This window comes from Jiella marina, from assembly GCF_024359545.1.
Taxonomy (GTDB): domain Bacteria; phylum Pseudomonadota; class Alphaproteobacteria; order Rhizobiales; family Rhizobiaceae; genus Jiella.
On sequence record NZ_JAKQZG010000005.1, the window covers coordinates 229,566 to 284,122 of the forward strand.

Below are 54,557 nucleotides of genomic sequence, written 5' to 3' on the forward strand. Positions count from 1 at the left end.
GGGCCATTCCCGTTCTCGTCTGGCTTGTCATCGTCTATTATGCCTTGCCGTTTCTGGGGATACGTCTCTCCCCCTTCGCCTCCGCCGCGACGGCGCTGACCATGATCTCAAGCGCCTATACGGCTGAGATCTATCGCGCCGGCATCGAGGCGATCCCGCGCGGCCAGTTCGAGGCCGGGCAATCGATCGGCCTGTCGACCTTCGACCTGATGCGCGATGTGATCCTGCCCCAGGCGATCCGGATCGTCGTTCCGCCGCTCACCAACAATTCGATCAACGTCATGAAGGACACCGCGCTCGCCTCCGTCGTCGCGATGCCGGATCTTCTGAAACAGGCGACACAGGCCCAGGCGCTGGCCGCCAACCCGACGCCGCTGATCGGCGCCGCGATCCTCTATCTCATTCTCCTTCTGCCGCTGGTGCGTCTCGTCGCGGTGTTCGAAAAGCGGCTCGGCCGCTCCGCGAGGCGCTGATGGCCAAGATCGAAGATAAACCGATCATCCAGATGCGCGGCGTCACCAAACGCTTCGGCAAGTTCGAGGCGCTGAAGAGCGTCGATCTCGAGGTGGCTACAGGGGAGGTCGTCGTGCTGCTCGGCCCCTCCGGTTCGGGCAAATCCACGCTGATCCGCTGCATCAACCTGCTCGAGACCTACGAAGACGGTGAAATCATCGTCGACGGCATCCGCGTCGAGGAAGGCCGCGCCCTGCGCCAGGTGCGTGAGGAAGTCGGCATGGTCTTCCAGGCCTTCAACCTCTTCCCCAACCTCACCGTCCTCGACAATGTCGCACTCGGGCCGGTGAGGGTGCGCAAGATGTCCTGGGACGCCGCGCGCAAGCGTGCGCGGACCCTGCTCGAACGGGTCGGCATCGGCGAGCAGGCCGACAAATATCCGATCCAGCTCTCCGGCGGTCAGCAGCAGCGCGTCGGCATCGCCCGGGCGCTCGCCATGGAGCCGCATATCCTGCTCTTCGACGAGCCCACCTCGGCGCTCGATCCGGAGATGGTGGGGGAAGTCCTCGACGTCATTCGCGGTCTCGTCGATGGCGGCACGACCATGCTTCTCGTCACCCACGAGATGGGGTTCGCGCGCAAGATCGCCGATCGCATCGTGTTCATGGAGGCCGGCGAGATCAAGGAAATCGCCGATCCGGACATATTCTTCACCAACCCTTCGAGCGAGCGCGCCAGGGCCTTCCTAGACGCGGTGCTCAACCATTGAACCACATTGTGCTGCCGCGCCCTTGCGGGCCGCGGCAGTGTGCGACGACAAAGGCATGACAGATGGCACTCGATCTTGATTTCGTCCGCAGCCAGTTCCCGGCGCTCGCCGGCGAATGGGCCTTCATGGACAATGCCGGCGGCAGCCAGACGCTCGCCCGCGTGGCGGAGCGGGTCTCGGACTATCTCCTGACCTCGAACGTGCAGACCGGGGCGAGCTACGCGCCGAGCCTGAAGTCGACCGAGCGGGTGCGCGAAGCGCGCAAGGCCTATGCCCACTACATGAATGCCGACCCGTCCGAAATCGTCATGGGCGCCTCCACCACGGCGCTCCTTCGCTATCTGTCCGAGGCGATGGTCGGACGGCTGCAGCCGGGCGACGAGATCATCGTCACCAACGTTGATCACGAGGCCAATATCGGGCCGTGGCTGAAGCACGAAGCGCGCGGGGTCGTCGTCAAATTCTGGCGCTGCAATCCGGAGACCTTCGAACTGGAACTCGACGGGCTGAAGAGTCTGATCAGCGAGCGCACCAAGCTCGTCTGCGTCACCCACGCCTCCAATATTCTCGGCACCATCAATCCGATCCCCGAGATCGCCGAGATCGTCCATGCGGCGGGGGCCGAGTTGTGCGTCGACGGCGTCGCCTACGCGCCCCACCGTGCGCTCGACATGCAGACGCTCGGCGCGGACTACTACGTCTTTTCGAGCTACAAGGTGTTCGGACCGCATTTCGCGGTGATGTGGGGCCGCAAGGACAAGCTCCGCGAGCTCGACAACATCTACCACTTCTTCTTTTCCAAGGATTCCGTGCCCCACAAGCTGGAGCCCGGCAACATCAATTACGAATGCGCCTACGGGGCGATCGGCGCCGTCGACTATGTCGAGGAACTCGGCCGAAAGGCCGGCGCTGGCGAGGGGCGCGCTGCCATCGAGGCGGGCTTTGCCGACATTGCCGAGCAGGAGCGGGCGATCACCGCGCGTCTCATGGATTTTCTGGAAAGCCGCAACTCCGTGCGCATCATCGGGCGCCGCTCCAGCGCGATCGAGGACCGGGTCGCTACCGTCAGCTTCACCGTCGAGGACCGGGGTTCAAAGGCCGTCGTCGAGGCCGTGGACCCGGCCAAGGTCGGCATCCGCCACGGTCATTTCTACGCCTACCGGCTGATCGACGACCTCGGCCTGATGGACCGGAACGGCGTCGTCCGCGTGTCGATGGTTCACTACAACACACTCGAGGAGGTCGACCGCCTGATCGCCGCCCTCGAACCCAGCCTTTGAACGGGAGGGGCGACATGTTCGATCTCCTGATCCGCGGCGGCACGATCGCCACCGCCTCCGACGTCTTCGAAGCCGACGTGGCCGTTAAGGACGGTGTGATCGTCCAGATCGGCCGCGATCTGGGTCCGTCGGCCGAAACGGTTGGTGCTTCCGGCCGCTATGTCCTGCCCGGCGGCATCGACAGCCATGTGCATATCTCCCAGCCCTCGGGCGAGGGGATCGTCATGGCGGACGATTTCGAGAGCGGCACGCGCTCGGCGCTCTTCGGCGGCAACACGACGATCATGCCCTTCTGTCTGCAGCGGAAGGGGGAGGGGCTCCGGGCGGCGCTGAAGGACTATCACGCGCTCGCCGAGGGCAATTGCTACACCGACGTCAGCTTCCACATGATCGTCTCAGACCCGAGCGCCCAGGTGCTCGGCCAGGAGCTGCCGGCCCTGGTCGAAGACGGCTACACCTCGCTCAAGGTCTTCATGACTTATGAGGATCTTCGCCTGTCGGACGCGCAGATCCTCGGCGTTCTCGACACGGCCCGGCGCACTGGCGCGCTCGTCATGGTCCATTGCGAGAACGAGGATGCGATCCGTTATCTCGTCGGCGTCCACGAGGCGGAAGGGCGCGTCGAGCCGAAGTCGCACGCGACCACAAGGCCGATCGCGGCCGAACGCGAAGCCACCCATCGCGCGCTCTCGCTTGCCGAGATCGTCGACACGCCGCTCGTCATCGTTCACGTCTCCAATCGCGAGTCGATGGAGGAGATCGAGCGCGCCCGCCGCCGCGGCCGGAAGGTGATCGGCGAGACCTGCCCGCAATATCTGATGCTGACGGCCGAGGATCTCGACGGCATGGACTGGGAGGGTGCGAAGTTCGTCTGCTCACCGCCGCCCCGCGACAAGGAAAGCCAGGTCGCCTGCTGGGAGGGGATCGAGCGCGGCGTCTTCGATCTTTATTCCTCCGACCATTGCCCGTTTCGCTACGAGGACGATCACGGCAAGCTGAACCCGAAGGGCCGGGAGAATTTCCGCCATATCCCCAATGGCATTCCGGGCATCGAGACACGCCTGCCGATCCTGTTCTCGGAAGGCGTGATGAAGGGCCGGATCGATCTGCCGCGCTTCGTGGCGCTGACGTCGACCAACCACGCCAAGACCTATGGTCTTTACCCGCGAAAGGGCACCATTGCCATCGGAGCGGATGCCGACCTCGCGATCTGGGACCCCAACGAGACCCGCACGATCCGTCACGCCGATCTCCACGACGCGTCCGACTATTCGCCCTATGAGGGCTTGGCGATCACCGGATGGCCGACGACGATCATCCGCGGAGGCAAGGTCGTCCTTGAGGCGGGAGAATTGACGGAAGCGGCGCGGGCGGGCCGCTATCTCGAGCGGAAACGTTCGCCCCTGGCCGGCCCTGTGTGACCGGTCGACCTGAACCGTCGGACCCACATGCGAGGTGATCCGGTCCAATAAAGGGCACCCGATCAGAGTTCAGCTGCGCCGGTCAGGATCAGGTTCACTGCGAGAAATGCGAGAAACAGGAGGACGGCCAGCCGGAACCGGTCGGCGGAGATGCGATCGCCGATCGCATTGCCGGCTGCCATCCCGGCGAGGGACGCCGGAATGCACAGGGCGCTGATGGCGAGACGTGTCGTGTCGATGAGCCCGGCCGCCACGAAGGTCCCGGAGATCAGCACTCCGGAAACGATGAAGAGAAGGCTGAGGGTCGAAACGAAGAGCTTGCGGTCGACCTTCAGGCCGACAAGATACATCACGAACAGAGGACCGTTCGCCGTCGTCAGCGCTCCGACGATGCCGGCCGCGACACCGACGCCCAGTCCGACCGGGCGTTCCGCCGGTGCGGCGATGGCAAGGGCTGGCCTGGTCAACGTCAGACCGACGAAGAGAAGCACGAACACACCGAGCGCGATGAGAAGCGCACTGTCGGAAATCCGGCTGACGAGCATGGCGCCGACAGGCACGCCGAAAGCCACACCCAGCAACACGAGGCGAAACCGGTAGATCGTCTCGCGCATGCGTTTGGCCTGGATGAACTGCGCGATGTTGGTGAAGGGCAGCACCAGCGCATTGACGGCAAGCGCGAAGTCGACGGGTACGAAGAACGGCAGGATCGCCATCGTCGTCAATGGCAGACCGAAACCGAGGGCCCCCTTGACCATGCCGCCGGCGACGAAGATCGCCACCAGAAGCGCAAGGGATGCCGGATCGAAAGGGTCGATGGCATTCATTCCGCAGGCCGCGTCCCGGACGAGGACATTGCAGAGGGCGTCCCCAACGGGGTGAGAACGGCTCTCTCCCTGCTGGCCTGAAGTGTCTGGCGGATGATGACCGCGACGGCGAGCAGTGTGAGGCTCCAGAAGAACCAGGTGATCGGCCCGCGGACGAAAATGTCGAGCGAACCCTGCGACATCAGGAGCGACTGCCGGAAATTGTTTTCCAGAAGCGGCCCGAGAATGAAGGCGATGACGAAGGGGGCTGCCGGGATGCGCAGGAGCAGCATGCCATAACCGATCGCTCCGATCGCAAACATCACCCCGACGTCGAAGACGGAATTGTTGACGGCGAAGACACCGTAGACCGAGAGGACAAGGACGCTCGGCAGAAGAACGTAGCGGGGCACGTCCGCGATATAGCGGAAACCGCGGATCGCCGCCCCGCCTACGAGCAAGAGAATGACGGAGGACAGGACGAGGCCGATGAAGATGGCGTAGATGATATCGCCATTCGTGGCGAACATCATGGGGCCCGGCTGCAGCCCGTGGATCATGAAGGCGCCGATGATGATCGCGGTCGTCACGTCTCCCGGCACGCCAAGAGCAAGCAGCGGAATGAGCGTCGCGCCGGCAACGCCGTTATTGCCGGCCTCGGCCGCCGCGACGCCTTCCACCTCGCCCTTGCCGAAATTGGCGCGATTGGGCGAATTGCGCCGTGCTTCCGAATAGGAAACAAAGGCGGCCGGCGCCGCGCCGATCCCCGGAATGGCGCCGAGTATGACGCCGATGAAGGAGCCTCGGATGATCGACTTCAAGGAATGTCGGAATTCGGTGAAGCTCAGATGGACATGGCCGAGCTTGCGCACGTCTCCATCGATCTCCTTGGGATTTCGCACATAGGCGAAAATCTCGGGGATCGCGAAGAGACCGATCAGGACGGCAATGAAGTTGAGACCGCCCATCAGGTTGGCCGAGCCGAAGATGAAGCGATCGGTGCCGTAGACAAGATCGAGACCCACGGTCGCGAGGAGAAGGCCCAGGATGGCGGAGACGCAGCCCTTCAGAAGGCTGTCGCCGGAGACGCCTGCGATGATGGTCAGGGAGAAGAGAATGAGGGTGAAGAACTCCGGCGGGCCGAATTGCAGCGCGAAGGAAGCGAGCCAGCCCGCGAAGAGGATGAGAGCGAGATTGGAGACGAGATCGGCGATGCAGGACGCGTAGAGCGCCATGTCGAGCGCCTTGCCGGCCTGTCCCTTCTCCGCCAGCGGATAGCCGTCGATGGTGGTCGCCGAGGAAGCGGGCGTTCCCGGCGTCTTGATCAGGATGGCCGGTATCGAGCCGCCGAAGACACCGCCCTTGTAAACGCCGAGGAGCAGCAGGATGCCGAAGATCGGCTGAAGTGAAAAGGTGAAGGGCAAAGTGAGCGCCACGGCCATCACGGCCGACATGCCTGGAATGGCGCCGGCGATGACGCCGATCGTGACGCCGAGGACGAGGTAGCCAACGCTCTGCCATTGGGCAACGAGCCCAAAGCCCATCCCAATCTGGTCCATCAGGGTCATGGCAGCCTCAGGACGTCGCTTTGCGGGATGTTGACCCCCGCCACATGGTAGAAGAAGGCGAAGAGGAGGATCGGCAGGATCAGAGCGGCGGCCAGTCCGATGATCTTGTTCGGTGCTCCGGTCAGAAAGACGAAGGCGGCGAAGGCCAGCACCGACGCCCAGACCATCCCGATGAAGGCGATCGCCTCGAAATAGATCACCGCGAGAACGACGAAGCCGACAAGGCGGAGGATCTCGGAGCCGACGAGCGGCTCGAAGACGTCGCCGACATCCTCACGCTTGCGACGCAACTGGGCGATACCGAGGAGGACGCCCGCGGCGGTCAGGCCGACCGCGAGAATCGTCGGCCAGAAGGCCGGTGACAGAAGGATCGACCGCATGGATGACGGCGTGTCGACGCCGAGCGGGATGGCGACGAAGCAGAGGAGCAGTCCGAAGACGACGATAAATGCCGAGAGCACGAACTCGATGCGGCGCGAGAGCATGAAGCCTTTCCCTTTCTCCGCGTTGAGCCAGTCGCTGCGATGCGAAGCGAAGAAGAGCGCCCGATGCGGGACGCTCTTCTTCTCAACGTCCGTGACTACTCGACGCGCAGGCCCAGGTCTTCGACGAGCCGCGAGAAGGTCTGGTACTGGTTGTTGACGAATTCGAGGGATTCTTCTGGCGACATCAGATCAATCTTCGATCCAGCCTGCTTCATGAAGTTGAGGAAGGTCTCGTCCTTCACCGCTTCGGCGAGCCAGCTGCGCCACTGTTCGGCAGCCTCGTCGGGCATGTCATCCGGCCCGGCGATCCCTGTCCAGCCAACGAGCGCTTCCAGATCCTCGTGGCCGAGCGATGCGGCGGTGGGCGCGTCGAAGCCTTCCAACGGCTCGGCCGTCGTGACAAGGATGGGGCGAAGCTGGCCGTTCTTGACGAAGCTCGCGAGCGCCGACGAATTGGTGCAAACGAAGGTCGCTGTGCCCTGGTACACCGCCAGCGCGGCTTCGCCGCCGCCGGCAAGCGGCAGATGGGTTACCTCGCGAACATTCTCGACGCCGAAGGAATCGAGCACCATCGCCGCTGCGATCTGCAGCATCGAGCCGACGCCGGAGGAGGAATAGCGCACGGCCGCCGGGTCGTCCTTCGCCATGGCGACGAGATCGTCCATCGTCTCGATGTCGGAATTCGCGGAAACCGCGCAGACCACCGGATTGATCTCGTAGACCCCGACGAAGCGGAAATCCTCGAGCTTGTAGGGCAGGTTCGCCTTCATGGCCGGATTGACCGTGTGCGAGCCGACGCGGGCGGCAAGGACGGTGTAGCCGTCGCCTTCCGCATTGGCGACTGCCGCCGAGCCGGTCGCGCCGCCGGCACCTGTCCGGTTGACCAGCACGAAGGGCTGTTCTGACTGAGAGCCGAGAGCCGTTGCGAGCGCGCGGGCCGAAAGATCGGTCGCGCCGCCCGGACCGTAAGGAATGACGATCTGGACCGGCCGCTCGGGATATTCCGCAAGAGCAGGCGCCGCGCTCAGCGCGGTTGCTGCAAGGCCGAAGGCCATGGCGAGTGATTTCAGTTTCATAGGGTCCTCCCGTTTTCTCGTGGTATTCGATCTCCGGGTGGCCGCCCCTCCCAAGGCGAAGCGATCCGAAGGCCGCGCTCCATCGGAGTTCGGCGATTGCCCGCGGCGTCGAATACCGTCACGCCGCGAAATGACTGCTCCTCAGTGCCCGGCGCCGCTGGGTGCCGGACGCCCCTCGATCAGGACATTGACCAGGGCGACCGTGCCCGATGCTTCGGCCCGCGCGAGAGCGGCGTCGAGATCGGCGAGGTCTGTGACGTACTCGCCATGGCCCCCGAGGGCTGCCACGGCGAGATCATAGCGGGCGTCCGACAGATGGCAGCCGATCAGGCGATCGGCGCCGTACTGGCGGAGTTGGATCTGATGCTCGGCATTCCAGCACATGTCGTTGCCGACGACCGCAACGAAAGCGGCGCCTTCCCGGGCCGCCGTTTCGAACTCGGCGAGGTGAAAGCCGACCGTTCCGTCGCCCATGAGGGCATACACCGTCGCATCCGGCCGGGCGAGCTTGGCTGCAAGGGCGTAGCAGGGTGCGCCGCCGATCGCCCCGGAGACACCGTTGACGATGCGCCTGGTGCCGCGCGTTCCCGCCTGCGCCCACTGTCCGAACTCTCCGCCGTCGCAGACGACGACGCTCTCCGAAGCCTTGTCCAACCTGCGCTGGACGGCTGCGGTCAGGGCCTGCGGGGGAATGCGGGTGCCGGGTTGCTCTTCGTCGCCGGGTTCGGTGCGGGCGCTGACGGCCTGCGCGACCGTCTCGCGCCAGTCTTTCCGAGCCGCGTCCGGTTGGTGTGATGAGTCCGCGATGAGCGCTTCGGCGAAGGGTCGGGCATCCATGACAAGGGAATGCGACAGACGATCGCCAAGATTGCGGGCCGCGCGGTCGATCTCGGCGGAGTCCGGATCGAGGACGATCCAGCGACAGTCGGAAGCCGCGGGCTTTCCGAAGCCGAGCGTGAAGTCGATCGGTTTGCCCAGCGAGACGATGAGGTCCGCCTCGGGCAGGACCGATGCGACAGCGCCGAGAGACGGGTCTTTCAGGCCTCGCGGGCTCTCCATCACCAGGACGGGCGCGTCGAGTTTGTCGGCCAGCCGTTCGGCAAGATCACCCCGGCGAGTGGTCGAAAGGCTCGGACCGCAGAGGACGAGTGGTCTCTCGGCGCGCTTGACGGCGTCGAGAACGAACGCGCGATCCTCGGCTCGACCTACCTCATCCTCAACATTGAACAGATGTGGATCGATCGTCTCGGGCGTCGCGTCGGATTCCAGAACGTCGAAGGGAAGGGCGATATGGGCCGGTCCGCGACGGCCCGACAAGGCGGTCCGGACCGCTTCGGCCAGCGCTTCGCGAAGGTCTTCGGCGCTTCCCGGCCGCCGCGACGACTTCACGAGCGGCCGGATGATGGAAACCTGATCGAGTTCCTGGAAGGCACCCATGCCGTCCTGCGAGACCGACGAATCGCCTGTCAGAAGAAGGACCGGGCTTTCGGAGGTGCGCGCGCTGTAGAGTGCGCCGAGGGCATTCATGGCTCCCGGTGCGGCTGTCACCAGCGCAACGCCGAGGCTGCCCGTAAGCTGCGAGTGGGCATCGGCCATGAACACGGCCGCGGCCTCATGGCGCGTATGCACGATCTCGATGTTGGCATCGATGCAGGCATCGTAGACCGGCATGATCTGATTGCCGGACAGGCTGTAGATTCTCGTCACGCCGGCTGCACTCAGCATGCGGACCAGAAGGTCGGCGCCACGCGACTTGGTCTCGCCCGCTTTTCCCTCGTCGGCTTTCGTTTCGACCCGCGTCAGCACGGCAGGCCTTTCAACGGCGACAGCGCCCCGTTCCGATCGATCGGCCGACGCGACGGGTCATGTGCGCTGCCAGAAGCTGAAAAGGACGAGTGTCGCATCTTTTGAACTTTCCTCCCCTGGCCCGGCAGGATTTCACCCGCTCTCTATGGCTTGTTTAGAAACGATATTGGAAAGATAGTTTATACGAAAGGCACAAATTCTAACGCTTTTCGATAATCTGGCTTACATAATTCAAGGGGCGAAATGACCATTCGTGTGCTGAAAACGCTCATCGCGATCGAGGAACGCGGCACCTTCACGGCCGCCGCCGACGCGGTTTTTCTTACCCACGCCGCCGTCAGCCAGCAGATGCGCGGGCTCGAAGAGGAGTGGGGGGTCAAGATCTTCGACCGAACGAAGCGTACGCCGGAATTGACGCCGACGGGGCGGGCGCTCGTCGCGCGAGCGCGGGAGGTCGTCGCCGCCTATGATGGCATCGTCCCGTCGGTCCTCGGCGATACCGGCCTCTCGGGGGTCCTCAGCGTCGGGGCGGTCTCCACGACCCTCAACGCCATGGTGCCGATGACCATCGCGCGCCTGAAACGGGATTATCCGAGGCTCAATGTCAGCGTGGTGCCGGGCCTGACGATCCCGCTGATCCAGCAGATCGAGCGGGGCACCCTCGACCTTGCGATAGTCTCCAAACCGCGGCTCCTCCCACGCAACTTCGCCTGGCTGGACATCGTCGACGAACCGATGAAGGTTCTCGTCTCGCAGGAGACCGAGAGTTCGGATGCGCTCGAGCTCCTGCAGACCCGACCCTTCATCCGCTTCACCCGCAGTGCGGTGGTGGGCGCCGATATCGAGCAGTGGCTCCAGGACCACGGTATCATCGTTCGCGAAGCGATGGAGCTGGAGAATCTGGAATCGATCTCCTCAATGGTTCTGTTCAATCTCGGCGTCTCGATCGCGCCTCGACCGTTTGTGGCCCTGACGCCGCTGCCGCTCAAACACCTGCCCTTGCCGGGCTCCGAACCGCTCATCCGCAAGCTCGGGATCGCCTATCGCGCGGACAGTGTGAAAAGTCGGGCGATCGTCGAGTTCCACCACCGGGTTCTGGAGATCGTCAGGGACCAGAGCCTGGAACTGCCGGCAGTCATGCGGCCGAAACCGTGACGGGCGGACTGGGAGTCGCCGCTTGGTCGAAAAAAAAGGTCAGCCTTGGCTTACGGGACCTCGAAGAAGGGCGCGGGAACGAGGATCTTGTTTTCCACGTGGGTGACGAGGGGGCGCATCTTTTCGGCATAAGCCTGCCATTCCGGCGATGCCTGCAGCGCCTTCCGCCGTTCGTAGCGGTCGTCGAGGCTTTCATAGCCCCACATGTGGACGATCTGGTTCAGCGGTCCGACATCGGTGAAATAGTAGCCCACCATCTTGCCGAGAATGCGGGTCTGCACCGCCATGCCTTCCTCCTCGTACAGCTTGAGGAAGGTCGGCACCTTGCCGGCATGAAGCGTGTAGATGCGCTCATCGACGAACATGGTCTCTCCTGTGGGCAAATCTTCGGCGCCCATCGAAACGATCGGCGCCGTCCTTTTTTGCGATCGTTGATCAGCCGATGACTTCGTCGCTCCGGTCGTCCGTCTCGCCGAAGCGACGCAGGACGGCCGGGCGGGTGCCCTCGTAGACCTTGTCGAGATTGGCCGCGATACGCGCATTCTCTCGCTCGAAGAGGCTGTTTCCTGCGAGATCGCCGTCGACGATGAAGGGGCCCATGTTCTCGGCCTCGATCACCCACATGGCCTGGGCGAGACCCAGTTCCTTGTTCCAGTGGACGGCCTTCACCTGCTTGATGCCTCGGCCGAGCAGGGCGCCCGTGCCGTAGCCGACCGTCGTCAGATAGATCGCCCCGTTCGGCACGAAGTGCTCGCGATAGTCCTTCGAGGTCATGCCTCCCTTGCCGATGATGATGCGGGCGCCGGAGCGCTCGATCCAGGGGCCGATCCACTTGGAGAAACGGAAGGAAGCCGTGGCGGTGACGGCGCCCATGTTGAAGCTGCCGTCCGGATTGACCGTCGCGGCGGGCGAACAATGAAAGTTCGCCGCGCTCTCTGCTGGCAGATCAAGAGGCAGGTCCGAACCTTCCTCGCAGACCTTCTTGTAGACGCCTTCGCGAGCCGTGTAGAGGAGCCCGTCGAGATAGACGATGTCGCCGATCTTGAGGGCTTCGAGATCCGCTCGGGATGGCGTCGTGCTCAGGCGGACTTGCTGAGGCTTTGGGGCGGTGTCCATTCGACGGTCTCCCGGCGTTGATAATCGGTGAACCATTCGGGGTCGGTGCGGTATTCCACCCGCCCGTCCGCATGGATGCGGGCGACGGCCCGGCGCGAGGACAGGCAAAAGGCGTGGACGCTCATCTGCATGCCGCCGGTGTGGCAGTAGCCGACCTCGATATTGCAATCGACGACCATCGACTTGCCGACGAAGCCCATGGCGCCCATGCCGATGGAATTGCCGAGTTCCTTGAACTCGTCCTCCATGGCGGCGATGCGCGGATCGGAATTGCGGCTGCCGACGGTCCGAAGGCAGGCGGCCCGCTTGCCGAGCACCATGCAGGTGTCCTTCGAACCGCCGAGACCGATGCCGATGATCGCCGGCTGGCAGGCCAGGCCCCGCTTGCCGAAGGCGACGAGACTGTCGAGAAAGAAGCGCTTGATCCCCTCGATGCCGTCGGAGGGAAACAGCATGCGGTAGTCGGTGCCGAACAGGCCGCCCTTGTGGACGGTGACGAGATCGATCCATTCCCCGTCGGGCTCGAAGCCGTATTCGATCTCCGGCGCGCCGATGCCGACATTGTTGTCATGGTCGGTCCGCCAGAGCGGATGCACCCGGTTCGGCCTGAGCGGGATGTCGTTGGTCGATTTGGCGGTGGCGCGGCGCAGGGCCGCTTCCAGCGCGATCGGGCCGCCCTCGATCCGCGCCTCGTTGCCCATCTTGACGTACCAGCGCGGGCAGCCGGTGTCGCCGCACATGGCCCGGCGATCCTGCTTGGCGGCCTCGTAATTCTCCAGCATCGCCTGGAGAACGAAGGAGGAAAGGTCGCCGTCCTCGGTGTCGGCCATGGTTCTCAGGCCGTCGAGATAATCCTGCGGGATCTCGATGGCGGCCTTTTCCATCAGCCGCTCCGCCGTCTCCTGAATGGTGTCGATCGCAATCATTCCGCCTCACTCGGCCGCTTTGAGAAGAGTCTCGGGCTCGCCTTCCGGCAGGATGCTTCCGCCGGGACGCACGATGGTGAATTCGACCGGCGCGCGGTCGACCACGAGCTCGCCGTTCTTCTGGCGTGCCGTGGTGAAATAGGACCGCTCCAGATCACCGGTCTCAGGGAAATCCTCGCGATAATGCGCGCCGCGGGAGTTTTCGCGCTCAAGGCCCGCCATGGCGATGACTTCGGAAATGTCGCAGAGTGATCTGAGATTGAGCCAGTCGTGCCAGGTCAGATTGAAGGCGAGATCGCCATCGGGGACGCCCGTCTCGGCCAATTCGTCCGAGACCTCGGCAATGCCCTTCAGCCCCCGCAGGATCCCGGCCTCGGTGCGCATGACGCCCACATGGTCCCACATCACCTCCTGAAGGCGACGCCTGAGATTCTGGACATTGCCGGGGCGTTTGGAGAATGGCGCAGTCGCTCGCTCGACCTCGGCTTCGAGGATCGCCGGATCGGGATCGCGATGGCTGCCCATCATGCTGACATCGGCGCCCATCGTGTCCCCGGCGACGCCGCCATAGACGGTTGAATTGGCAACGCCATTGCCGCCGAGCCGGTTCGAGCCATGGGCCCCGCCGGCATCCTCGCCCGCGACATAGAGGCCTTCGAGGCCGGTGCGCGTGTCCGGGTCGACCACGACGCCGCCCATGAAATAGTGGGCTGTCGGCACGACCTCGACCTTGCCGGCGGCAAGATCGAAGCCGCTGTCGGCGCAGCGCTTGACCATGCCCTTGAACTTCTGGCGCACCAGATCCGGCCCCAGATGGGACATGGAGATGTAGACGCCGCCGTTCTTCGACGTGTTGTTCTTGCGCATTTCGGCATAGATGCCGCGGCTGACCACGTCGCGGGTGGCCCGCTCGCCGAGCCGGTCGTAATCGAACATGAAGCGTTCGTCGCGGCTGTTGAGCAGCTGGCCGCCGGCACCGCGAAGACCTTCTTCCAGCACCGTTCCCGTCATCCGCGTGTGGTCGCCCGCAAGAAGCCCTGTCGGGTGGAACTGGACCATCTCCATGTCGCGCAGGGTCAGGCCCGCACGCAGCGCCATGGCGAGACCGTCCATCGTCTTGTCGCCGGACGGCGTGTGGTACTTGTACATGGTCGGACCGCCGCCGGTCGCCATGAGGACGGCCTTGGCCCGGACGAAGCGGAAGCGCCCCGTGCGCATGTCGATGAAGAGGACGCCGGAGAGCGCCGAGCCGTCCCGCGTCGGGACGAGGCCGACCGCGCGATGCTCCTGCAGCTTCTCCATCGGCCGGGCGAGCACCTGCTCCATCAGTCGGTTGATGATCTCGATGCCGGTGAGGTCGCCCTTGTGAACCGTGCGGTCGGCCGTCTGACCGGCGAAGGCCTTCTGGTGGAGCGTGCCGTCGGCATTGCGATCGAAGAAGCAGCCGATCTCGTTCTCGAGTTCGCGGATGCGCACCACCGCTTGCTCGCAGAGCTTCCAGGCCATGTCTTGGTTGGGCAGCCACTTGCCACCCTGGATCGTGTCCATGAAATGCCGCTCGACGCTGTCGCCGCCGCCGAGCGCGACATTGTAGCCACCCTGGACCATGCGGGTGCAGCCGCATTTGCCGATGAGGCCCTTCACCGCGAGGGTGATCTTCGTGCCCGGCCGTGCGGCCGCCTGGGCGTGAAGCGCAGCGAAGAGGCCCGCGCCCCCCGATCCGAGGATCAGGATGTCGGTGTCGTGCTTTTCGATGGAGAAGCGCCCGCCCATGTCAGACCGCCTGCAGGAAGAATGTGGTGGAGAGGAAGAAGGCCCCTGCGATGGCAGCCGCGGCGAGCGATTTCTGCGGCGCGCTCCAGGGCAGGAATTCGAGCGCCAGGATCCTCAATCCGCCGAAGAAATGGATCGCGAGCAGAAAGACGAGGCCGAATTCTGCGATCTTCACCAGCGGGTGCGACGTCCAGGCGAGAAACCCGTCGAGCCGTTGCGGCGCCGTGAGGGCCAGCGCCAACACGTAGAAATGGGCGGGCAGGAACAGGGCGAGGGCAAGCCCCGAGACGCGATGGAGGAAGAAGGCGAGCCAGAGCGGGTGGTTGCGATGGGGACGGATCATCATGACGCGGTCACCGCATAGACGGCGTAAAGTCCCAAGGCGGCGAGGCCGGACCCGATCGCCAGGGTGAGGCCGTCGAGGGCGTGCCTGTGCTTCAGGATCGTCTCGGCGAGGATGACCCGAACGCCGATCGCTGCATGAACGGAAACGGCGAGGACGAAGGTGCCGTAGAACAGCGCCCAGGCGAGACTGCCCTGCGTCCGGCCGAGGATTTCGGCGGCCGAGAGCCCGCCCTGGATGGCGTAGATCATCACCGCGATGTGGCCGAGAACGAGCGGCGCCATCACCATCGCGGACAGCCGCTGCAGCATGTAGAGCTTGAGCCCGATCATCGTCTCACCGTCCTTTCCGGAAAAAGGAGCGGGCAGTTTCGCGCTTCAGCCCGGCGATCGCTGTGATCGGCGACAGCTCGTTCGGGCAGTAGGCAGCGCAGGAGCCGAGCGAATGGCAGTTGTGACAGCCGCCTGACCCCGAAACGGCGTCGAGCACACCGCCACGGTCGCCATCCTTCGCGTCATTCAGAAGCGTCCAGGCCCGATTGAGCGCGGCAGGGCCGAGATAATCGGAATTCGCAGTCACCGTGTCGCAGGCAGCGAAACAGACTGCGCAATTGATGCATTCGATCCCCGCATCCGCGACCTTGCGGGACGAACTCTCCGGATCGATCGTCTCGATCGGGTCTGCGCGCGTACGGGTCGGATGAAAGCGTCCCTCGGCTTCGACCCATTTGTCGAAGAACGGGTCCATGTCGGTCGCCAGATCCTTGACGACCGGCAGGTTGCGAAGCGGACCGACTTCGATGCGTCCGTTCTCGGCGACCTTGCGCACATGGGTGCGGCAGGTCCAGCGCGGCTTGCCGTTGACCATCATCGCGCAGGAGCCGCACATGCCCACACGGCAGGCGAAGCGGTAGGACAAGGTCGGGTCGAGATTCTGCTGAATCCAGGAGACGATGTCGAGGATCGTCTGATTGTCCTCCTCCGGCACGTCGAACGCCTGATAGCGACCTTGCGTGCCGGTGCCCCGCCAAACGGAAACCGACAAATTTCCTTTCGCTGATGACATCCGCCACTCCCCACCGCGATGCGCGCTGCGAACCGGTATAGGGGAAAGAATTTTTGACGGAAAACGAGAAATAATGACGCTTTCTGTCAGGCAAATTTACAATCGATGCATAAAGTCCTCACGGATCCGGCCTGCCGTACCGTGTTTGAGTGAGGTGGTCCCGGTTTCCTGGACGGTTGGATAGGCTTTGTTCGCCGAAAGAAGAGAGAAACCCGATGACGGGGAAACGGAAACGGTATTCGGCGACCTGACGGGAATCTACGTGACGACCGCGCTCATGCGCGGTCACGGTATGCCAAGCGCTCCATGCGGCTCCAGTTCGGCGGCGTCTTGGGAGCCACCTTGGCGTCGCGTCGGTCCGCGGGTGTCAATTGCCGTGGGCGTCAGGTGTGCCGGACGGCGCTGCGCTGAGGCCGCGGCGAATGGCGCCGAGATCGATCCCGACGCGCGGCGTGGCCATCGATTCCAGTCGCGGCGGCGCGATGTTCAGATCTTCGACATCGGAAGCGCGGAGTTCCGGCAAATCGCTGGAGGCGCCGAACGTGGTATCGGCACTGGTGCCGATGTCGTCCGAACGGGCGAGCGAATCCGCTTCCACGGAATCGATGTCGGACGAACCGCGCGTCGCCCGAGATTCGATTCCGTCGTCGGAAAAGCCGGACGGGCTCCCGAAGTCCGTATCGCCGCCCGACATGGTGCTGGTGCCGCCGGTCGAGGGAAGGGTGCTCGTGCCCCCCGTATCAAGGGACTGGGCAACGCCTGGCCCCGCCGACAGGGTCATCGCCAGAGTCAGCATCGCCACGGGAAATTTGTGCATTCGCATCGGTCACTCCAACTCGGCAGAACGGCCCCATCCTGCGGGCCTTCGCTCAGAAACGCATGGCAGCGAAACTTCGTTTCGTGGCCAAGATCAACCCTAGCGCCGAATGATGGCGCGATGCGATCCCTTCGATCGACCGCGTGTGACCGAACTTCTGCCGATCGCCTCGGGCCCCTGGCGCGCGAAGGCACCGGCATTGACACCGTCGAGCTGTGAGCGCCCTTGCGTCGCACGCAACTCGATCGGGTCATCATCCCCGCGGCCTCTCGGCACTTTCGGCGTGAGATAGCTGTTGTCGTAGTCTCGGCCATAGGCCCGTTCTTCGACCGTATCGCCGAAGACCGGCGCGTTCCCGACCCGCGGTGCATCGAGCTTCGGGGCGCCATCGATCCGCATGCCCGACATGGAAGAGCCCGGCACGGTGACCAGCGGACCGGGATCGTAGGGCTGACCCTGAGCGGTGCCGGCGAGACAGATCATTGCCGTCAATGCGAGGGCAGGGCGGGCCTTTCGGGCAAGACTCATCGTCGTTCCTTCACCGAACATGCCGCTCAAGGTGGCACTTCGAGGCGTCGCGCAAAACCTCTTGCACCGAAAACGATTGAGTGAAGACAAGCCAGCCCTTGCGACCTATGCTGCAGCGCATGCGCTGCGGCCTCGCGCTGCGCAATCGCCATCGACGGTTCGGATTCGACGAGAGAGACGCCATGCCAGCCAAGATTTCGCGTTCTTCCTATGCGGCCATGTTCGGTCCCACCACCGGCGACAAGGTGAGGCTTGCCGATACGGAGCTGTTCATCGAGGTCGAACGCGACATGACCGTCTATGGCGAGGAGGTGAAGTTCGGCGGCGGCAAGGTGATCCGCGACGGCATGGGCCAGTCGCAGCACTCGCGCGCCGACGGCGCCGTCGACACCGTCATCACCAATGCGCTGATCCTCGACCATACGGGCATCTACAAGGCCGATATCGGGCTGAGGGACGGGCGCATCGCCGCCATCGGCAAGGCCGGTAATCCGGATACCCAGCCGGACGTCACCATCACCGTCGGCCCGAGCACCGAGGCGATCGCCGGCGAGGGCAAGATCGTGACCGCCGGCGGCTTCGACAGCCATATCCACTTCATCTGCCCGCAGCAGATCGAGGAGGCTTTGTTTTCCGGCGTCACGACCATGCTCGGCGGCGGCACCGGCCCCGCCCATGGCACGCTGGCGACCACCTGCACCCCCGGCGCCTGGCATCTCGGCCGGATGATCCAGTCGACCGACGCCTTTCCGATGAATCTCGGCTTTTCCGGCAAGGGCAATGCCTCGCTGCCGGCGCCGCTGGTCGAGATGGTGAAGGGCGGGGCCTGTGCGCTGAAGCTCCATGAGGACTGGGGCACGACGCCGGCTGCGATCGACAACTGCCTGTCGGTCGCCGACGATTACGACGTTCAGGTAATGATCCACACCGACACGCTGAACGAATCGGGCTTCGTGGAGAACACCGTCGACGCCTTCAAGGGCCGCACGATCCATGCCTTCCACACCGAGGGCGCCGGCGGCGGGCACGCGCCGGACATCATCAAGGTCTGCGGTCTGTCGAACGTCTTGCCGTCCTCGACCAATCCGACCCGGCCCTATACCGTCAACACGCTCGAAGAGCATCTCGACATGCTCATGGTCTGCCATCACCTTGATGCGACCATTCCCGAGGACATCGCCTTTGCCGAAAGCCGCATCCGCAAGGAGACGATCGCGGCCGAGGACATCCTCCACGACATGGGCGCGTTCTCGATCATCGCCTCCGACAGCCAGGCCATGGGCCGCGTCGGCGAAGTGGTGATCCGCACCTGGCAGACCGCCGACAAGATGAAGCGCCAGCGCGGCCGGCTGAAGGAGGAGGCTGGCGACAACGACAATCTCCGCGCCCGGCGTTATGTGGCGAAATACACGATCAATCCGGCGATCGCCCACGGCATGTCGAAGGAGATCGGCTCGATCGAGGTGGGCAAGCGCGCCGATCTGGTGCTCTGGGATCCGGCCTTCTTCGGCGTCAAGCCGATGATGGTGATCCTCGGCGGCACGATTGCGGCCGCCCCGATGGGCGATCCCAACGCCTCGATCCCGACGCCGCAGCCGGTCCACTACCGGCCGATGTTCGGCGCCTATGGCAAGGCGATCGCTGCCTCGGGCGTCACCTTCGTTTCGCAGGCTGCGATCGACGAGAAGCTGCGGGATTCGCTCGGCTGCGACAAGACTTTCCTGGCCGTCGAGAACACGCGCGGCGGGATCTCGAAAGCGTCGATGATCCTCAATGATGCAACGCCCACGATCGAGGTCCATCCCGAGACCTACGAAGTGCGGGCCGACGGCGATCTCCTGACCTGCGAGCCGGCCAAGGAACTCGCCATGGCACAGCGCTATTTCCTGTTCTGAGGTCACCAGACTGGTGCACACGGCCACTGGAAAGAACGATGTCGAAACTGAAGACGCTGGCAGATGACGAGAACGCGGCCGACGTTTCTGAGACCGCTGCAGGCACCGGTTACGACCGAGATTTCTTCCTCTGGACACGAGATCAGGCCGAGGCGTTGCGCCAGGGCCGCTGGACGGCGCTCGACATCGCGAATCTGGTCGACGAGGTGGAGAGCTTGGGAAGATGGGAAAAGCGTGAGATCGAGTCGCGCGTTCTTGTTCTGATGATCCACCTTCTGAAATGGGCCTATCAGCCGGACGCACGGTCTACGGGATGGCGCGGCACGATTGAGGAGCAAAGACGACGGATCGGCATGGTCCTCAGGGACAGCCCGAGTCTGAAATCCTTTCCGAGTGAGATTCTCGATGGGGAATACCGGGTCGCGCGCGTCAAGGCCGCGGGCGAAACGGGCCTTGCCGAGGAGACCTTCCCCGTGTCCTGTCCGTTCACGATCGACCAGGTCCTCGACGAAGGTTTTTTCCCGGAGACGGACTGATGCGCCATCGACGTTCACCGACCTATGCACAGCAAATGCGTCGGCGCAGCTTTGCGCTGGGCGGACTGATCGTTCCTCTGCTCCTGGGAGCGGGACCAGCTCACCCGCTCGATCTCGACCTGCCGGGTGAAGCCGAACGCACCATCGTCACTTACGAGTGCCGCGATAGCGCGGAAGCTGAACCGAGGCCGCTTGCCGTCGAATACATCAATCTGCCGGGCAACAATTTCGCCGTTCTTCCGATCGACGGGCGGCCGACGCTGTTCGTGTCGGTGATTTCAGGCTCCGGGGCGAAATATGTGGCGCGCGAGAAGGTCTGGTGGACCAAGGGCCGCCGCGGCGATCTCTTTGATGTCAACCGTCAGGATGCGAGCGAAACGACCGTCTGTCGCCTCAAGCGCGGCTGATCGGGACCAAAGCGGCCGCTGCAGACCGGCATAAAGCCCGTCATTCTTTCTTGGAAGTGATGAGGCATCCGGATCGTCTCCGTGTCTCGCCTTCTCGGGCTCCATCCCGCTTCGAAGCGTACATCGCGCCGTCGGCCTGTTTCATCAGGGCGGCGATATCCTCTGCCGAGCGCGCCTGGCCGGCCGCGATGCCGATACTGAGCGTGACTTTCGCAATTCCGGCCGCCTTCATCGCCAGCCGGAAGGCCTCGTCGATCGCCGCGCAACGCCGTTCCGCCTGAAGCGGTGCGTCGCTGCCGGTGAAGATCAGCACGAATTCGTCGCCGCCGAGGCGGGCCGCAAGCGCGTCGGAGCCTGCATGGAGTTCAAGAACGTTCGCCAGGCTGCGCAAGAGATCGTCCCCGACGTCGTGCCCGAAATGATCGTTGACGTATTTGAAATGGTCGACGTCGATCACCGCCAGCGCTGTCATCCTGCTCCTGGCGTTTTCCGGTTTCCAGTTCTGGACGGCGGCCCGATTGGCGAGTCCGGTCAGGGCATCCGTCACGGCGGCTTTCCGCAAGCGGCGCTTCTGGCGGAACACCAGCCATAGGAGAGCGATCCCGTTGAGACAAAGCAGCAGAAGGTTCACGCAGAGCCAGGTGGTCGTTGCCGACAGGCTTCTCCGCTGTTGATCGGTCAGATGCGACTGCCGGACATTGGCGAGGGAGGTCAGCCGGGTGAACTCGCTTATGGAGCGATCGAGCAGGGCGAGAGCCAACTCTCCATTGCCGGGGACGGCGAGCGAATCCAGGAGAGGAGCAATGGTCTCGAGCGTCTCTCTGAGGTTTTCGCGGGCGACCGCGGCTTCCGGCATGTCGATTGGCCCGAAGGAGATCGGGATCGAGGAAATGCGGCCCTTCACGATGGCCAGTTTCAGCGTCGGCGTCGCGGCGTCGGGCTCGTCGAGCAGCGAGGCCCGGATCGCCCCCGCGAGCTTCATGATCTCGATCTGCGTCCGCGTATAGACGTAGGTCAGATTATAGCTCGAAACCGTCTCGATCTGCTGCTGATAGCGCTGGACCGATGCAATCGTCACGCCGGCGAGAATCGCCAGCGCGCAGGTAGTGAACAACAGGAACCCGACGATTCGGTCGAGATCGCGAAGAGCTGTCCACCAGCGCCGGATCATGAGAAGTCGATCTGCGATATCTGCCAGATGCACAGTCCGAAATGGGACTGGTCGTTGAGGTCCGGTCGGTCGTCGAAGGGGAAGATCAGGAGCGCCGGGCCCTTTTCGGCGACAGGCATGAACGCGCCGTCGGTTCGGATCGCCAGGATCGCGCCGTCGTCAACGAGGTGCGGGACTTTCGCCGAAACGAAATAGGAATCGAGGGCGGTGATCTCCACCTGATCGAACTCTTCGCGGGGAGCGATCGCTCGCATCAATTCGGCAATGGACGGGCCTTCGAACACGCTGGGGGTCTCGATCCATGGCGCCATGGTCTCGAAGCGCGTCTGCTTCAGAGAGGCGAGATCGTCGCGGCTGAAGACAGTCGTTCTGCCCTCGCCATGACGGACCGCAATCACCTTGGCAGCGGGATCGTCAAAATCCTCCGCTGCGAAGGATGCGGTTCCCATCACGCTCAGTGCCGTCGCCGAAAGGCCAAGCAGTGCGACACGCCTGTTGATCGGCTTCACGTTCACAATCCCATCTTGAGTCCTGTCGTGACGTAACTTCGCCGTCGCGCGCTAAATTTTCGTGAATTGGAGGGGCGCAAGTTGTCGGCCGCTTCCGGGATTCGACCTTGCGCACTATTTTCCTTCGACAGAATCTTCCACGGGTTCTCGCGCGTACCGGCTTCGAAAGGATTGTGTCATGATCGTCGGAAACCTCGTGAGACGACGCGGCGAGTGGACGGAGGCGGCGGACACGATCACCCTCGACGAGACGGCGCGGCATCGCCGGCGCATGGCGATGGTCTCCGACGGCGGCATTGCCTTCCTCCTCGATCTCGCCGAGGCGACGCTGCTCCGCGACGGTGACGCGATTCAGCTGGACAATGATCAGCTGATCGCCGTGAAGGCCAAGCCGGAGCCGCTCTACGAGGTCAGGGGTCGCGACACGGCCCATCTGATTGCACTGGCTTGGCAGATCGGCAACCGGCATCTGTCGGCGCAGGTGTTTGCCGATCGCATGCTGATCCGCCGTGATCCGGTGATCCGCGAGATGCTGACAGGGCTCGGGGCGAGCGTGGCCGATGTGGAGAGCGCCTTCGATCCCGAGGGTGGAGCCTATGGGGGGCGTTCCGATCACCATCATCACTGAGCGTAATACCGGTTCCCGCGATGGCGCCGCCGATGCGGCGCGAAACGCCGGGGCGGAATCGGGCAGGCTGAAGGCGGCAGACCTGGCGACACTGATGACCCTGTTCTCTCCCGCCTTCCCGACGGGGGGATTCGCCTATTCCCACGGGGTCGAAGCTGCCGTCCGCGGGGGCAGGGTGACGAATGGCAATGCGGTGTTCGACTGGATCGGCGTCGTCCTCTCGCGCGGCAGCGGCTGGAACGATCTCGTCCTGTTGGCCGAGGCCCACCGTTTGACCAGGGCGGCGGACGGTGACGGGCTTCTGGACCTTGCCGAGCTCGCTTTCGCGCTTTCGGGTAGTGCAGAGCGCCGCATGGAGACGTTGAAACTCGGCACGGCCTTTCGTGAAGCGGCATCGTCCTGGACGAAGGGTCGCTCTCTCCTGCCGACCGATGCGGAGATCGCGATGCCCGTCGCGGCCGGCGAGGTGACGGCTCTGGCGGGCTTGCCGCTTCGGGACGCGCTCACCGCCCATGCCCAGAACTTCGCGGCCTCGCTCACATCGGCGGCCGTCCGGCTGGTGCCGCTCGGGCAGGGCGAGTGGGTGGCTGTGCTCCATGCGCTGGCACCGCTGATCGCGGAAGCGGCCGAGCGGGCGGCCGGATCGACGCTGGACGATCTCGGCTCTGCGGCCCTAATGTCGGATATCGCTGCCATGCAGCATGAAACGCTGGAAACGAGGCTCTTTCGCTCATGACATCGAAGCATGGACCGTTGCGGGTCGGGATCGGCGGGCCGGTCGGCTCTGGAAAGACGACGCTCACTGAAAAGCTCTGCAAGGCGGCCTCGGCGCATTGGTCGATCGGGGTCGTCACCAACGACATCTACACCCGCGAGGATGCCGAGGCGCTGGTGCGGATGCAGGCGCTTTCGTCGGATCGCATCGTCGGGGTGGAGACCGGCGGCTGCCCGCATACGGCCATTCGCGAGGATGCCTCGATCAATCTGGCCGCCATCCGCGATCTGACGACGCGCCATCCCGATCTCGACCTGGTCCTGGTGGAATCCGGCGGGGACAATCTCGCCGCCACCTTCTCACCCGACCTGGTCGATCTCTCGATCTACGTGATTTCCGTCTGCCAGGGCGACGATATCCCCCGCAAGGGTGGGCCCGCGATCACCCGATCGGACCTCCTCGTCGTCAACAAGACCGATCTGGCCCCCCATGTCGGCGCCGATCTGGAACGCATGCGCCGCGATGCCGCCACCGGGCGCGGCGACCTGCCGACGATCTTTGCCGATCTCTCCCGTGCGAAGGGCATTGCCGAGATCGCGGAGTTTCTAGCCTCGGCCGGGGGACTGAAGCGCTTCGAAGCCGCCGCCTGAGACTTGCATCGACGGATCGGCGTCCTGCGCCTGTGAAGCAGCGGCCAGCGCCGGTGCCTTGAATATCGTCACCCGGGAGCGGGTCGAAGCCGGCGGTTCGGACGTCTGTGGGCGCCGACGAGCCGGAACCATCGACGTTTCCTCCTGGTCCTGGGGCGCACCCCAGAATTCCGCCAGCGTCGGACCGTTGCGGGTTCGCCGTCTCAGGAAGAAGGTCACGATCTCGAACGGCCAGACCCGCCGTCCCATCTGGCTGTACCAGCGCATAGCGTGGCGCAAGCCGCGATCGGGGTGGAAATAGGTGCGCCTCAGCGCCTTGGGTCGCCCCTGCAGAACGGCCTCGGTGAATTTCACCCACAGGAGCAGGCGCCAGGGTGGGACATGGCGAGTCGCTAGAACCTGATGCTTGTAGTCCCATCGCCGCTTGTCGGTCTGGATGACTTGCCTTTCCCTGGCAATACGAAAGAACGGCGTCCAGCGGTGCGGCGTCACATACAGGAGCTGGATCTGGTCCGGGTCGTAGGAGAGAAGCTGCCTCAGGCCGCGCCAGAGATCGCGGTCGGTCTCCTCCTCGAAGCCGACCACCCAGGTCGCCATCGACAGGATGCCGTTCTCGCGCAGGAGGCCGACTGCCTCCCGGTCGACGGACACGGCGCCGCCCTTCCGGATGAGTTCGATCGTCGCCTCGTCGGTCGTCTCGAGGCCGAGAAGAAAGCGCTGCCATCCGGCCTTCTTGTAGAGATGCAGGATATCTGCGTCGCGCACGATGTCGTCGGCCCGGGTCGAGCCGACGAGGATGACGTCGATATCTTCCGCGATCAGCGCTTGCAGAAAGGCTTTCCAGGCGCGTCTGGAGACCGTCGGGTTTTCGTCGGCGAAGTTGAACACCTTGACCCCGTGCTCGCGATGGAGCCTTGCGATCTCCTGCGCGAACAGGACGGGATCGCGATGCCGCCAGCGGCTCCAGAAGCCGCGCTGGCCACAGTAACTGCACAGATGCGGGCAACCCCGCGAAAACTGAACGACCACCGCCCGCAGCCCGCCCCAATAGCTGTAGCGCGCATGATCGATCAGCTCCCAGCCGATGCGATAGGCGTCGAGATCGGCGATAACGGTGGCGGGGCGGGTGGCCACGGCGTCGTCTCCCTCGCGATAGGCGATGCCGGGAATGTCGGCGAGGGGGCGTTTCTGCGCCAGAGCCGCCATCAGGCGCCGGGCGGTCTCCTCGCCTTCGCCGCGAACGATCGCCGTGACCCAGGGCTCGTCGTCCAGGATCTCGCGCCAGTGATAGGTCGGATAGACCCCGCCATAGACGATCGCCGCATGGGGCAGATGAACGGCGACCCGGTGGGCGACCTCGGCGATGACCGGATGCCCGGACGTCGAGCCCGAATGGCCAAAAAGGACCGCGTCCGGCCGCGATGCGGCGATCTCCGCGACGAGCCGGTCGATGGTCATCGGCCCGAACTCGCCATCGATCAGCCTGAGGTCGTGTCCGTCGTCGATCAGCGGGCCGCCGATGGCCAGCAGGCCGAGTGGTGGCAAGTGATCGTCCGGGATGCGGCTGCCGATCGCAGGGTGGGGCACATTGACGAGAAGGATGCGCATGATGGCCTCCGGGTGATCTGATCTGTTGACGAGGGCGGCTCAGGCGACCTTGGCGGCGCCGTCGGCATCGGTCAGACCACCGAAGCGTCTTTGACGCCGCGCGAATTCGGCCAAGGCCTCATCGAGATGATCGGGACGGAAATCCGGCCACATGCGATCGATGAAGACGAGTTCGGCATAGGCGCTCTCGAAGAGCAGGAAGTCGCTGAGCCGCCGTTCGCCGCCGGTGCGGATCAGAAGGTCGACATCGGCCGCGCCGTCGCCGGTGATCATCCGGCCGAATTCGTCGCGCGGGGTGTGGGGCCAGGTCTGGCGGGCGGCTGCGAGAATCCGGTCGCGGGCCGAATAGTCGAAGGCGATCCTGAGATGGATTCGCTCGCCGGCGGCCGTCATCCTCTCGGCCTCGGCGATCTGCTCGGCGAGACCGTCCGGCAGCCGGTCGCGCCGGCCGATGACGCCCAGCCGGACGCCCGTCTCGACAAAGCTTTTCGTCTCGGCGTCGAGGTAGGTGCGAAGCAGCCCCATCAGCACGTCGATTTCGGCCTGCGGGCGCCGCCAATTGTCGCTGGAAAAGGCATAGAGCGTCAGCGTTCCGATGCCGCGATCGGCGGCGGCTTCGACGACCGGGCGTATGGCACGCACGCCGGCCTCATGGCCCTCGCTGCGCGGCAGGCCCTGCCATGTCGCCCAGCGGCCGTTTCCGTCCATGATCAGGGCCGCATGGATTTTCTTGTGCAGATTACTTTGCATTGCAAAGTCTCCGGATAAAGTTCGACAGGTTGGTCCGGCGGGCCCGAAGCGTCGCCGGTCACGGTTCGTTGAATGGGAGCGCGGGGTCAGACGCCCGCGGGTTCGGCGCTCAGGTCGCCTTCGGCTCGAGCGTCCTTTCGACAGGGGCGGTGTTGGCGGCATCGGCCGCGTCTTTCACCACCCGTTCGAGCGTGGCGAGATAGTCGAGAAAGCGCTTTCGCCCCTCGGCCGTCAGAAAGCAGGTGGTCAGCGGACGCTTGCCTTCGAACCCCTTCTCGATCCGCACGAGGCCGGCGTCCTCCAGGACCTGCAGATGGCGGGAGAGATTGCCGTCGGTGAGGCCGCAAAGCCGCTTCAACTCGGCAAAGACGAGTCCCTTCGGTCGGCTGACCAGCGAGGTCATGATCCCCAGCCGGGCCTTTTCATGGATGGTCCTGTCGAGTCCGTCATAGGCGAAGGGTGCATCAGTCGGCATCGTCGTCTCCCGAAACGCGATGGACGACGAAGGCGAGCAGGCACTGCCCGACGGCGAAGGGAATGCCCATCATCCAGGGCGAGAGTGTCTGCTCCGCAGCCGCGACCATCAGGACGGCGAAGCCCGCGACGAAATACCAGGCGCCGGCGAAGATCGCACCACGCGGCAGCGAGGCGAGGGCGGCGAACAGGCCGAGGCTCACGAAGATCGACCACAGGCCCGGAAGCAGCCAGAGGCTCTCGGGCGAAAACCGGGCGATGATCGCGGCGAGCGCGGCGCCGGCGGCGCCGGCCGGCAGGAATTGCTGGATCGCCTGATGGATCATCGCGTCGGCCATTCCGCCATGGTGGCGCCGCGAGCGCACGACCATTTCGGCGCCGATCAGGCCGACGCTGAAGACGGCCACGGCAATCCAGGTGAGGAAGAAGCCGAGCGGCGCCGCATTCGGATCGACCCGGGTCAGATCCTGGGCCAGCGCGGTGAAGAGTGCGAGCCCTCCACTCGCAGCGAGAGCAGCCGGGCCGAACCCGCGGAATGTGGTCGTCGTGGCGATCTGGCTTCGGATATCATCGATATCGGCCAGGGCCTTTCGGATGTCGCCCATTGATGTGCTCCCAACTTTATATTGCAAAGTAAGCACGATTGCAGAGTTCTGGCAAGGGCGATTTTCCGGTGAATGGGTCGGGAGGGTCGGACGGTAATGCGGCGGGTTGGTCAGCTTTCCCGAGGGATGGCGGGATGCAGCGAACGCAACACGTCCGCATCCCGCCATCGGATCGCGCGGGGCACCGATCAGAATACCCGCCGATGGGCGGCGCGCAGATCGGCCCGGGTGATCCCGATATCGTCGAGCAGATAGTCGGGCAGGTTTTCGAGATGGTGATAATCCCGGCGCAGCTTGAGGGCCCGCCGGATCCGCGCGAGAAGGCCGTTGGACGGCCGATTGTCGAGGGGCGATCGCCGGGCGTCGCCCTCCATGACGAGAGTGCTGGACATGGTCTTTTCCCATTGTTTGGAGGTGGGCGGACGAGGGCTCTCGGCCCCCGCCCGCTGCACGCACCCCTAACGGTGCGGAAAAGGACAGGCTGTGTCGTGCATCACAGGCGCAAACAGGAGCGCCGTCGGTTGGCGCGAGATCCACGCTTGCATAGGCCTCGGCAATCGCGGCGCCATGTCGGTTCTTGAACCGGACGGCCTTGCGAAACGGAGATGTCCGCCGAAAGCATTCGGCGCATGCCGGATCGCCGGTCTCGGTCGGGTCTCAGGCCTTGGTGGATGAGCCGGAGGTCGCCGTGGTCTCCGACGCTGCCACCGGGCGGGGCCGTCGGTAGAGCGGCACGAGTTCGACCGCCAGCATGGCGGCGAGGATCAGCGCGCAGCCGACATAGCCGATCGCCGCGATGCGTTCGCCGAGAAAGATCGCGCCGAACAGCGCGGCAAACAGGGCCTCGGAGGACAGGAAGATCGACGCCTGGGCGGAGGTGGTGTGGCGCTGCCCCAGGATCTGCAGCGTGAAGGCCAGCCCGGTCGAGAAGACCCCGCCATAGACGATCTCGGGCCAGGCCGCCCACAGGCGGGCGAGGGACGGCGCCTCGAGTGCGAGCGCGCCCAGAAGCGCGGCGAGAGTGGTGACAAGGAACTGGATGAAGGACAGGGCATAGGGCCGGTCGGATTCCCCGATATGGCGTCCGACGAGCAGGATCTGCAGCGCCCAGAAGACGGCGCAGACCACGATCCACAGATCGCCGGAATTGAGCGCCGAGAGGCTGCCGCCGCCGAGAAGGGCGATGCCGAAAAAGGCCGCGAGGGCCGCCGGCCAGACGATCCAGTGGGGCAGGTCACGCCACAGCGCCAGGCCCAGGATCGGCGTCAGCACCACATAGAGCCCGGTCAGGAAGCCGGCATTGGTGACGCTCGTCGTCACGATGCCGATCTGCTGGGTGATCGAGGCGAGAAACAGCATCGCGCCGATCACCGCGAACCAGCCCAGGGCGGGCCGCGGGATGGCGACCGCGGCCTTGCGCCGTTCGAGGAAGGCAAAGGGGGCGACCGTCACCGCCGCGAGCGCGAATTTCGCCGCGACGAAGGTCCACGGACCCACATCGGCCATGGCCGTGGACTGGGCGACGAAACCCATGCCCCAGACGGCGCCCGCCAGGAGCAGAAGAAGATTGGCGCGAAATCGGGTCACGAATCCAGGAGATGCCGGTTGCTGACGCCGCCCCATACGCCCGATTCGGCCCTAGGAGCAATCCCGGCGCCGCTACGGACGACGGGCAGGTTCCTGACAAGCTCTTGTTGTTTCCCGTGTCACGCCAGCCTCTCCGCGATGCGGTTGAGACGCTTGCGGTTCGCGCCGAGATCGCTGCGGCCGAGAAGCGCGCGCGAATAAAGGCGCAGGCTGGTCTTGCCGGGCGCGACCTCATCCGCCTGGGCGTCGAGCGTGTCGGGAAAGCGCATGACGCGGCTGCGAAACACGTAGCGGCGATAGGCGGGGTTCTTGCCGTCGTCGACACGCTCTGCCGATTCGAAATCCGAGACGACGCGGTCGAGCCGGTCCATCAGCGTCCCGGCGTCCTCAAAAAAGAAGGGCAGGCTGAGATCGACCGGCTCGCTGCAGGTGCCCGGCGAGCATGCGAGCGCATCGTTCGGCGTCGCGCGGCGATGCAGCGAGTCGAAATCGATCGGGCCCTGATCGGCCGGACCGGCCGCCCAGCGCCAGATCCGCTCCGGACCGACAAGAAAGAAACCGATCGCTCCCAGGACGAGAATCGATCCCATTGCGGTCGTGACCGCCCGCACGGGGCGGCGGCGTGAAAGGCGAAAGCGTGTCAGGATCATCTCCTCTTTCGCCGCAAGGATGGAGCGCGAACGTGCGTTGTCCATTCCCGTGAGACTCCCGCCCTTTGGCACAAGCCTCGCCTGAAGGCTGAGGCGGGCCGCAGGCCTGGTGAGGATCAGTCCCTGCCGCCGCGAACCGCGCCGGGAAATCTGCCGGGCCCCCCGCACGGACCTTGCCGCGCGCCGCCGGATAAGGTAGGGCCTTCCTCCAGCACCCCGTGCCCCGCGCACCCGTAGCTCAGCTGGATAGAGCGCTGCCCTCCGAAGGCAGAGGTCACAGGTTCGAATCCTGTCGGGTGCGCCATGTTTTTCAATGACTTGCGCATCAGGCCGTGGGGCATTCTAAGCCCCAGCAATCACATAGCATTCACAGCGTCTCAGCTGATCGCCCCCTGATAAGACCGTCTATGTGTGAAATTCGCGGTTCTCGATCAGGATAAAACGCGCCTGACCAGCCGACCGTTCTGCCCACAACTCACCCACTCGGCGCTTCTCCTTCGCCGCCGGATGGGCGCGAAACCGCTCCCGGTTTGATCGCGACCGAAATTGCGCACCCTGGATCGGTGGCAATCTCGCCCTTGTTCTATTGTCCGTGGTCGTGTCCGGAATGATCGTTTGACTCGACGTTGCGAGGGGAGTGCTCTTGCCGAGCCAAAAAAACGGCTCCTGCCAAAGATGGCGTTGCGGTCGCGCTTCCATTCACTGGAAGGTCGAGCCCCTTGCGGCCGATCCTCTATCTCCCGGTCCCGTGTCGATGGCCGGACGGGGACGACCAAAACCGCAAGAAGACCGCTTCGAAGGCGAAGACTACCGAAATCCCACAGATGGCTATGACGACGATCGCCGGATCAGCCTGCCACTTCATGAGAGCAAAGGCCGCCAGCACAAGCCCGTCGAGGGCAATCGCGGTCAGGAGAATCCATCCGCTGGCGCCGATGTCTTGCCGCAGGTTCCGAAACACACCGAAGTGGATGAGCATGCCCATCACCAGATAGAAGAATGCGCCGAGCGAGGCGATCCGACTCAGATCGAAGAGAATTGCCAGGAGCCCGGCGAGTACGACGGTGTAGACGAGGGTGTGATCGCGAATTGCCCCCGGCATGCCCAAATGGCTGTGGGGGATGAGTTTCATGTCCGTCAGCATCGCCAGCATTCGAGAGACCGCGAAAATGCTGGCGATGAGACCCGATGCCGTCGCGATTATGGCAAGCAGCACGGTCAGATAGAAGCCGATCCGCCCGAAAGCGGGTTCGGCGGCCTCGGCCAAGGCATAGTCCTTCGCCGCGATGATCCGATCGAGCGGCAGGCTGGACCCGACTGCGAAGGCGACCAGAAGATAGACGACGACGCAGATCGCGATAGAGAGGACGATAGCCCGTCCCACATTGCGGTGCGGATCGGTGATCTCGGCGCCGCTGTTCGTGATGGTCGTGAACCCTTTGAAGGCGAGAATGGCGAGCGCGGCGGAGGCAAGAAAGCCGCCTGTCCCGCCTTCTGAACCTGTCGCTTCGAAGGAAAATCCACCCGCCCATAACGCGGCTATACCGAACAAGCCGATACCACAAACCTTCACGAGCGCCATCAAAATGGAGAGTAAACCGACGGAACGGTTGCCCGATATGTTCACGACCCAGGCAAACAAAATGACGGCGGTACCAATCGCCGGCACAAGCCAGCCCTCAGCCTCGACCCCTGCTCCGCGGAGCGCATAGGAGGCGAAGGTGCGGGCCACCAGGCTTTCGTTGATTACCATCGAAAGGGCCATCAACAGGGCCGCGCCTGCCGCGATGGTCGTCGGCCCATAGGCCTTGACCAGAATCATGCCGATGCCGCCGGCCGACGGGTAGGCATTGGACATCTTCACGTATGTGTATGCGCTGAAGGCCGTGACGATCGCGCCCGCAATGAACGAAACCGGAAACAGTGGCCCGGCCAATTCGGCGATTTGGCCCGTCAATGCCAGGATGCCGGCGCCGATCATGACACCGGTGCCCATTGCTACGGCGCCAGCCAGGGTGATGCTGTCTTTCGTGTACTCTGTCATTCCGTGCGGTCCAGAGACGGGCATCGGCAAAGAGATACCACCGAGCGGTCGAGATACCCCTTCGGCGACCTCGCAACTCGGTGAATAGACTTAATCGTCAACACGGCTCGGCAGGGCTCTGTCTGCAGGCGCGTTTCCCCGCTCTGCGATATCAGCCGCGATTCGTATCTGTGGCTTGCTCACGAGGAGGCTCGACCGGGATCCTTTTCGGAGCTTCTTCGTCTTGGATGGCGGTGCCGTGGCGGTGACCGCCGTGCCTCCCGTGCATTAAGCCATGCATCGCCAGACAAAGGAGAAATGGCGTGTAGGCATAGAGCGTGCCGCCGCGCTGGGCATCCCAAGTAAGCAAGCCGATCCCCGCGGTCGCCAGAAGCCCGAAGAGCACGGTTGTCCGTGGTTTGTTCTTGATGGTGGAGACGATACCGTCGAGCATCATGCGAGGCCTTTCTTGGTGTTCATGCAGAGGTGAACCTGAACCGCGACAGTCCCGCAAATGTGCCGGAGAAACGGGATTTTGTGACAACTCTTGACAGAATCGGGCCCCGAAAAACTCCGTCACAATTTTCTCGGTCTCGTCCGACGGGTGCCGCTGTATGGTTCGTCCATGGACATGTCTCCTCACATCCTGATCGTCGACGACCATCGTGACATCCGCGACCTTGTCGGCAAGTTCCTGGTGAAGCACGGTTTTCGCGTGAGCCAAGCTGCGAGCGGCCCCGAAATGTGGCAGATGCTGCATGATCACCGGATCCACCTCGTCCTGCTTGACCTGATGTTGCCCGGAGAGGACGGCATCAGTCTCTGCCGGAGAATGCGGGGGGAGGGCAACGCGACGCCCGTCATCATGCTTACGGCGATGGGCGAGGAAACGGACCGGGTGGTCGGACTGGAGATGGGGGCCGACGACTATGTGGCCAAGCCGTTCTCCTCGCGCGAACTTCTGGCACGGATCAAGGCGGTTCTTCGTCGGACACAGGCGAATGTCGACGGTTCGACGACGCCGTCAACAGGCAAGGATCACTCGGTCGCCCGTTTCGCTGGCTGGACCCTCGATCTCGCGCGCCACGACCTGAGACGTCCCGACGGGGTCGTGCTGCCGCTGAGCAAAGGTGAATACACGCTGCTTCTCGCCTTTGTGGAGCGCCCGAAACGGGTTCTCTCGCGCGACCAGTTGCTGGACATCGCGCGTGGCCGCTCGGCCGTCCCCTTCGATCGCAGCATCGATACGCAGGTCAGCCGTTTGCGGCGCAAACTGGAGGATGATCCGACCGCTCCCGCCTTGATCAAGACGGTCTGGGGCGATGGCTACATGTTCACCGCCGATGTCAGTTTCGACGATGCGGCGGGCTAGTCATTGGTGGCGGCACTGGCCGCGGAGCATGGCCGGTCAGACCATGTTGCTTCTGGTCGGCGGGCTGACATTGACGCATGCCATCAGCATGTTGCTCTACTCTTACGATCGGGAAAGCCTCTTGGCGGTCGCCGGCGGCCGGGAGTTCGCTCATCGAGCCGCGGCTGTCGTGGGAATGGTCGCCGCGGTGCCATCGGCGCAACGAGAGCAACTGGTCGCCGCTGCACAAGCTGCCGATCTGGACGTCTCGCTCGAACCTGAAACCCTGCCGGGCGACGGTCAGGAAAGACCAGATTCGGACAGGCGCGGCGCCATGATCCGCAAATTGCTCGTTGAGGAGCTCGGGTCGGTTGAGACGAGCCACACGACGGTACAGGTGCTTGAGCGGAAGCCGGAAAATCGTTTTGGTCTCGCGGGAGACGCGGTCGCTGCGACGAACGTTCATGCCACGGTTGCCCTCACCGATGGCACGTCCATCTCGCTTGTCGGCACGTTGCCGGGGCAGGGCGGCCAGCTGGGCGGGCGGGCTTTCGCCTCCACGTTGCTGATGGCCGTCGCTGTCCTGGCGCTCTCGTTTGTCGTGGTTCGGCAGATGACGGAACCTTTGCGCAGACTTGCGCAGGCGGCCGAGCGATTTGGTCGCGACGTCGGGGCGCCGCCGCTCGACGAACAGGGCCCAGAGGAAGTGCGTCGCGCTGCCAGCGCATTCAATGGCATGCAGGCACGCCTGCGTCGCTTTGTCGAGGATCGCACCCAGATGCTGGCGGCGATCTCGCATGATTTGCGAACGCCAATCACCTTGTTACGTCTGCGGGCGGATCTCATCGACGATGAGGAGGAGCGTGACAAGACGCTCACCACGCTCGCCGAGATGGAGGAGATGATCCGCTCGACCCTCGCCTTCGCCCGCGAGGATGCCGAGGGAGAACCCATGCAGCGGGTTGATCTGGGCGCGTTGGTGCAGAGCCTGTGCGACGATCTTGTCGAAATGGGCCAGCCGATCGAGTGTCCCGATCCACCTTCGCTCGTGCTTCTTTGCCGGCCCCAGGCCTTGCGCCGTGCTGTGACCAATCTTGCAGAGAACGCGATACGGTATGGCACGTGCGCCGTAATTTCCGTCGAGGCTCGTCCGGAAGCCGCTTTGATCCACGTGGATGATGCGGGGCCGGGCATTCCCGAAGATCGCATCAACGAGGTCTTTCGTCCCTTCTACAGACTGGAAGGATCGCGTGGACGATCGACGGGCGGCGTCGGCCTTGGACTGAGTATCGTCGCGAGCGTCGCTTATGCGCATGGCGGCAACGTCAGCCTGATGAATCGGCCGGGCGGGAGCGGCTTGCGTGCGACATTGTCCCTGCCACGATGAACTTTGGCGTTCATTTCTGTCACATACCGACACACTTTTCTTGGTTTCTGACAAGACCGTGTTTCAGGACTGAGGTTTCTGGACGGACTTCGACGCGCTCCAGCGTCGCAGAATCCCACCGGGAACAGGAACTATCGTCATGAAAAAACTGATCGGCCTTTCGGCAATGACATTCGCTGCAATCTTCGCGACAGCGTATGCGCAAGCCCAGGAAAACGACATGCCCATGCGTGAACAGGGCATCCATCACCCAGGCAATGGCACAGCGAACGGGCAAATGCCCCAAACCGGTATGATGGGCGGCGCCATGGGAATGATGGGAGCTGGAATGGGCAAGATGATGATCGTCATGATGGATACGAACGACGATGGCATGCTCTCGCTCGATGAATTTCTTGCCGTCCACACCCGCATGTTCAAAGCCATCGACGCCGATGGCGACGATCAAATTTCCGCGAAGGAAATGGCCGAATTCCATGGCGGCGAGTGATCGCGCCACCTGTCGTGGCCGGCCGCTGGAAACCGAGCTGTATCCAGCGGCCGGTACGAATTCGACCGGAAGACCTTGACGCCGAAGAGCATGCAAAGACGCGCCGCGAGATAATCGGCTCCTGGGCCATTCCCGGGGAGGCGATGAAGTTGGGACAATCCCTGTCCGGCGTATTCCGATTGTGGTGTGACCCGAAAGCTTGATATGAGGTCACGCATGATCGGTTTGCTCTCCCCTTTGCACCTTGCGATGCGGCTTATGGCCGTGCTCGTGGTGTTGTGGGGTGCGCTGCTCCCGGTGTCGGCCATGGCCGGCATCGAAGACGGTCCGGCGGTACGCCATCTTCAAGTCCATGATGGGCACGGATCGGCTTGTTCCGAGGGCCGGGCTTGCGACATGCATGCGGCGTCAACAACGCAGCATGACCACGCCGACGGAACCGACAGCGAATGCGGTGTCCATTGCATCATGGCGCTTCCTGACGTGTCCGTGCCGCAGAGTTCGGTCCGGATCGTCCGGTCGGTGGTCTATTTGGTCTCTGCCGCGCATCTGGCTGGCCTCGCTTTTCCGGCTCTCGAACGTCCGCCACGGCTTTAGTCTCACGCGTCGCCTTTGGCGCGGGATCATGCCGGCTGCCGGGGCGGCGGGTGTGATGGTATTGCCGTGCGGTCTCGCGACCTGCGGCCTTTGTCGAGATTTCTGACCGTCTTGTCCGGCGCGTGACTGTGCCCGGCGGGATGGCCGTGGTGGTGCTCCAGAATCATGTCACCTCTTCAGCGGATCGGCCTTTTCGCCGGTCTCTTGCTCGCCGGCTGCGCGCCGGCACCGCTTGGGCTTCCCGATATCGGAGCCTATCCGTCGCCGGACGATCCGACGATCGTCTCCTCAGGGGAAGGCCCTCGCTCGGTCCTGGGTTCCTATACGCCGCGTTCGGTCGTCGAACCCGAGGGCTGGCGCAGCCGGGCCGTGCCGCTGCAAACCCTCCCGGAGCCAGAGCAATGAACCGGATCGTCAGGACACTCCTGATCTCCTGCATGCCGCTCGCGCTTGCGGCCTGCGTTACGGCGACGGAGGATTTCGAGAGCGATCTCGGCTTTCCGGTCGTCGCCGGAGAGACAGCCAAGCGTCTGGGCAAGGAGGCCCTCTGGGTCCAGAACCAGGAAGAGGCCGGCTTCGCACGTGAGCGCGTCAAGGCGCTTCTCGCGAGCCGTTACGTCGGCGTCGACGCGGCAATCCAGGTCGCGATCCTCAACAACAAGCGTCTTCAGGCCGCGTACGCCGATGTCGGCATCTCGGTCGCCGATCTCTGGCAGGAGGGACTTCCCGCCAATCCGACCCTGTCCGTCGGCTATAGCGGGATCGGCGTCGGGCGGACGATCGAGGGGCTCGTCGCGGCCAATCTGATGCGGCTGATCACCCGCGAGCGGCGGCTCGACATCGCCGAGATCCGCTTGCTTCAGGCGCAGCTCAACGCCGTCGACGCGACGCTGAAGCTCGCCGCCGAGACCCGCCGCGCCTGGATCGAGGCCGTCGGCGCCTGGGAAGCGGTCGGAACGCTCAACCAGGCCAAGGTCGCCGCCGATGCGGCAGCCGAACTCGCCCGCGAGCTCGGCCGGACCGGCGCCATCCCCAAGGCCGAGCAGGCGCGCGAACAGGCCTTCTATGCCGACCTCACCGGCCAGACCGCGAATGCCCGGCTCGCCGCCCATCTGGCGAAGGAGCGGCTTTACCGGGTGATGGGGGTCTGGGGCGACGATCTTGATTTCGAGGTGCCGAACGCGCTGCCCGGCCTTCCCGGCCGGCTCAAGGGCTACGGCGCGGTGGAGGCCGAGGCGTTGCACCACCGGGTCGACCTGCAGGTCATGCGGCTCGAACTCGATGCGCTCGCCCACTCCTACGGGCTAACCGAGGCGACACGTCTCGTCTCGGATCTGGAACTCGCCGGCGGCGTCGAGGTCGAGAAGGAAGTGGAAGAGGAGGACGGCGGGGGCGAAAAGACGAAGAACGTCGTCTCGGGGTCGCTCGAAGCCGGTATCGAGATCCCGATCTTCGACTCGGGCCAGGCCCGGCTGCGCAAGGCGGAGTTTCATTATCTGAAAGCCGCCAATCTGCTTGCTGCCAAGGCGGTCGATATCAGGGCCGAGGCGCGGGCCGCCCACAAGGCCTATCGCGGACGCCACGAGATCGCCCGGCACTACCAGTCGAGCGTCGTTCCCCTTCGCGTCACCGTCGAGAAGGAGGCCGTGCTCACCTATAACGGCATGATCACCAACCCCTTCGATCTTCTGGCCGACACGCGCGCGAAATTCGGTGCGATCCTCACGGCCCTTGAAGCGAAGAAGAATTTTCACCTCGCCGAAGCCGACCTGACGGCCGCCATCTATGGCGGCATCGAGGGCGCGCCCGAAGCCGACACCGCCGCGGCCGATGCCGGCGGCGACGATGAATGAGCGGGAGAGAGATGATGGTATCGAGACGTAATTTCCTCGGCGCCGGCGTGGCGCTGGCGGGTGCTGCCGCCTGGTCGCGCACCTCCGCCCAGGGCCTGCCCGAGGCGCCGGTGATGGAGAGCGCGACGACGCAGCCGCCGCTTCATCCGAGCGAGGGGCGAAACTACAACCCCGTCGTCACCCTCAATGGCTGGTCGCTGCCCTTCCGCATGAACAATGGCGTCAAGGAGTTCCACCTCGTCGCCGAGCCGGTGGAACGCGAGATGGCGGAGGGCATGACCGCCTATCTCTGGGGCTATAACGGCCAGTCGCCGGGCCCGACGATCGAATGCGTCGAAGGCGACCGGGTGCGCATCTTCGTCTCCAACAAGCTGCCCGAGCACACGACGATCCATTGGCACGGCATGATCCTGCCCTGCGGCATGGATGGCGTCGGCGGGCTGACCCAGCCGACGATCCCGCCGGGCAAGACCTTCGTCTACGAGTTCGACGCGGTGAAGAGCGGCACCTTCATGTACCACCCTCATGCCGACGAGATGGTGCAGATGGCGATGGGGATGATGGGCTTCTTCGTCATTCACCCGAAGGACCCGACTTTCATGCCCGTCGACCGGGATTACGTCTTCCTGTTGTCGGCCTACGACATCGAGCCCGGCTCCTACATGCCGCGCGTCATGGAGATGACCGACTTCAATCTCTGGACGATCAACAGCCGCATCTTTCCCGACGTGGCGCCGCTGGTCGCCGCGACCGGGGACCGGGTGCGGGTGCGCGTCGGCAACCTCACCATGACCAACCACCCGATCCACATGCATGGCTATGATTTCGAGGTGACCTGCACCGATGGCGGCTGGGTACGCCCCGAAGCGCGCTGGCCGGAGGTGACGATCGACATCCCCGTCGGCGCCATGCGCGCCTACGAGTTCGACGCGGTGCATCCGGGCGACTGGGCGCTTCATTGCCACAAATCACACCACACGATGAACGCCATGGGCCACGACGTCCAGACCTTCATCGGCGCCGACAAGACGGCGGTCGCGCGCAAGATAAGGCTCGTCCAGCCGGACTATATGCCAATGGGCACCAAGGGGATGGCCGACATGGCGGAGATGGCGATGCCGCTGCCGGACAATACCGTGCCGATGATGACCGGCTGGGGCCAGTTCGGCTCGCTCGAAATGGGCGGCATGTTCACCGTCATGAAGGTGCGCGACGGGCTGGAGGCCGGCAATTACGACGACCCCGGCGACTACGAGCACCCGCCCGGAACGGTCGCCTGGGAGTGGACGGGCGCGCTGCCCGATCCCGCGACCGCGCCGGCGGAAAGTGCTGCTGGCTCCGCCCTGCCGAAGGCTCCGGCCAGGAAGTCGGCCCATGGGATGGACCATGGCTCGATGGATCATTCCGGTCACTGAGCTCGATGCCGAAAAACCGGCAGGGTTTTCGGGCAGGGACCATTTTTGAAATCAAAGGATCAGGCGGATCGCAACGCGATCGCATCCGGTCTGATCCGCGGTCGGTACAAACCGACCCCAATCCGTCAGGAGACCAGAACATAATGCGTAGCAAGAGCTTGCCGCTCACCCTCATCATCTCAATGGTACTGGGTTCCGTCGCCTTTGCCGACAATCACGGCCACGGCATGGGCGAGGCGGACCACGGCACGATGATGGACGGCGAAGCGGGACATGGCGGCATGCATGGGGACTCGCATGATGATGGCGAGGACCACATGAGCGATGATCATGGGGCCGGCGGTCATGAAAGCGGCGGCCACCACGACGAGGATAACCTGGCGATCGGCGAGCCCGGCGACGCCGCCGCCGCGAGCCGGACGATCGAAGTGACCATGATCGAGACGAGCGATGGCGGAATGGCCTTCGAGCCGACCGCGATCACGGTGAAGGCCGGCGAAACGGTTCGCCTTTCGATCAGGAACGGCGGCGAGCTGGAGCATGAGTTCGTCATGAACGTCCCCTCGGAGATCGAGGAACACAAGGCGCTCATGACGCGCTTCCCCGAGATGGAACATGCCGATCCCAACGCTATCCGGCTTGCACCCGGCGCGTCCGGCGAGATCGTCTGGACCTTCGGCGAGGCCGGCTCGTTCGAGTTCGCCTGTCTCATTCCCGGTCATTACGAGGCGGGCATGCACGGCACGCTGACCGTCGCGGCCGAGTAGATCTAACCAACGGACAGAACAGGAGATCCGACATGTCCAGACTTGTGAAGACCCTTGCCGGCCTCTGCGTTGCCTTGACGCTCGCCCCATCGCTCACCGTACCGGCCTTCGCCGCCGATTACACCAAGGGCGTCGTCCAGAAGGTCGATGCCAAGGCGAAGAAGCTGACCATCAAGCACGAGGAGCTGAAGAACCTCGATATGCCGGCGATGACGATGGTGTTCTTCGTCGCCGATCCAGACATGCTGACGAAGGCAAAGGAAGGCGGATCGATCGAGTTCGTCGCCGAGCGCCTGCGCGGCAAGCTCACCGTCACCGAGATGAAATAAGACCAAACCGACCGGGCCGGTGGCATGCCGCCGGCCCGATCTCAAACATGAAGAGAGAGGCGGGATGATGAAAACATTTCTGATCGGCGCATTTGCCGCAAGCCTGATTTCAACCGGGGCCTTCGCCCATTCGAGCAAGGAAACCACCGTGCCGGCCGATGGCGAGACCGTTTCGGCGGTCAATGAGGTGGTCCTGTCCTTCGACAAGCCCATGCGGATCACCCAGATCACGCTGAGCGCCGGCAACGGCGATGTGGGCCTCCAGAGCGCGCAGGGCATGGACCCGGTGAAGCGCTATGTGGCGGAGCCGCAGGCCGAGCTTTCCCCCGGCGACTACGCGGTCGAGTGGCGCGGGCTTTCGAGCGATGGCCACATGATGCAGGGCGGGTTCAGCTTCACGATCTCGCCGTGATCCCGTCCTCCGCGTGGACTTGGCGAGCGGTCGTCCCGGCCGCATCCATGAGGGAGGGCCGTGATGCCTGAAAGCGTCTTCGCCTTGGAGGGGCTGGCGGTTATCGACCGATGGGCAGTCGCCGCCATCGCCATGAAGGTGCTCGCCTATGGGACGGCCTATCTGGCCATGGGCGGCGCGCTGTTCCTGGCGGTGTTCACCGATCTGCCCGAACGGGTTGCGCCGAGCCTGCGGCGCCTGACGGCGGCGGCGGCCGCGATCGGGCTTGCCGACATCCTCGTGCGGATCGGCATCGGCGCCGCTCGCCTTTCGGGCATGGGTGTCGAGGGCATGGTCGATCCGATGATGGTGCAGATCGTGTGGGAGAGCCCGCTCGGTACGGCGTCGGTGGTGATGGCCCTTGGCTATGCCCTTGCTTTCGCCTGCCTTTGGCGCGGTCCCGTGGCGTCGGCCGTGTCGCTCGTCGGCGCGACGCTGATCGCCGTCGCCTTCACCGAGGTGGGCCACACAGTCGGCGAGGAACGCGCGCTTCTGGTGGCGCCGCTGATTGTGCATGTGCTGACCGGGGCGTTCTGGATCGGCGCCCTGTTTCCGCTCCATGCGGCGGCAGATCATGATGCGACGCATCTGCTCCACCGTTTCGGCGAGATCGCCGTCTATGCCGTTCTTCTCCTGGTCGCCGCCGGCCTCGGCTTCGCCTGGCTTTCGGTCGGCTCGCTCGCGGGGCTGGTGACGACGGCCTATGGTGTCGTGCTTTTGGTGAAGATCGCCTTCGTGGCGCTGCTTCTGCTCCTGGCGGCGGCCAACAAGTTTCGCCTCGTCCCGGCGCTTCGGGCCGGCAGGCCGGGGGCGGTGCGATCGCTGAAGCGATCCATCCGGATCGAGGCCGGGATCGTCCTCGCCATCTTCGTGGCGACCGCCACGCTGACGAGCGTGACGACCCCGCCGATGAATCTGAATTGAACAAGGAGGGTCGCGCGATGCTCAATCGTCGCGGTTTCGTCAAGGCGGCGCTCGCGGCGCCGTTCGTCCCATCGCTCGCCGGGTTCCTGTCGTCACGGGCGCAGGCCGAAGCCGGCAAGACCCTGAAGGCCGCGCCCGCAACGGCCCAACTGGTGCCCGCCGACGTGGCCGGGCCAACGCCGGTCTGGGCCTTCAACGGCACGGCGCCCGGACCGGTCTTGCGCGTGAAGGCCGGGGAACGGCTGAAGGTCATGGTCGAAAACGGCCTCGACCAGCCGACCAGCGTCCACTGGCACGGAATCCGCATCGCCAATGGCATGGATGGCGTTCCCGGCCTCACCCAGGAGGCGATCGAGCCGGGCGCGAGCTTTTCCTACGATTTCGTCGCGCCCGACCCCGGCACCTATTGGTACCATTCCCATGACCGGTCCTGGGAGCAGAACGCCCGCGGTCTCCACGGCGCCCTGATCGTCGAGGAAGCGGAACCCTGGGCTGGCGCCGACCGTGATCTTGTCCTGGTCGTCGACGACTGGCGGCTGACCGAGGACGGAACGATCGACGAGAGCTTCGGCCATATGATGGACTGGAGCCATGCCGGACGTCTCGGCAATGTCGTGACGGTCAACGGCAGTTACCGGCCGAAGTTCGCGGTTCGACCCAATGAGCGTATTAGGGTCCGCCTGATCAATGCTTCGAATGCCAGGACCATGGCTATCGGCCTGGCGGGCACGACTGCTCGGTTGCTTGCGCTCGACGGCATGCCGGTTGGGCTAAACGACGTTGCCGAACCCGTCCAGCTCGCGCCCGCCCAGCGGGCCGATCTTCTCGCCGATTTCGCAGCCTCTGAAACGCCTTTGCCGATAGCGGTCGAAACCCGCGACGGGCCGGTGCCGATCGCTGAGATTGTCGTCTCCGGCGATCCCGTTCGCGAGGCGTCCGACGATCCGATCGGTCTTCCGACGTCCGGACCCGGGGTCTTGCCGAACCTCTCCGGGGCGAAGCGCGTCGAGCTTCTGATGGAAGGCGGGGCCATGGGCGGCATGAGCGGCGCCATGCATGACGGCCGGATGATGGACATGCGCGCCCTTGTCGATGAGGGCCGGGTCTGGGCGTTCAACGGGATTGCCGGCGACATGGACGAGCCGCTCGCCCGTTTCGCCAAGGGCAGCCCGGCGCTGATCGCGATCCGCAACGACACCGGCTGGCCCCACGCCATGCATGTCCACGGCCATCATTTCCGGGTCGTGAGCCGCAACGGCAAGCCGATCGCCGACCCCGCGCTCCGCGATACCGACCTGATGATGCCGGACGAGACGATCGAAATCGCCTTCATCGCCGACAATCCCGGCAAGTGGCTTCTTCACTGCCACATGCTCGAACATGCGGCGGCGGGAATGATGACCTGGTTCGAAGTGGCCTGATTGTGGGGAACCCATCCAGCGCCATGCACAGCGCGAATGCCTGATCGCGACACGTCAGGCAAATTTCATATTGTGTGGAAACCCATGGAACTGAACAAGACGTCCATTGCCGCGGCCCTCGGCGTTCAGCACGGCGTCTGAGTCAAAGCCTGCCTCGATGGAGGGGCTGATGGCGACAGCGTTGAGCGAGGATATACGATCACGGGTTTTGAAGACGACTTCGAATGGCCTGTCGGCGCGTCATTCTCCAAAGAACTGTCGGTTTCTCGCCCGGTTCGGTGGTCCGGTTGCAAGCGAGTCGACGCTGGTCAGCTCTTTGCCGGCATCAGTCTCGTGACATGGCCCATCTTTCGGCCGCGGCGGGCTTCGGTCTTGCCGTAGAGGTGGACGACCGTGCGGGGCGTTGCGACGAGGTCGTCGAAGCGTTCGACGTCGTCGCCGATGAGGTTTTCCATGACGCAGTCGCAATGGCGGTCGGTTTCGCCGAGCGGCAGGCCGGCGATCGCGCGGATGTGCTGTTCGAACTGGGAGACGGGGCAGGCGGCTTCCGTCCAGTGCCCGGAATTGTGGACTCGGGGGGCGATCTCGTTGACGACGAGCGTCCCGTCCTTCGCCACGAAGAATTCGACGCCGATCACGCCGATATAATCGAGATGGGAGAGGATCTGCGCGGCGATCGCCTTGGCCGCTTCGGCTGTCTCTGGGTCGATGCGGCCGGGGACGGTCGAGCTTCGCAGGATGCCGAGCGTATGGACGTTCTCAGCGGGATCGAAGGCCTTGACCTTTCCGTCGCGCCCGCGCGCGGCGATAACCGAGAGCTCGAAGGTGAAGGGAAACTTCTTCTCCAGGATCGCCGGCGCGTTGCCGATGCTCTCGAAGGCGTCGGTATAGGTCATGCCGGCACGGATCATCGCTTGGCCCTTGCCGTCGTAGCCGAACCGCCTTGTCTTCAGGATGCAGTCGCCGCCGAGTTCGAGGAGCGCGTGGCCGATCTCGTCGGCTGAATCGATTGCCCGCCATTCGGCGGTCGGCACGCCGATGCCGTTCAGAAACGCTTTCTCCACCACCCGGTCCTGAGAGACTTCCAGCGCCTCTGGCGGGGGTGAGACGGGGGTCTGCCCCAGTGCCTGGCGCAGGGGCGCGACGGGAACGTTCTCGAACTCGTAGGTCACGACGTCGGACATCTTCGCCAGCTTGCCGAGAAGGGCGACATCGTCATAGGCGCCGTTCAGCATCGTATTCGCCACCTGTGCGGCCGGACAGTTGGCGTCGGGGTCGAGAATGGCGATCCGGTATCCGAAGCGGGCCGCAGCCATCGCCAGCATGCGGCCGAGCTGGCCGCCGCCGACGATTCCGATCATCGCTCCGGGTCGCAAGGGAAACTGGCTCAAGCGTCGTCCTTCGGTCTTTCGGCAACGGCTGCGGTCTGTTCCGCCCGGTAGGTGTCGAGCCGTTCGGCGACGGACGTGTCGGACAGCGCCAGGACTGACGCCGCAAGCAGTGCCGCGTTGACAGCGCCGGCCCGGCCGATCGCCAGCGTTCCCACGGGAACCCCAGCCGGCATCTGGACGATCGAGAGCAGGCTGTCCTTGCCGGAGAGCGCGCGGCTCTCGACGGGCACGCCGAAGACCGGAAGCGGGGTCATGGCCGCGGCCATGCCCGGCAGATGCGCCGCGCCGCCGGCCCCGGCGATGATCACCTTGAAGCCGGCCTCGCGCGCACCTTTTGCAAACTCGAACAGACGCTCGGGCGTGCGGTGCGCCGAGACGATCCGCGCATCGTAACCCACGCCGAGCCGCTCCAGCGTGTCGGCGGCGTTCTTCATCACCGCCCAGTCCGACTGGCTTCCCATGATGATCGCGACGGGTGGTGTTTCGGCAGCTGAGGTCACGCGATGATGTCCGGAATGATCTGATCCTCGAGGTCCTGCAGCCGGTCCTTGATCGCCAGCCGCTTCTTCTTCATGCGCTGGATGCGCAGACGCTCGGAGCCGACCGTCTCCATCGCGGTGACCGCGGCGTCGAAATCCGCGTGTTCCTGTCGCAATCGGGCCACCTCCAGCCGAAGCGCAGCCTGTTCCTGTTCCCCCATTCCCATCCTTTCGAGCCGCGTTCCCGCGCTGTCACAAATCTTAAACCTTGTGCGATTTTGGCACGGGCGATCCTTGCATCACCATTGGATAGCGCCACCTTTTATGACACGCTCGTCAGGTTCCAGTCACGGCTCCTGTCGTGCGTGCCGGGACCCATTCACGAAGGGAGATGCCCATGTCCTTGAATACCCATATCTCGACGCTGGAACAGCGCCATTCTGCACTGGATCATGAAATTTCGGTAGCGATGGCCTCGAGGCCAGCAATGAGCGATGCGGAACTCAGGGAGATGAAGCTGAAGAAGCTCAAGCTGAAGGAAGAGATCGAGCGACTTCGGCGCGACGCGCACTGACGCGAACGAATGGCATGCCCGGGCGCGGTCTCTGATGCCGCGTCCGGTTCGAAATGCCGTAATGTCGTGCCAGTTCTGGTCACGATTCAGTCATCCATCATTTTACGCAAGACATATTTCTGGATCTTCCCCGTCGAGGTCTTCGGCACGTTCGTAAAACGGATTTCCTTCGGGCATTTGAACTTCGCGAGCATGCCCCGACAATGGGCGATCAGTTCGTCCGCGCTCGCCTGTTTCCCCGGCTTCAGTTCGATGAAGGCAAGCGGCGTCTCGCCCCATTTCTCGTCGGGCTTGGCGACCACGGCCGCGGTCTGCACCGCCGGATGCTGGTAGAGCGCGTTCTCCACCTCGATCGAGGAGATGTTCTCGCCGCCCGAAATGATGATGTCCTTGGCGCGGTCCTTCAGCTCGATATAGCCGTCCTCATGCATCACGCCGAGATCGCCGGAATGGAACCATCCACCGCGAAACGCCTCTGCCGAGGCGTCGGGGTTCTTCAGATAACCGCGCATGACGATGTTGCCGCGGAACATGACCTCACCGATGGTCTCGCCATCGGCAGGCACCTTCTCCATGGTCTCCGCATCCATGACGGCGAGGTCTTCGAGCGCCGGATAGCGAACGCCCTGGCGCGCCTTGCGCGCCGTGCGGGCCGGCGCTTCGAGCTCGTCCCATTCGCTTTTCCACGCATTCACGACGGCCGGGCCGTAGGTCTCGGTGAGGCCGTAGAGATGGGTCACGGCGAAACCGGCATCGTTCATGCCGGCGAGCACGGAGGGCGGCGGCGGCGCGGCGGCGGTGTTGAAGGTGACGGTCTGGTCGAAGTCCCGCTTGTCGGCTTCCTCGGCATTGATGAGAGTCGCCATGACGATAGGGGCGCCGCAGAGATGGGTCACGCCATGGTCGGCGATCGCGTCGTACATCGCCTTGGCCCGCACCCAGCGCAGGCACACATGGGTGCCGGCCTGGACCGCCAGCGTCCAGGGAAAGCACCAGCCATTGCAGTGGAACATCGGCAGGGTCCAGAGGTAGACCGGATGCCCCGTCATGCCGGCGGCGACGATATTGGCATAGCCCATCAGGGCCGCGCCGCGATGATGGTAGACGACGCCCTTGGGATTGCCGGTGGTCCCGGACGTGTAGTTGAGCGAGATCGCGTCCCATTCGTCGCCCGGCATTTGCCAGGTGAAATCCGGGTCGCCTTCCGCCAGCAGGGCCTCGTATTCGAGATCGCCGATCATCGCCTGTTTTTGGGCGGGCGCGTCGTCAGGAAAGTCCGGATCGTCGTAGTCGACCACGACCGGCTCGACGTTGGCCTTTTTCAGCGCTTCAGCCATCGTGCCCGCGAACTCGCGGTCGACGATCACGAGCTTCGTCTCCGAATGGTCGAGCTGGAAGGCGATGATGTCGGCATCGAGCCGGGTGTTGATGGACAGGAGCACGGCGCCGGCCATGGGAACGCCGTGATGGGCTTCGAGCATCGCCGGCGTGTTCGACAGCATCACCGCGACCGTCTCTCCCTTGCCGACTCCGCGCTTTGCCAGTGCGCTCGCGAGCTGGCAGGACCGCCGGTAGAAATCGCGATAGGTTCGCCTGAGCGATCCGTGGACGATCGCGACGCGGTCCGGATAGACCATCGCGGCGCGTGAGAGGAAGGTCAGCGGGGTCAGCGGCTGATAATTGGCGGGATTGCGATCGAGATGTTCGTCGTAGATTCCCATGAGGCCTCCCAGACTCGTGCTTTCGGTATTTGTCGACAGGACATCGCACAGTCGGGCGCCTCAGAGAAGCGCTGCCGCGCCATCATAGATCAGCTTCAGCCCGATCGGGACCAGCAGCCAGTAAACGATCCGGTAGAACAGCTCGGTCTCGACGCGTTTCACGAGCCACACACCGGACAAGGTTGCGACGAAGGCAAGCGGCAGAAGCGTTGCGGAGGTCGAGAGGTTCTGGCTGGAAAACTGTCCGAGCAGGAAATAGGGGACGAGCTTGATCGCATTGACCACCGCGAAGAAGACCACGGACGTTCCTGCATAGGTCGCAGGCTCGAGGCGCAGCGGCACGACATAGATCTGGTAGGGCGGGCCGCCCGCATGACTGACGAAGCTCGAAAAGCCGGCGACGCTGCCCCAGAAGCCTGCCTTGACCGTGTTCTGGGCTTTTGGCGGCTGGTTCCTGCCCGCTCCGAAGAACCATGTGGAAAAGAACCACAGGGCCAGCACGCCCAGCGTGATCCGGAAGCCTTCCGCCGAGATCGCCGATGCCGCGAAATAGCCGATCGCTATGCCGAGGATCGCAGCCGGCAGCATGGTGGCGATGACCTTGCGATCGAAACGCCCGCGCCAGGCAACCAGGCTGATCGCGTCCATCACGATCATGATCGGCAGCAAGATACCCGCCGCCGCGACTGGAGATATGGCGAGCGCCATCAGCGGCACGCCCGCCAGCGCCGCCGTTCCCCCGAAGCCGCCCTTGGACAGACCGACCAGGAACACGGCGGGGATGGCGACGACGTAGAAGAAGGGATCGGTAATCACGCGGGATCAAAGGTGTTCGGCCGCCAGGGCCGGTTGAAGTCAGCGGGACTGCGATTTGCGCGAAACCGTGCCTCGAACGCAAGCGCTACGGCCGGGTGGAAAGGCGCAGGGAAGAAAATTCTGGCGGATTACAGCTCCCGCCAGGACCTGAGTATGTCGCCGGCACTCGGGCTTGCCGCGTGAACGCCGCGGGCGACGGCCCGCGCCATGGTGGCGGAGGCAGCGGCCCCGAGTTCCACCGAGCCGGGCCCCCTCGGATCGAGCGCTATGCCGGATCCGCCGGTGGCGACGGCGAATACCAGATCGCCGTCGAAATCCGTATGCGAGGGCCAGATCGCCCGCGCAAAGCCGGCATGCGCCGCGATCGCGAGGCGCTTGGCCGCGGCCTTGTCGAGAATGGCATCGGTGGCGATGATGCCGATCGTGGTGTTGGTGCCGGGGGCAGAGCCGAATTTGGTGCGTGGGTCGGCCATGTCCGCCGGGAGCGGCGAGGGGAGGCCGAGACCGCCGAACTCGCCATCGATTTCGAACGGCGCGGCCAAGAAATGCCGGCTCTTTCCGATAGTCGCCGAGCCGACGGCGTTGACCGCGACCAGCGCGCCGACGGTGACGCCGCTCTCCAGTTTGGTCGAGGCGGAGCCGATGCCGCCCTTCAGCGTGGCGGTGGTACATCCGATGCCGACGCCGGCGGTGCCGAGATCGAATTCGCTGGCCGCATTCGACGCAGCCTCGTAGCCGAGATCGCGATAGGGTGGGTAGCGCCCCCAGGCCTTGTCGCCGCCATTGGCAAGGTCGAACAGGATCGCGGCAGGCACGATCGGGACGCGCTGCCCGGCGACCGCGAAACCGCGTCCCTGTTCGGCAAGCGCGGCCATGACGCCCGCCGCCGCATCGAGCCCGAAGGCCGATCCGCCCGACAGCGCCAGAGCGTCCACGGTCTGGACGGTGTTTTCCGGAGACAGAAGATCGGTTTCGCGGGTGCCCGGCGCGCCGCCCAGGACCGCGACGGAAGCGATCGCGGGCTTCTCGAGGACGAGGACGGTCGTGCCGCTCTTCAGTTTCGTGTCACCCGCATGGCCGACGCGTACACCCGCCACGTCGGTGACGAGGTTTCGGGGACCTGCGGAAAAGGCGGACAAGGCGTCAGCCTCCGGTCTCGTCGACGAACTCGTCGCCGCGCCATTCGAAGACGCGGAACAGGTCGAGGTCGCTGTCGCCCTTTTCGTCGAACCGGATCTGGCCGAGGCTGGTCTCGAACGTGGTGTCGCCGAGAACGGCGGCGACATCGCTCCCACTCGTGCTGCCAGTTTCGATCGCGGACTTGGCAATCTCGCCTGCGACGAAGGCTGTTCCGAAATAGCCTTGTGGCGGCAGTGCTTCGGCTCCGTCTTCGGCCGGGGACGCATTGGCTTTCTCAAGTTCGGGGAAGCGGGTGCGTGGCCCGATGGCGACGATGCCCTCAGGAAGGGGCACGTCAACGCTGGCCTCGTCGAACAGGCCTTCTCCCGCGACGATCGAAAGGTCGAGGCCCAATTCTGCGGCGTCGCGCGCGATCGTGGCGATGTCCGGCCGGTCGCCGGCGATGAAGAAGCGGGTCACCCCCGTCCGCTGAAGCCGGCGGGCGAGGCCGAACTGCTTTTCCTCGGCGGGACGGTAATTGTCGACCGTCTGCGGCTGCAGCCCCTGATCCGCGAGCCGGCGGCGCACCGAATCGACGAGGCCGCGTGAGGCGATCGATCCATCTTCGATCAGGCCCAAGGGCTCGCTGTTCCAGCGTCGTGCGAGATAGGCGGCAATCGCGGCAGCTTCGGCATCCGATCGAGGCGCCAGACGGTAGAGGAGATAGCCCGTCCGATCCTTCTGGTCGGTCAGCCGGTTGGCGCGCACGCCGATGTCGAGCACCGGGATTTGGGCTTCTGTCAGGATGGGCAGGGCGGCCTCGATCGCCTCTATGCAGAGAAAGCCGACGACCAGCGTTACGCCTTCCTCAACGAAGCGCTCTGCCGCGCGGGTCCCGCCTTCGGCCGAGCACAGGGTATCGGCCTCGGAGATGGTCACGCTGTCGGAATCTCCTGCGATCGCGGCCTCCACGCCTGCGATCACCTGCTGACCGAGAATCGCCTGCGATTCGCTCAAGGGAGCGGCGACTCCGATGACGGCGGAAGCGGGCGTCTCTTGGGCACCGGCAATCTGCGTGCCGGCCACGAGCGGACAGAGAACTGCGAGAGCATGGAACAATTGCGTGCGCATGGCCCCTCTTATCCGGTTCGGCAACGCTTGAAAATCCAATCCGCCGCCCACACCCTCTCGGTTCGGCAAAGACGTGGCTTGTCCCGAAACGGTCATGGGGTGCGAGACCGGCGACTTCGCTCTATGTTCGCCCCGAGCCGGCGATTCACGGCTTTTTCGAACTGCGACCTTCAAGACGAGGAACGAGGACAGGCGTTTGCTGAGTACGATGCGGACGGATCCCAGAGCGTTTCGCGAGGCGATGACCCGCTTTGCCGCCTCGGTGCATATCGTCACGACCGACGGCCGGTCGGGGCGCCGGGGCGTGACCGTATCCTCGGCCTGTTCGGTGTCGGACGATCCGGCGACGCTGTTGATCTGCCTCAATCAATCGAGCCCCGAAAACGACTGGTTCGAGACGAATGGCGTCTTTGCCGTCAACGTCATGTCGGCGCGGGACGAAGCACTTGCGCGCAAGTTCGCCGGTGAGGGCAAGCTTTCCCAGGAGGACCGTTTTGCCGAAGGTGAGTGGGAGACGGGGGCGACTGGCGCGCCGCTCTTGAAGTCGGCGCTTGCCGGTTTCGACTGCCGGCTCATTGATGCGCGGATCGTCGCCACGCACAAGGTGCTGATCGGCGAAGTCGCAGATCTGAAACTCGGGGAGCGGGCGCCGTCGCTGGTCTATGTCGACCGCGGATTTCGAAGCCTGTAGAACGATTGGCCGAAGGGGATCGACCTTGAACAGAGGAGAAGGGCGAGCGTGACGAAATCTCCAGCTTCGATCGACGAAACGGCGGATCTGCTCGACAAGGCGAATTACGTCGCCGACCGGGCGCTCGCGACTGTGGTGTTCCTGTCCCTCAGAATGGGTCGCCCGCTGTTTCTGGAGGGCGAAGCCGGGGTCGGGAAGACCGAGATCGCGAAGGTACTGGCCAGTGCTCTCGGCCGGCCGCTCATCCGCCTGCAATGCTATGAAGGTCTCGACGTCTCCTCGGCGCTCTACGAGTGGAACTATGCCGCGCAGATGATCGAGATCCGCATGCGCGAGGCGAGCGGCGACATTTCGCGCGATGCCATGCGCTCCGAGATCTTTTCCGAGCGTTTCCTGATCCGCCGCCCGATCCTCCAGGCGCTGGAAGGCGAGGCGGGCCGCGCGCCGGTGCTTCTGATCGACGAACTCGACCGGACCGACGAGGCCTTCGAAGCCTTCCTCCTCGAAATCCTCTCGGACAACCAGGTGACGATCCCCGAGCTCGGGACCATCAAGGCTGCCGAACCGCCGATCGTCATCATCACCACCAACCGGACCCGCGAGATCCACGACGCCTTGAAGCGCCGCTGCCTCTATCACTGGGTCGACTACCCCGAAGCCGAGCGCGAGTTGACGATTGTCCAGCGCAAGGCCCCCACCGCCAATGCCGAGCTGGCCGCCGAACTCGTCGCCTTCGTTCAGAAGCTGCGCAAGATCGACCTCTTCAAGGCGCCGGGCGTCGCCGAGACGATCGACTGGGCGAACGCCTTGACCGAGCTCAATGCGGTGGCGCTCGATCCCTCCCACATTTCCGATACGCTGGGCGTTCTCCTGAAGTATCAGGACGACATCCAGCGGCTGGAACGCGGCGAAAGCCGGCAGATCCTCGACGAGGTCAAGCGTGAGCTCACCAGAGCGTCCTGACATGAACGCGGAAGACGGTCCGAAGGAAGCCGATCCGCACGGCCGGCTGGCGGACAACATCGCCTATTTCGCCCGCGCCTTGCGGCGTGCGGGCCTGAAGGTCGGCCCGGCGGCGACGATCGATGCCATCGAGGCGGTCAAAGCCGCTGGGCTCACCTCTCGCGAAGATTTCTACTGGACGCTCCATGCGACCCTGGTCACGCGCCGCGAGGACGACGCGGTGTTTGCCGAGGCGTTCCGGCTGTTCTGGCGCTCGCGCGAACTGATCGAAAAGATGATCGCCATGTTCTCGCCGACGGCACCGCCGCGCGAGAGCGAACCGCGCAAACCGAAAGCCGGCGAGCAGCGCGCAGCCGAAGGGCTCCTCGAGGGCCAGGAAAAGCGCATGACGAAGCAGGACCGGCCGGTCGTGGAGATCGACGCCAGCCTCACCGTTTCCGGCAAGGAAGTCCTGCGGGCGAAGGATTTCGCCCAGATGTCGGTTGCCGAGATCGCCGAGGCGAAGCGCGCCATCGCGGCGCTGCGCCTGCCGGACGACGAGGTGAAGACGCGACGTCTGCGCCTCGACCCGCGTGGGCGCAAGATCGATGCGCGAGCGACGATGCGGGCCTCCATGCGCACCGGCGGTGATCTCCTGCTGCCGCGCTTCGCCTCGCCGCGCACCCAGCATCCGCCGGTGGTGGTGATTGCCGACATTTCCGGCTCGATGAGCCAGTACACGCGGGTCTTCCTCCACTTCCTCCACGCGCTGACCGACAAGCGGCGGCGGGTTCACACCTTTCTCTTCGGCACGCGGCTGACCAATGTCACCCGCCAGATGCGCCGCAAGGACCCGGACGAGGCGCTGGCCGAATGCACCGGCGCTGTCAAGGATTGGTCGGGCGGGACGCGGATCGCCGAGGCGATCGGCAGCTTCAATCGGGACTGGTCGCGGCGCGTGCTCGGCCAGGGCGCGATCGTCATCCTGATCACCGACGGGCTCGAGCGCGATTCCGTCGATGATCTGTCGCGGGAGATGGAGCGGCTGCACAAATCCTGCCGCCGCCTGATCTGGCTCAATCCGCTGCTGCGCTATGATGGTTTCTCCGCCAAGGCGCGCGGCGTCAGGGCGATGCTGCCGCATGTGGACGAATTCCGCTCCGTTCATTCGCTCGATGCGATGGCGGAGCTCTGCCAGGCGCTCTCGGCCGGACGCTCCAACACCGCCGCGACCGATCCGCGTCGCTGGATGGACGAACTGGCCGTCAGCGAGGCGGCGTGAGCCTTGCGGATCAGCCTCGGCGGATCGACATGAGGATCAGCGGCGTCATCCGGAGGATGGGATCATGACAGAGACAGGATTCGAGCACGACGTCTTGAAGACGGCCGAGAACTGGGCGGGCGAGGGGCGTTCGCTGGCGCTCGCCACGGTCATCGAGACCTGGGGATCGGCCCCGCGGCCGACCGGCAGCCATCTTGTCATCGATGCCGATGGCAATTTCGAAGGTTCGGTCTCGGGCGGCTGCGTCGAAGGTGCCGTGGTCTCAGAGGCGATCGACGTGATCGAGGCGGGCGAGCCAAAGATCCTGGAGTTCGGGGTCGCCGACGAGACCGCATGGCGGGTCGGGCTTTCCTGCGGCGGGCGCATCCGGGTCTATGTCGAGAAGGTGAACTGATGGACCGCGCGCTTCTCGAAGCTCTCAATGTCGAGCGGGCAGCCCGCCGCGCCGCCCTTGTGGTGACCGAACTTGGTTCGGGAAAGCAGCGGCTGGTGCGCGAGTCCGAGATCGAGGCGGATCCGCTCGCCGAAGCGCTGATGAAGATCATCCGTTCGGGCAAGTCGGGCGTGGTCGAGGGCGAGACTGGCGAGGTCTTCGTCAACGCCCATCTGCCGCCGGCGCGCATCGTCGCGATCGGCGCCGTCCATATCAGTCAGGCGCTGGCACCGATGGCGAAGATCGCCGGCTTCGACATCGAGATCATCGACCCGCGCACGGCCTTCGCCAGTCCGGAGCGATTTCCGGATGTGACGCTGCATGCCGAATGGCCGGACGTGGTCCTGAAGGAGCGGCCCTTCGATCCCTACACGGCCGTCTGCGTGATTACCCATGACCCGAAGATCGACGACGGACCGCTGATCGAAGCCTTGAAGACCGGGTGCTTCTATATCGGCGCGCTGGGCAGCCGGAAGACGCACGCCCGCCGGGTCGAGCGCCTGCAGGCAGCCGGCATCCCGCAATCTGCGATCGATCGGATCGAGGCGCCGATCGGTGCGGATATCGGGGCCGCCAATCCCGGCGAGATCGCGGTCGCGATCCTCGCCTCGGTCATCGAGGCGTTTCGCAAGCGCAAGATGTTTGCCGAGCGGCGCGGCGAGACCGAGGCCGCATGAGGTTCGGTCCCGTCGCGGTGAGCGACGCCGAGGGCGCGCTGCTGGCCCATTCGCAGGCGACGCCGCATGGCAAGATCGCCAAAGGCACGCGGCTCGCCGCCGACGACATTGCAGCACTGAGCGGAGCCGGCCTCGAAAGCGTCGTCGTGGCGCGTCTCGACCCGGGCGACATGACCGAAGACGAGGCGGCTGCGCGCATCGGCGCGGCGCTCGGCGGCTCGCATATCAATGTTGCTGATGCGGCGACGGGCCGCGTCAACGTCTTCGCCGACGCCGACGGCCTGTTTCTCCCGGATCGCGACGTGGTCGATGCCGTCAATGCCATCGACCCGTCGATCACGCTGGCAACGCTTGGCGAATACGAGCCTGTCGCGGCAGGGCGGATGATCGCGACGGTCAAGATCATCCCGCTGGCGGTCGCCGGGGCATCGGTCGAGGCGGTGTTTGCGGTTCTGGCGAAGCGACCGGCTTTCCGGGTCTCTCCCTATCGCGCCATGCGGGTCGCGCTGATCCAGACCCGGCTTACCGGCACGCGGGCGAAGATGCTCGACAAGACCCGCCGCGTCACCGAGGCGCGGCTCGCGGCCTCTAGCTCCAGCATTGTCATCGAGGATTGCTGCGACCATGACGCGGCCGAACTGGCCGAAGCTCTCCAACGGACAGGGGACGCCGATCTGGTCCTTGTCTTCGGCGCTTCCGCCGTGATCGACGCCGAGGACGT

General features: G+C 64.5%; 61 protein-coding genes, 1 tRNA gene and 1 pseudogene (2 of these 63 cut by a window edge). 31 read left to right on the top strand and 32 right to left on the bottom strand.

Features of this window, described 5'->3' with window-relative positions:
- The 4 genes from MF134_RS11325 to hydA all read left to right on the top strand — a co-directional run.
- Window positions 1–473 carry the 3' portion of an amino acid ABC transporter permease gene (locus tag MF134_RS11325; RefSeq protein ID WP_255339562.1) on the top strand. The gene continues 202 nt to the left of window position 1, outside the view, so 473 of the gene's 675 nt are visible here — the last part of the coding sequence; its start codon lies beyond the left edge, outside the window; the stop codon is at window positions 471–473.
- Window positions 473–1,222 (top strand): amino acid ABC transporter ATP-binding protein, encoded by a 750-nt coding sequence (locus MF134_RS11330; RefSeq protein WP_304363724.1) that lies wholly within the window; start codon window positions 473–475, stop codon window positions 1,220–1,222. The genes MF134_RS11325 and MF134_RS11330 overlap by 1 nt, the downstream gene beginning before the upstream one ends.
- A gap of 62 nt (window positions 1,223–1,284) precedes the next feature.
- Window positions 1,285–2,502 (top strand): cysteine desulfurase-like protein, encoded by a 1,218-nt coding sequence (locus MF134_RS11335; RefSeq protein WP_255339563.1) that lies wholly within the window; start codon window positions 1,285–1,287, stop codon window positions 2,500–2,502.
- Between the two features lie 14 nt (window positions 2,503–2,516).
- The gene (hydA, locus tag MF134_RS11340; RefSeq protein WP_255339564.1) at window positions 2,517–3,923 is read left to right on the top strand and encodes a dihydropyrimidinase; all 1,407 of its coding nucleotides are present in this window, start codon (window positions 2,517–2,519) and stop codon (window positions 3,921–3,923) included.
- Window positions 3,924–3,985: 62 nt separating this feature from the next.
- Here hydA and MF134_RS11345 read toward each other — a convergent pair whose 3' ends face one another.
- The 5 genes from MF134_RS11345 to MF134_RS11365 all read right to left on the bottom strand — a co-directional run bounded on the left by MF134_RS11345 (window position 3,986) and on the right by MF134_RS11365 (window position 9,664).
- Window positions 3,986–4,750, bottom strand: a complete 765-nt coding sequence (locus MF134_RS11345) for a sulfite exporter TauE/SafE family protein (RefSeq protein ID WP_255339565.1) — start codon at window positions 4,748–4,750, stop codon at window positions 3,986–3,988.
- Window positions 4,747–6,297, bottom strand: coding sequence for a tripartite tricarboxylate transporter permease (locus tag MF134_RS11350; RefSeq protein ID WP_255339566.1), 1,551 nt, complete (start codon window positions 6,295–6,297; stop codon window positions 4,747–4,749). Before MF134_RS11350 ends, MF134_RS11345 begins: the two co-directional genes overlap by 4 nt.
- Complete coding sequence (locus MF134_RS11355; protein ID WP_255339567.1) at window positions 6,294–6,782, bottom strand: tripartite tricarboxylate transporter TctB family protein; 489 nt, start codon at window positions 6,780–6,782, stop codon at window positions 6,294–6,296. The genes MF134_RS11350 and MF134_RS11355 overlap by 4 nt, the downstream gene beginning before the upstream one ends.
- Before the next feature lie 95 nt (window positions 6,783–6,877).
- Window positions 6,878–7,858, bottom strand: coding sequence for a tripartite tricarboxylate transporter substrate binding protein (locus MF134_RS11360; protein WP_255339568.1), 981 nt, complete (start codon window positions 7,856–7,858; stop codon window positions 6,878–6,880).
- Between the two features lie 141 nt (window positions 7,859–7,999).
- Window positions 8,000–9,664, bottom strand: a complete 1,665-nt coding sequence (locus MF134_RS11365; protein ID WP_255339569.1) for a thiamine pyrophosphate-binding protein — start codon at window positions 9,662–9,664, stop codon at window positions 8,000–8,002.
- A 243-nt stretch (window positions 9,665–9,907) separates the two neighbouring features.
- On the opposite strand from MF134_RS11365, the gene MF134_RS11370 reads away from it, so the two are divergent.
- Entirely contained in the window at window positions 9,908–10,819 is a 912-nt protein-coding gene (locus MF134_RS11370; RefSeq protein ID WP_255339570.1) for a LysR substrate-binding domain-containing protein, read from the top strand.
- 50 nt (window positions 10,820–10,869) lie between these two features.
- Here MF134_RS11370 and MF134_RS11375 read toward each other — a convergent pair whose 3' ends face one another.
- The 9 genes from MF134_RS11375 to MF134_RS11415 all read right to left on the bottom strand — a co-directional run bounded on the left by MF134_RS11375 (window position 10,870) and on the right by MF134_RS11415 (window position 17,387).
- A complete protein-coding gene (locus MF134_RS11375) occupies window positions 10,870–11,184 on the bottom strand; it encodes an NIPSNAP family protein (protein ID WP_255339571.1) in 315 nt (104 codons plus the stop codon).
- Between the two features lie 70 nt (window positions 11,185–11,254).
- Window positions 11,255–11,935: a fumarate hydratase C-terminal domain-containing protein gene (locus MF134_RS11380; RefSeq protein ID WP_255339572.1), complete on the bottom strand. Its 681-nt coding sequence runs from the start codon at window positions 11,933–11,935 to the stop codon at window positions 11,255–11,257.
- A complete protein-coding gene (locus MF134_RS11385; RefSeq protein ID WP_255339573.1) occupies window positions 11,899–12,861 on the bottom strand; it encodes a fumarate hydratase in 963 nt (320 codons plus the stop codon). Before MF134_RS11385 ends, MF134_RS11380 begins: the two co-directional genes overlap by 37 nt.
- A gap of 6 nt (window positions 12,862–12,867) precedes the next feature.
- Window positions 12,868–14,634: an L-aspartate oxidase gene (locus MF134_RS11390; protein WP_255339574.1), complete on the bottom strand. Its 1,767-nt coding sequence runs from the start codon at window positions 14,632–14,634 to the stop codon at window positions 12,868–12,870.
- A gap of 1 nt (window position 14,635) precedes the next feature.
- On the bottom strand, window positions 14,636–14,980 hold the full coding sequence (gene sdhC / locus MF134_RS11395) for a succinate dehydrogenase, cytochrome b556 subunit (RefSeq protein WP_255339575.1): 345 nt from the start codon (window positions 14,978–14,980) through the stop codon (window positions 14,636–14,638).
- Window positions 14,977–15,309: a succinate dehydrogenase gene (locus MF134_RS11400; protein WP_255339576.1), complete on the bottom strand. Its 333-nt coding sequence runs from the start codon at window positions 15,307–15,309 to the stop codon at window positions 14,977–14,979. Before MF134_RS11400 ends, sdhC begins: the two co-directional genes overlap by 4 nt.
- A gap of 4 nt (window positions 15,310–15,313) precedes the next feature.
- Window positions 15,314–16,021, bottom strand: a complete 708-nt coding sequence (locus MF134_RS11405) for a succinate dehydrogenase/fumarate reductase iron-sulfur subunit (protein WP_255339577.1) — start codon at window positions 16,019–16,021, stop codon at window positions 15,314–15,316.
- Window positions 16,022–16,409: 388 nt separating this feature from the next.
- Complete coding sequence (locus MF134_RS11410) at window positions 16,410–16,859, bottom strand: hypothetical protein (RefSeq protein WP_255339578.1); 450 nt, start codon at window positions 16,857–16,859, stop codon at window positions 16,410–16,412.
- Window positions 16,860–16,958: 99 nt separating this feature from the next.
- Window positions 16,959–17,387, bottom strand: coding sequence for a hypothetical protein (locus MF134_RS11415; RefSeq protein WP_255339579.1), 429 nt, complete (start codon window positions 17,385–17,387; stop codon window positions 16,959–16,961).
- 182 nt (window positions 17,388–17,569) lie between these two features.
- Between MF134_RS11415 and ureC the strand changes: the two genes are divergently transcribed.
- Genes ureC through MF134_RS11430 form a run of 3 tightly spaced genes read left to right on the top strand, consistent with a single transcriptional unit; the run spans window position 17,570 to window position 20,225 of the window.
- Window positions 17,570–19,282 carry an urease subunit alpha gene (gene ureC / locus MF134_RS11420; RefSeq protein ID WP_255339580.1) on the top strand — a complete coding sequence of 571 codons (1,713 nt, stop codon included), beginning with the start codon at window positions 17,570–17,572 and terminating at the stop codon, window positions 19,280–19,282.
- 38 nt (window positions 19,283–19,320) lie between these two features.
- Complete coding sequence (locus tag MF134_RS11425; RefSeq protein WP_255339581.1) at window positions 19,321–19,818, top strand: DUF29 domain-containing protein; 498 nt, start codon at window positions 19,321–19,323, stop codon at window positions 19,816–19,818.
- The gene (locus MF134_RS11430) at window positions 19,818–20,225 is read left to right on the top strand and encodes an MliC family protein (protein WP_255339582.1); all 408 of its coding nucleotides are present in this window, start codon (window positions 19,818–19,820) and stop codon (window positions 20,223–20,225) included. The genes MF134_RS11425 and MF134_RS11430 overlap by 1 nt, the downstream gene beginning before the upstream one ends.
- A 40-nt stretch (window positions 20,226–20,265) precedes the next feature.
- On the opposite strand, the gene MF134_RS11435 is transcribed toward MF134_RS11430, so the two are convergent.
- Both MF134_RS11435 and MF134_RS11440 read right to left on the bottom strand, forming a co-directional pair.
- Window positions 20,266–21,396, bottom strand: a complete 1,131-nt coding sequence (locus MF134_RS11435) for a GGDEF domain-containing protein (protein ID WP_255339583.1) — start codon at window positions 21,394–21,396, stop codon at window positions 20,266–20,268.
- Entirely contained in the window at window positions 21,393–21,905 is a 513-nt protein-coding gene (locus MF134_RS11440; protein WP_255339584.1) for a hypothetical protein, read from the bottom strand. The genes MF134_RS11435 and MF134_RS11440 overlap by 4 nt, the downstream gene beginning before the upstream one ends.
- A 178-nt stretch (window positions 21,906–22,083) precedes the next feature.
- Between MF134_RS11440 and MF134_RS11445 the strand changes: the two genes are divergently transcribed.
- From MF134_RS11445 to ureG, 3 genes are read left to right on the top strand one after another with little or no spacing between them, the layout of a single operon-like run.
- Window positions 22,084–22,533, top strand: a complete 450-nt coding sequence (locus MF134_RS11445; RefSeq protein WP_255339585.1) for an urease accessory protein UreE — start codon at window positions 22,084–22,086, stop codon at window positions 22,531–22,533.
- Window positions 22,502–23,269, top strand: coding sequence for an urease accessory protein UreF (locus MF134_RS11450; RefSeq protein WP_255339586.1), 768 nt, complete (start codon window positions 22,502–22,504; stop codon window positions 23,267–23,269). The genes MF134_RS11445 and MF134_RS11450 overlap by 32 nt, the downstream gene beginning before the upstream one ends.
- Complete coding sequence (ureG, locus tag MF134_RS11455) at window positions 23,266–23,898, top strand: urease accessory protein UreG (protein ID WP_255339587.1); 633 nt, start codon at window positions 23,266–23,268, stop codon at window positions 23,896–23,898. The genes MF134_RS11450 and ureG overlap by 4 nt, the downstream gene beginning before the upstream one ends.
- 114 nt (window positions 23,899–24,012) lie before the next feature.
- Here ureG and bchE read toward each other — a convergent pair.
- The 7 genes and pseudogenes from bchE to MF134_RS11490 all read right to left on the bottom strand — a co-directional run.
- Window positions 24,013–25,506 (bottom strand): annotated as a pseudogene (gene bchE, locus MF134_RS11460) (magnesium-protoporphyrin IX monomethyl ester anaerobic oxidative cyclase); the annotation flags it as partial.
- 39 nt (window positions 25,507–25,545) lie between these two features.
- Window positions 25,546–26,256 (bottom strand): di-trans,poly-cis-decaprenylcistransferase, encoded by a 711-nt coding sequence (locus tag MF134_RS11465; protein WP_255339589.1) that lies wholly within the window; start codon window positions 26,254–26,256, stop codon window positions 25,546–25,548.
- A 109-nt stretch (window positions 26,257–26,365) separates the two neighbouring features.
- Window positions 26,366–26,731: a winged helix-turn-helix domain-containing protein gene (locus tag MF134_RS11470; protein ID WP_255339590.1), complete on the bottom strand. Its 366-nt coding sequence runs from the start codon at window positions 26,729–26,731 to the stop codon at window positions 26,366–26,368.
- Entirely contained in the window at window positions 26,721–27,335 is a 615-nt protein-coding gene (locus MF134_RS11475) for a hypothetical protein (RefSeq protein ID WP_255339591.1), read from the bottom strand. The genes MF134_RS11470 and MF134_RS11475 overlap by 11 nt, the downstream gene beginning before the upstream one ends.
- Before the next feature lie 188 nt (window positions 27,336–27,523).
- A complete protein-coding gene (locus tag MF134_RS11480; RefSeq protein ID WP_255339592.1) occupies window positions 27,524–27,727 on the bottom strand; it encodes a DUF1127 domain-containing protein in 204 nt (67 codons plus the stop codon).
- 265 nt (window positions 27,728–27,992) lie between these two features.
- On the bottom strand, window positions 27,993–28,922 hold the full coding sequence (locus tag MF134_RS11485; protein WP_255339593.1) for a DMT family transporter: 930 nt from the start codon (window positions 28,920–28,922) through the stop codon (window positions 27,993–27,995).
- Between the two features lie 119 nt (window positions 28,923–29,041).
- On the bottom strand, window positions 29,042–29,617 hold the full coding sequence (locus MF134_RS11490) for a DUF1499 domain-containing protein (RefSeq protein ID WP_255339594.1): 576 nt from the start codon (window positions 29,615–29,617) through the stop codon (window positions 29,042–29,044).
- 182 nt (window positions 29,618–29,799) lie between these two features.
- Here MF134_RS11490 and MF134_RS11495 point away from each other — a divergent pair.
- Window positions 29,800–29,876: transfer RNA gene (locus MF134_RS11495), tRNA-Arg, on the top strand.
- A 429-nt stretch (window positions 29,877–30,305) separates the two neighbouring features.
- Here the strand turns inward: MF134_RS11495 and MF134_RS11500 are convergent.
- Window positions 30,306–31,616 (bottom strand): APC family permease, encoded by a 1,311-nt coding sequence (locus MF134_RS11500; protein ID WP_255339595.1) that lies wholly within the window; start codon window positions 31,614–31,616, stop codon window positions 30,306–30,308.
- A 151-nt stretch (window positions 31,617–31,767) separates the two neighbouring features.
- The gene (locus tag MF134_RS11505; protein ID WP_255339596.1) at window positions 31,768–32,052 is read right to left on the bottom strand and encodes a DUF2933 domain-containing protein; all 285 of its coding nucleotides are present in this window, start codon (window positions 32,050–32,052) and stop codon (window positions 31,768–31,770) included.
- A gap of 174 nt (window positions 32,053–32,226) precedes the next feature.
- Here MF134_RS11505 and MF134_RS11510 point away from each other — a divergent pair, with 174 nt between their 5' ends.
- From MF134_RS11510 to MF134_RS11565, 12 genes are all read left to right on the top strand, one after another.
- Window positions 32,227–32,967: a response regulator gene (locus MF134_RS11510; protein ID WP_369695421.1), complete on the top strand. Its 741-nt coding sequence runs from the start codon at window positions 32,227–32,229 to the stop codon at window positions 32,965–32,967.
- A 28-nt stretch (window positions 32,968–32,995) separates the two neighbouring features.
- Window positions 32,996–34,333, top strand: coding sequence for an ATP-binding protein (locus tag MF134_RS11515; RefSeq protein WP_255339598.1), 1,338 nt, complete (start codon window positions 32,996–32,998; stop codon window positions 34,331–34,333).
- 139 nt (window positions 34,334–34,472) lie between these two features.
- Window positions 34,473–34,823: an EF-hand domain-containing protein gene (locus MF134_RS11520; protein WP_255339599.1), complete on the top strand. Its 351-nt coding sequence runs from the start codon at window positions 34,473–34,475 to the stop codon at window positions 34,821–34,823.
- Window positions 34,824–35,039: 216 nt separating this feature from the next.
- A complete protein-coding gene (locus tag MF134_RS11525) occupies window positions 35,040–35,420 on the top strand; it encodes a hypothetical protein (RefSeq protein WP_255339600.1) in 381 nt (126 codons plus the stop codon).
- 165 nt (window positions 35,421–35,585) lie between these two features.
- On the top strand, window positions 35,586–35,825 hold the full coding sequence (locus MF134_RS11530) for a hypothetical protein (RefSeq protein ID WP_255339601.1): 240 nt from the start codon (window positions 35,586–35,588) through the stop codon (window positions 35,823–35,825).
- Window positions 35,822–37,273: a TolC family protein gene (locus tag MF134_RS11535; protein WP_255339602.1), complete on the top strand. Its 1,452-nt coding sequence runs from the start codon at window positions 35,822–35,824 to the stop codon at window positions 37,271–37,273. Before MF134_RS11530 ends, MF134_RS11535 begins: the two co-directional genes overlap by 4 nt.
- A gap of 14 nt (window positions 37,274–37,287) precedes the next feature.
- Window positions 37,288–38,688: a multicopper oxidase family protein gene (locus MF134_RS11540; RefSeq protein ID WP_255339675.1), complete on the top strand. Its 1,401-nt coding sequence runs from the start codon at window positions 37,288–37,290 to the stop codon at window positions 38,686–38,688.
- Between the two features lie 281 nt (window positions 38,689–38,969).
- The gene (locus tag MF134_RS11545; RefSeq protein ID WP_457589978.1) at window positions 38,970–39,455 is read left to right on the top strand and encodes a cupredoxin domain-containing protein; all 486 of its coding nucleotides are present in this window, start codon (window positions 38,970–38,972) and stop codon (window positions 39,453–39,455) included.
- 32 nt (window positions 39,456–39,487) lie between these two features.
- A complete protein-coding gene (locus MF134_RS11550) occupies window positions 39,488–39,784 on the top strand; it encodes a copper-binding protein (RefSeq protein WP_255339603.1) in 297 nt (98 codons plus the stop codon).
- Between the two features lie 64 nt (window positions 39,785–39,848).
- On the top strand, window positions 39,849–40,196 hold the full coding sequence (locus MF134_RS11555) for a copper resistance CopC family protein (protein WP_255339604.1): 348 nt from the start codon (window positions 39,849–39,851) through the stop codon (window positions 40,194–40,196).
- A gap of 63 nt (window positions 40,197–40,259) precedes the next feature.
- Window positions 40,260–41,159 (top strand): copper resistance D family protein, encoded by a 900-nt coding sequence (locus MF134_RS11560; RefSeq protein WP_255339605.1) that lies wholly within the window; start codon window positions 40,260–40,262, stop codon window positions 41,157–41,159.
- A gap of 17 nt (window positions 41,160–41,176) precedes the next feature.
- Window positions 41,177–42,580: a multicopper oxidase family protein gene (locus MF134_RS11565; protein WP_255339606.1), complete on the top strand. Its 1,404-nt coding sequence runs from the start codon at window positions 41,177–41,179 to the stop codon at window positions 42,578–42,580.
- A gap of 308 nt (window positions 42,581–42,888) precedes the next feature.
- Here MF134_RS11565 and MF134_RS11570 read toward each other — a convergent pair whose 3' ends face one another.
- The 3 genes from MF134_RS11570 to MF134_RS11580 are packed head-to-tail and all read right to left on the bottom strand — an operon-like array spanning window position 42,889 to window position 44,671.
- Window positions 42,889–43,971 carry a 5-(carboxyamino)imidazole ribonucleotide synthase gene (locus MF134_RS11570; RefSeq protein WP_255339607.1) on the bottom strand — a complete coding sequence of 361 codons (1,083 nt, stop codon included), beginning with the start codon at window positions 43,969–43,971 and terminating at the stop codon, window positions 42,889–42,891.
- The gene (gene purE, locus MF134_RS11575) at window positions 43,968–44,432 is read right to left on the bottom strand and encodes a 5-(carboxyamino)imidazole ribonucleotide mutase (RefSeq protein WP_255339677.1); all 465 of its coding nucleotides are present in this window, start codon (window positions 44,430–44,432) and stop codon (window positions 43,968–43,970) included. The genes MF134_RS11570 and purE overlap by 4 nt, the downstream gene beginning before the upstream one ends.
- 35 nt (window positions 44,433–44,467) lie before the next feature.
- A complete protein-coding gene (locus MF134_RS11580; RefSeq protein ID WP_457589974.1) occupies window positions 44,468–44,671 on the bottom strand; it encodes a YdcH family protein in 204 nt (67 codons plus the stop codon).
- Window positions 44,672–44,847: 176 nt separating this feature from the next.
- Here MF134_RS11580 and MF134_RS11585 point away from each other — a divergent pair, with 176 nt between their 5' ends.
- Window positions 44,848–45,024 (top strand): DUF465 domain-containing protein, encoded by a 177-nt coding sequence (locus tag MF134_RS11585; protein WP_255339609.1) that lies wholly within the window; start codon window positions 44,848–44,850, stop codon window positions 45,022–45,024.
- A gap of 86 nt (window positions 45,025–45,110) precedes the next feature.
- Here MF134_RS11585 and MF134_RS11590 read toward each other — a convergent pair whose 3' ends face one another.
- The 4 genes from MF134_RS11590 to MF134_RS11605 form a co-directional block, all read right to left on the bottom strand.
- A complete protein-coding gene (locus tag MF134_RS11590) occupies window positions 45,111–46,745 on the bottom strand; it encodes an acyl-CoA synthetase (protein WP_255339610.1) in 1,635 nt (544 codons plus the stop codon).
- 60 nt (window positions 46,746–46,805) lie between these two features.
- Window positions 46,806–47,561, bottom strand: a complete 756-nt coding sequence (locus MF134_RS11595) for a sulfite exporter TauE/SafE family protein (RefSeq protein ID WP_255339611.1) — start codon at window positions 47,559–47,561, stop codon at window positions 46,806–46,808.
- 128 nt (window positions 47,562–47,689) lie between these two features.
- Window positions 47,690–48,700 carry a P1 family peptidase gene (locus tag MF134_RS11600; protein ID WP_255339612.1) on the bottom strand — a complete coding sequence of 337 codons (1,011 nt, stop codon included), beginning with the start codon at window positions 48,698–48,700 and terminating at the stop codon, window positions 47,690–47,692.
- A 4-nt stretch (window positions 48,701–48,704) separates the two neighbouring features.
- Window positions 48,705–49,811 (bottom strand): branched-chain amino acid ABC transporter substrate-binding protein, encoded by a 1,107-nt coding sequence (locus tag MF134_RS11605; protein ID WP_255339613.1) that lies wholly within the window; start codon window positions 49,809–49,811, stop codon window positions 48,705–48,707.
- A 196-nt stretch (window positions 49,812–50,007) separates the two neighbouring features.
- Here MF134_RS11605 and MF134_RS11610 point away from each other — a divergent pair, with 196 nt between their 5' ends.
- The 6 genes from MF134_RS11610 to MF134_RS11635 all read left to right on the top strand — a co-directional run.
- Window positions 50,008–50,502, top strand: a complete 495-nt coding sequence (locus MF134_RS11610; protein WP_255339614.1) for a flavin reductase — start codon at window positions 50,008–50,010, stop codon at window positions 50,500–50,502.
- A gap of 48 nt (window positions 50,503–50,550) precedes the next feature.
- On the top strand, window positions 50,551–51,465 hold the full coding sequence (locus MF134_RS11615) for an AAA family ATPase (protein WP_255339615.1): 915 nt from the start codon (window positions 50,551–50,553) through the stop codon (window positions 51,463–51,465).
- A gap of 1 nt (window position 51,466) precedes the next feature.
- A complete protein-coding gene (locus MF134_RS11620; protein WP_255339616.1) occupies window positions 51,467–52,726 on the top strand; it encodes a vWA domain-containing protein in 1,260 nt (419 codons plus the stop codon).
- A gap of 64 nt (window positions 52,727–52,790) precedes the next feature.
- A complete protein-coding gene (locus tag MF134_RS11625) occupies window positions 52,791–53,120 on the top strand; it encodes an XdhC family protein (RefSeq protein ID WP_255339617.1) in 330 nt (109 codons plus the stop codon).
- The gene (locus MF134_RS11630; RefSeq protein WP_255339618.1) at window positions 53,120–53,836 is read left to right on the top strand and encodes an XdhC family protein; all 717 of its coding nucleotides are present in this window, start codon (window positions 53,120–53,122) and stop codon (window positions 53,834–53,836) included. The genes MF134_RS11625 and MF134_RS11630 overlap by 1 nt, the downstream gene beginning before the upstream one ends.
- Window positions 53,833–54,557 carry the 5' end (the start) of an NTP transferase domain-containing protein gene (locus MF134_RS11635; protein ID WP_255339619.1) on the top strand. It continues 898 nt past the right edge of the window, so the window shows 725 of its 1,623 coding nt (coding positions 1–725); it begins with the start codon at window positions 53,833–53,835; the stop codon falls past the right edge of the window. Before MF134_RS11630 ends, MF134_RS11635 begins: the two co-directional genes overlap by 4 nt.

What these genes read in the sequence shown, in the direction of transcription:
- MF134_RS11330 (WP_304363724.1), top strand. Translation starts at nt 473, where the DNA reads ATGGCCAAGATCGAAGATAAACCGATCATCCAGATGCGCGGCGTCACC.
- MF134_RS11335 (WP_255339563.1), top strand. Translation starts at nt 1,285, where the DNA reads ATGGCACTCGATCTTGATTTCGTCCGCAGCCAGTTCCCGGCGCTCGCC.
- hydA (WP_255339564.1), top strand. Translation starts at nt 2,517, where the DNA reads ATGTTCGATCTCCTGATCCGCGGCGGCACGATCGCCACCGCCTCCGAC.
- MF134_RS11345 (WP_255339565.1), bottom strand. Translation starts at nt 4,750, where the DNA reads ATGAATGCCATCGACCCTTTCGATCCGGCATCCCTTGCGCTTCTGGTG.
- MF134_RS11350 (WP_255339566.1), bottom strand. Translation starts at nt 6,297, where the DNA reads ATGACCCTGATGGACCAGATTGGGATGGGCTTTGGGCTCGTTGCCCAA.
- MF134_RS11355 (WP_255339567.1), bottom strand. Translation starts at nt 6,782, where the DNA reads ATGCTCTCGCGCCGCATCGAGTTCGTGCTCTCGGCATTTATCGTCGTC.
- MF134_RS11360 (WP_255339568.1), bottom strand. Translation starts at nt 7,858, where the DNA reads ATGAAACTGAAATCACTCGCCATGGCCTTCGGCCTTGCAGCAACCGCG.
- MF134_RS11370 (WP_255339570.1), top strand. Translation starts at nt 9,908, where the DNA reads ATGACCATTCGTGTGCTGAAAACGCTCATCGCGATCGAGGAACGCGGC.
- MF134_RS11375 (WP_255339571.1), bottom strand. Translation starts at nt 11,184, where the DNA reads ATGTTCGTCGATGAGCGCATCTACACGCTTCATGCCGGCAAGGTGCCG.
- MF134_RS11380 (WP_255339572.1), bottom strand. Translation starts at nt 11,935, where the DNA reads ATGGACACCGCCCCAAAGCCTCAGCAAGTCCGCCTGAGCACGACGCCA.
- MF134_RS11385 (WP_255339573.1), bottom strand. Translation starts at nt 12,861, where the DNA reads ATGATTGCGATCGACACCATTCAGGAGACGGCGGAGCGGCTGATGGAA.
- MF134_RS11390 (WP_255339574.1), bottom strand. Translation starts at nt 14,634, where the DNA reads ATGGGCGGGCGCTTCTCCATCGAAAAGCACGACACCGACATCCTGATC.
- sdhC (WP_255339575.1), bottom strand. Translation starts at nt 14,980, where the DNA reads ATGATGATCCGTCCCCATCGCAACCACCCGCTCTGGCTCGCCTTCTTC.
- MF134_RS11400 (WP_255339576.1), bottom strand. Translation starts at nt 15,309, where the DNA reads ATGATCGGGCTCAAGCTCTACATGCTGCAGCGGCTGTCCGCGATGGTG.
- MF134_RS11410 (WP_255339578.1), bottom strand. Translation starts at nt 16,859, where the DNA reads ATGCACAAATTTCCCGTGGCGATGCTGACTCTGGCGATGACCCTGTCG.
- MF134_RS11415 (WP_255339579.1), bottom strand. Translation starts at nt 17,387, where the DNA reads ATGAGTCTTGCCCGAAAGGCCCGCCCTGCCCTCGCATTGACGGCAATG.
- ureC (WP_255339580.1), top strand. Translation starts at nt 17,570, where the DNA reads ATGCCAGCCAAGATTTCGCGTTCTTCCTATGCGGCCATGTTCGGTCCC.
- MF134_RS11425 (WP_255339581.1), top strand. Translation starts at nt 19,321, where the DNA reads ATGTCGAAACTGAAGACGCTGGCAGATGACGAGAACGCGGCCGACGTT.
- MF134_RS11430 (WP_255339582.1), top strand. Translation starts at nt 19,818, where the DNA reads ATGCGCCATCGACGTTCACCGACCTATGCACAGCAAATGCGTCGGCGC.
- MF134_RS11435 (WP_255339583.1), bottom strand. Translation starts at nt 21,396, where the DNA reads ATGATCCGGCGCTGGTGGACAGCTCTTCGCGATCTCGACCGAATCGTC.
- MF134_RS11445 (WP_255339585.1), top strand. Translation starts at nt 22,084, where the DNA reads ATGATCGTCGGAAACCTCGTGAGACGACGCGGCGAGTGGACGGAGGCG.
- MF134_RS11450 (WP_255339586.1), top strand. Translation starts at nt 22,502, where the DNA reads ATGGGGGGCGTTCCGATCACCATCATCACTGAGCGTAATACCGGTTCC.
- ureG (WP_255339587.1), top strand. Translation starts at nt 23,266, where the DNA reads ATGACATCGAAGCATGGACCGTTGCGGGTCGGGATCGGCGGGCCGGTC.
- MF134_RS11465 (WP_255339589.1), bottom strand. Translation starts at nt 26,256, where the DNA reads ATGCAAAGTAATCTGCACAAGAAAATCCATGCGGCCCTGATCATGGAC.
- MF134_RS11470 (WP_255339590.1), bottom strand. Translation starts at nt 26,731, where the DNA reads ATGCCGACTGATGCACCCTTCGCCTATGACGGACTCGACAGGACCATC.
- MF134_RS11475 (WP_255339591.1), bottom strand. Translation starts at nt 27,335, where the DNA reads ATGGGCGACATCCGAAAGGCCCTGGCCGATATCGATGATATCCGAAGC.
- MF134_RS11480 (WP_255339592.1), bottom strand. Translation starts at nt 27,727, where the DNA reads ATGTCCAGCACTCTCGTCATGGAGGGCGACGCCCGGCGATCGCCCCTC.
- MF134_RS11490 (WP_255339594.1), bottom strand. Translation starts at nt 29,617, where the DNA reads ATGGACAACGCACGTTCGCGCTCCATCCTTGCGGCGAAAGAGGAGATG.
- MF134_RS11500 (WP_255339595.1), bottom strand. Translation starts at nt 31,616, where the DNA reads ATGACAGAGTACACGAAAGACAGCATCACCCTGGCTGGCGCCGTAGCA.
- MF134_RS11505 (WP_255339596.1), bottom strand. Translation starts at nt 32,052, where the DNA reads ATGATGCTCGACGGTATCGTCTCCACCATCAAGAACAAACCACGGACA.
- MF134_RS11510 (WP_369695421.1), top strand. Translation starts at nt 32,227, where the DNA reads ATGTCTCCTCACATCCTGATCGTCGACGACCATCGTGACATCCGCGAC.
- MF134_RS11515 (WP_255339598.1), top strand. Translation starts at nt 32,996, where the DNA reads ATGGCCGGTCAGACCATGTTGCTTCTGGTCGGCGGGCTGACATTGACG.
- MF134_RS11520 (WP_255339599.1), top strand. Translation starts at nt 34,473, where the DNA reads ATGAAAAAACTGATCGGCCTTTCGGCAATGACATTCGCTGCAATCTTC.
- MF134_RS11525 (WP_255339600.1), top strand. Translation starts at nt 35,040, where the DNA reads ATGATCGGTTTGCTCTCCCCTTTGCACCTTGCGATGCGGCTTATGGCC.
- MF134_RS11530 (WP_255339601.1), top strand. Translation starts at nt 35,586, where the DNA reads ATGTCACCTCTTCAGCGGATCGGCCTTTTCGCCGGTCTCTTGCTCGCC.
- MF134_RS11535 (WP_255339602.1), top strand. Translation starts at nt 35,822, where the DNA reads ATGAACCGGATCGTCAGGACACTCCTGATCTCCTGCATGCCGCTCGCG.
- MF134_RS11540 (WP_255339675.1), top strand. Translation starts at nt 37,288, where the DNA reads ATGGTATCGAGACGTAATTTCCTCGGCGCCGGCGTGGCGCTGGCGGGT.
- MF134_RS11545 (WP_457589978.1), top strand. Translation starts at nt 38,970, where the DNA reads ATGCATGGGGACTCGCATGATGATGGCGAGGACCACATGAGCGATGAT.
- MF134_RS11550 (WP_255339603.1), top strand. Translation starts at nt 39,488, where the DNA reads ATGTCCAGACTTGTGAAGACCCTTGCCGGCCTCTGCGTTGCCTTGACG.
- MF134_RS11555 (WP_255339604.1), top strand. Translation starts at nt 39,849, where the DNA reads ATGATGAAAACATTTCTGATCGGCGCATTTGCCGCAAGCCTGATTTCA.
- MF134_RS11560 (WP_255339605.1), top strand. Translation starts at nt 40,260, where the DNA reads ATGCCTGAAAGCGTCTTCGCCTTGGAGGGGCTGGCGGTTATCGACCGA.
- MF134_RS11565 (WP_255339606.1), top strand. Translation starts at nt 41,177, where the DNA reads ATGCTCAATCGTCGCGGTTTCGTCAAGGCGGCGCTCGCGGCGCCGTTC.
- purE (WP_255339677.1), bottom strand. Translation starts at nt 44,432, where the DNA reads ATGGGAAGCCAGTCGGACTGGGCGGTGATGAAGAACGCCGCCGACACG.
- MF134_RS11580 (WP_457589974.1), bottom strand. Translation starts at nt 44,671, where the DNA reads ATGGGGGAACAGGAACAGGCTGCGCTTCGGCTGGAGGTGGCCCGATTG.
- MF134_RS11585 (WP_255339609.1), top strand. Translation starts at nt 44,848, where the DNA reads ATGTCCTTGAATACCCATATCTCGACGCTGGAACAGCGCCATTCTGCA.
- MF134_RS11590 (WP_255339610.1), bottom strand. Translation starts at nt 46,745, where the DNA reads ATGGGAATCTACGACGAACATCTCGATCGCAATCCCGCCAATTATCAG.
- MF134_RS11605 (WP_255339613.1), bottom strand. Translation starts at nt 49,811, where the DNA reads ATGCGCACGCAATTGTTCCATGCTCTCGCAGTTCTCTGTCCGCTCGTG.
- MF134_RS11620 (WP_255339616.1), top strand. Translation starts at nt 51,467, where the DNA reads ATGAACGCGGAAGACGGTCCGAAGGAAGCCGATCCGCACGGCCGGCTG.
- MF134_RS11625 (WP_255339617.1), top strand. Translation starts at nt 52,791, where the DNA reads ATGACAGAGACAGGATTCGAGCACGACGTCTTGAAGACGGCCGAGAAC.
- MF134_RS11630 (WP_255339618.1), top strand. Translation starts at nt 53,120, where the DNA reads ATGGACCGCGCGCTTCTCGAAGCTCTCAATGTCGAGCGGGCAGCCCGC.